Genomic DNA, 57,671 nt, shown 5'->3' on the forward strand with positions numbered 1-57,671 from the left:
GTTGGCCATGATGGCCTGAGGTCTACTTTTGAACCCCGTTAAAAATGGGGGGATTACCCGTTCACCTGTTGTTTTGTTCTGGCATCCGATACCGAATGCCGACTCCCTGATACTTTGCACCAACAGAACCCACGGCGCCACGAACCAGAACACTGAACGTGCGGATTTACCTGGGGGACTCGCCGGATGGCATGATGGAGTGCCTGACCATCAACCGCCCTCCCACTTCGCTTTCTACCGGCTCGCTTTCCGGCGGTCCATCGCCGCGGCAATGTCCTCTTCGTGCTCTTCGCCCCAGCCACAAAGCGGCTCCATGGCCCGTACCAGACTCGTCCCGAAAGGCGTCAGCGAGTATTCGACGCGCAGCGGGATCTCCCCATAGTCCGTTCGCTGGACGATGCCGTCTGACTCGAGCTCTTTTAGCTGCTGGATCAACATTTTGTCGCTCACGCCCCGGACGCTTCGCCTGAGCTCGCCGTAACGCGTCGGGCCCTTGTTTAAAAAGAACAGAATCAACGGCTTCCATTTCCCGGAGATCACTTGCAGCGTCGCATGCAGGCCGCAAATGAAACGTGGGATTTCTGAGTTTTCTTTCGCCATAACGGGTACTTACCAAAAGGTGCATACTTGAACATTTGTAAGCGGTTTATATATCGTGAAGGCGAATCAAGTCAACACACACGGAGACCCAACCATGAGTCGGCTAAACGGTAAAATCGCACTAATCACAGGCGGAGCCAGCGGCATCGGCCTGGCCTCGGCCCAACGCCTCATCGACGAAGGCGCCTTCGTCTTCATTACCGGGCGGCGCCAGGATGTCCTCGACAACGCGGCTGAGGCACTGGGATCCAACGCCCGGAGCATCCAGGCGGATGTGACGAAGTCGGAGGATCTCGACCGCGTCTTCGAAACAATCCAGAAAGAAAAAGGCCATCTGGACGTCCTGGTGGCCAACGCGGGCGTCGGCGAATTCGCCAGCCTGGGACAGATCACCGAGGCGCACTACCACTACATCTTCGACATCAACGTCAAAGGCACCCTCTTCACCGTCCAGAAGGCCCTGCCCCTGATGAAGCACGGCGGCTCCATCATCCTCACCGGGTCCACGGTTGGCAGCATGGGCACCCCCGCGATGAGTATCTACAGCGCCTCCAAGGCGGCCGTCCGAAACCTGGCGCGCAGCTGGGCCCATGATCTCAGGGGCACCGGCATTCGCGTGAACGTCATGTCTCCTGGCCCAACCCAAACAGACAAACTGATGGAACTGCTCCCATCCGAAGCTCTGAGCGAGATGAACCGGACCGTACCGCTTGAGCGTCTGGGCGACCCTAAAGAAACCGCGGGCGCAGTAGCATTCCTGGCATCCGACGACAGCAGCTTTATGACAGGGAGCGAGGTGTTCGTTGACGGGGGCTACGCGCAGGTTTAGATGGCTGTCCTACTATTCCCTCTATGGAAGGAAAGAATATGAAGGCTGCCTATTATGATGTTCCAGGCGGACCGGAGGTCCTGAGCTACACAGACGTCGAGGCTCCGGTTTGTCCCGAGGATGGCGTGCTCCTCCGGGTGGAGGCAATCTCGATCGAGGGGGGCGATCTCATCAATCGGGCGACGGCGACCCCTCAGGTGGCAGGCCACGTTCCTGGCTATGCGGCCTCGGGCGAGATCGTCGAGGTTGGCGTGAAGGTTCGCGGCCGCTTCATCGGGCAAAAGGTGACGTCATTCGACATGGGCGGGTCCCATGCCGAATTGCGCGCTGTGAAGGCCACGCGAACATGGATCGTACCGGAGGGGTTGAAGATGGCGGCTGCGGCCGCCTTGCCCATCTCGTTTGGAACCGCCCATCACAGCCTGTTCGCGCGCGGCAACCTGGTCGACGGCGAGACCCTGCTCGTGCAGGGCGGAGCGGGCAGCGTCGGGGTCGCGGCGATCCAACTGGCACATCGCGCCGGTTCGAGGGTATTGGCAACCGTCTCGGGCGCGGATCGCGCTGCGCGACTGCGGTCTTATGGGCTGGACGCCGCGATCGACCACCGCTCAGAGGATGTCACCGCGGCCGTCATGCGGCTGACCGATGACAACGGCGTGGATCTGGTCGTCGACCCCGTCGGGTCCACGCTCGCGGGATCGCTTGCCGCACTCCGGCCCGAGGGCCGTCTGGTCTTCGTCGGCAATGCAGGGCGCGCGTCGCTGGACCTGGACCTCTGGCCCGCCTTGCAGGCCAACCAGACGCTTCTGGGTGTGTTCATGGGCAGCCAGCTCGAAAAACCCGAAGTCCACAGGACGGTCGACGACATGTTGCGCCTGGCCGTCACCGGTGAGCTGGAGGTTCCCATCAATCGACGGTTTTCGCTTTGCGATGTCGCGGCGGCCCATGCCTATGCCGAGGAAAATTCCATTCTGGGCCGGGTCGTCCTTATCCCTTGACCTGCAAGACCTGGGGCCACTGAGAAGGCATGTGCCCGGGTCGCTGCATCGGGGACCGTTGCCGTAGATGGGAACTGCAACCTTGATCTTGCGCTGACCATGCCTGGCTGTTTGCTACCATCGATGACGATTCGGCAAGGGCGGCGGAAACTGCGTCATGGACAGGATCGCGCGTCGAGAAGACGGTATCTCCGCCCTTCAGCAACTTTCGCGGGACACCCATTCGCGGAAATTCATCCGGGTGTCCTGTAGACACTTTTTTCCGACTCAAGGGAGAAGCAAGACTCATCGGCCCCAACCGCCGGATGGAGTTGATTGACGAGAGTAAACACTGCCGCCTGATCGATTAGCGATGCAGACCATATATGGCGCTATCCATTTTGCCTCATCAGTAGCGCATAATGTCCGCATTTGTGGCTGGTTTCGTAGGAAAGCGGTTTGAAAATGATGTTGGCCTCGTAACACCATTACATCTCGCGGCTGGAGGTGATGCCTTTTGAGTAAGCAAACAGGATGATCTTGAGCAGGATGGCCGGATCATAGGCCAGTCGACCGGTCGCGTCGTTGCGATACTTGGGATGGAAAACGGATAAGTCGAGCTTGTGCTCAATCAGGTAGTGTACGGCGTGTTCAAAGGTGCCTGGCTGGAGTTGATCTTGGTAGTTGATCACCACCATGGCGTTATGATCGTAGTTATAAGGCTTGAAGCGCGGCATGCTGACCACTCCTCGTCTATTTTCCCGATCCTACCAAACCCAGCCATGAAAGGGGTTTTTCTACAGCCTCAACGCCCGCAATAAACGGCGCGAGGAAAGAGCACCACTCAGATAAAATGACACCGCCCATTAAAAGCTCTTGATCAAGCGGAACTATGTGGTTCCAGCGCTCTTTTTCATTCATATGGCTAACGCCCTCATTTGCGGCAGGTTTTGGAGCGCAGCGGGAGACCACTCAGGCAACATGTGCTTGTTATCTAATTTACTATTGACTAGCCAAACACTATTTGATATAAAAATCGCTAATCAATAGGCCGGATGCGGGTCAGCAGCTTACGAGCTGTGAGAAGGTTCGATTCCTTCATGGCCGGCCCTTAGCATTGCTTTGATATTTCATATCGGGGCGTAGCTTAAGTAAATCGTGCTTTATTGCTTCTGAGATTTTTACATAATCCAAATTTTTGGCTTTGGCCAGTATCTCTGCTGTTAGATAAGCAGAATCTTGGAAAACAGCATGCTTTAGATTTGCACCTTCAAATTTTACTTCGCGTACGTTACATTGATTAAAGATTGAACTTTGCAAATCTGCATTCGTAAAATCAGCCCTTTCCAAGCACGATCCCGTAAAATCAACTCCCCTGCATTTCGCATTTATATATTTACTTTTCAACAAATCACAATTTTTAAATTTTGTATTTTTTAGCGTACTCCCCTCAAAATTAGAAGATCGCATTTTCATTTTTTTAAAGCTAGACCCTACGAGGAAGCCATTCATAATTTTGAGACCAATAAGTCGCGCACCCTCAACCTCAACACCTTTAACATTCAAATTATTTAATACTAGATTTTGGATATCTATATCTATAACACCATAACCATTAAGCCTCTTAATATGGCCAAGCTTCTTAACGTTTATCTCAGGAAAATCTAGTGACGAATAATCGTCTAAATCCTCTTTAAGGCGTTCTATATCATTATTTTTATTCCTTTTAGCATCAAGCCAGATAACAAGAAGGGCTATTATTGACAACTCAAATATAATGCCATGCATCCCTACAAGAAAGCTTTCCCAGAACTCCCTACCATAAAGACCCAGCTTCGTATTCGGAAACACTAACCCGCTAACTTTTTCCCAAAATGCAGTAATAAAGAAAACGGATGTCGATAACACGGCCGAAATTATTGCCAGCGTCTTTACTGGACTTTTAATTACTCGTCTCACTTATTACCTCATAAGTAGTTAACGTTAAGCGCACCGGAAGATTTTTTAGAGCGAAGCGAAGAAAAGGCCATCCGCGTGCCGTATGCTGTTAGCCGCAATCAGACTGCCAGCGATTTCGATAGTTATAAATAACATTATCCAGCTTTCCGCCTCCAACCGCTTGGGCATATCTGTAGGCCGATTGCCAAAATCATCGTTCGCTGGCCAGTAAAGTCCGAAGCCGAGCTTCGAGCCGCAGGAAGCCTTTATTCGTCACCATTTTGGTACTTAAAGGAATAGTGATCACGGCTATGATCCTTATTTAGCCTTTTGATTTCAGTGCTAGCGAGAACCTCCAGATTGGCGCTTGCACGGTCTCCAAAAATGGTTGGCTCTAGTTTCGCTAATAAGAACATAACATCTTCGATGTAGAAATTTATATCGCTACCACGCAATCTATAAATAGCATCCACGAGGCCATCGCCCTATATCATCGCATCCCGCCACTCCTCATGAAACTCTTTTCCGTCACATTCAATACCAACTCGGAATCCCGTTTCATCTTGAACCAGAAAATCCAAAATGAATCGTCCATAGATAGGTGTCAACCTTCTTTTTAGGAAAAAGCTCAACCGAAGGCCTATCTTACCTATCATAATGACGCACGAAAAGGTCTTCGATAGGGCCTTCATAGGGAGGGTTATAAAATATGGACATAAAGTCTCATATAACGCCGCCAGCACGAGCGAACTTTTAGTGAAGGCAAAGTCGTAACGAAAAAGCCCTAGCTGTGACTGCGATTGTTAAAGCATTTAATCAGGAGTGTATTCACACAAACCTATCCTAGAATCAAGTTTTTTATTATTAAAGTCATAAAGATATCCAATGCTATCTTTATCCAATTCGACATGCCTAAATATTCGAGAACGCTTACCATTTACTTTTGAGATAATATCATTTGGAAGCGCTGAATCTACCAACTCATAGACACTAATATTTCCTTGGATGATAACTGGCTCCTTCTTTACTCGACAGAAAAAACTGTAAAATTGTACAGATTGAATACTTGCAAACATACATTCCACCCTTTAAATCAGCCACTTACGATAGACTTTCGTTAAATGCAGCCCTAAAGCTCCCAGTAACCAGCATCGCCCCGAACGTTCCACCAAACTCTCGAAGAATTCTTCTGGCGTCAGGTTTACCAGTTTGCATATATTCATAGAATCTCCCAAATCCGCGAAACAAATCGCATGTTATTAGCTGCCGATCGCGAATCGTCCACTAACTTGGTTTTAAAGTGCTCCGGAATGGATAACTCTGAATAAGCTTCCAGCCATATTTTCTTTTGCTTATCGATTAGGCGTTGATGGTCGCGATTATCCGAAAGGCTAAAGCTCTTTTTTCGCTGGCTACCGGCAATCAACGGAGACTGCGTACCCTGCCGGAACAGCTTTGCATTAAATGGCTTATCAATATCCTCACGCTTACCTGCAAGAAGAAAGTAGGTTCCACATTCGTGGTCGACTGAGTCCTTTAGTGCTTTCAGGCGAACGAGATCCCAGAGAATGTTTTCCGCAGTACAGTGAGAGCTACCCGCCCACTTCGCTTCCACTGCAAGCATAACCTGCTTGTTAGCTAGATACTCAACTACATAGTCAATCTCCGGTTTTCGACCCTTTTTCGTCGATGAAAGCACCGGATGAGCAAAATTGTTTCTGGCCCTGCAGGCAGTCTGATCGAAGAACGAGGCAAGAATCTCCGAAATGCTGTGCCCGAGATATGCTTCTCCCATTATTGATCCGCGAAAACACAGAAAATCATAATTCATTTTCGCGGACACAGCCTCGGCCATTCGCCTTTGTACAGAGATTTGGCTATTCGGGATCATTTTATTGCTGTCATTCATCTTGGGCTCATAGATAGCACCACATTTTTGAAAATCATAACACCTCCATCATTCGCGGCTAAGAAATGGAGGCTAAGCCACACTGCATTTGTCATGGATAGGATTTCAGTACTCGATATCGCTATCTAATTCCCGCATCGTCTTCCATATTGTATATTTATATGCAGTCGCAACAAGCATAAGTATTATTGCACCTACGCATGATGAAATAGTCAAAACATCCGTAATTGAAACCACTTTTGTTTTTATGACGATACTAGCTATGAGCAGTGCAAAAAATACAATAGCTAATAGGTAAAACCTCACCCATTTCAATAAAATTCGGTAGCCATAGCGGGTTGGACTGCTGTTTCTCTTTTCCGGCTTATCATTTGACGACTTTTCTTTTCCTTTCAACAAAGAGATAATCCCACAGATTATCCCAATCCATGAAGCCGCTATAACAGATATACTTTCGAGCGTCTCTAGAGTCATAATCTCTCGTTGAAGCCTAACTTTGATTATACTCCTCGATGTATAACCTCAAGGAATGTGAGAGTGCATTGAGGTTATACAGCAGCCATAATTAACTCTACCCTATCGACTCTTCTGGTGGCAAAGCCAATTTGGCAGCTTATGCGACTTTCCTCCTCTAATCATCGCCCCTTGCATCTCCCCCACCCGCCTCCTACACTCCACCAACGAACAGCTTGACGGGGTGCCGGTGATATCCGGCTGAGATGGCGCAGGGTCTGTCCTTTTAAGGATGCCAAGCGCTGGTCCCGCTGAACCTGATCCGGCTAATGCACTGCTCATATAACGAGCAGCACGGGTACCGGCGTAGGGATCAAGCGATGGCCATGGCTAGCTTTCTCCCACGATCGCACGCCACCTCTCCGAGCCATTTCCTCGATCTCTCGCCTGCCCTCCGGATCATTACCACCGGAGGCATTATGGGCTACTGCTTTACCGATCTCACCAACGCTTGTCACGATGAATGGCGCGCCTATATCGAGCACGATTTCGTGCGTCAGTTGGGCACGGCGACGCTGCCCGAGGCGTCGTTTCGCCATTATTTAAAGCAGGACTACCTGTTTCTGATCCACTTCGCTCGCGCCTATGCGCTGGCTGCCTACAAAAGCCCCACCCTTGCGGATCTTCGTCAGGCCCATGAAGGCATGAAAGCCATCGTGGATGTGGAGCTGGGTCTGCATGTGGGCTTTTGCCAGGAGTGGGGAATTTCCGAGCAGGAGCTGGCGGAGCTTCCCGAAGCCAGAGCCACGCTTGCCTACACCCGCTATGTGCTGGATACCGGCAGCCGGGGCGACCTGCTCGATTTGCACGTGGCGCTGGCCCCCTGCCTGGTCGGCTACGGGGAAATTGCCAACTGGCTTAACGACCAGCCCACCACGGTGCGCGGCGCGCAAAACCCCTTTGACGCCTGGATTGGCATGTACGAGAGCGAAGAGTTTCAGTCCGCCATGCGGGCGGAGCTCGAATGGCTCAATGCCCGCCTTGCCGACGTTACCCCCGCCCGTTTTGCCGAACTGAGCAAGATCTTCCGCGATGCCACCCGCTTGGAAATCGACTTCTGGCAGATGGGCCTCGACCTCACCAACTAATTCAGCAAAACAACATAAGGAAGCGACCGTTATGAGCAAGACTAGCCACTTTTTAGCCGAAACCGCCCAAGTAGATGCCGCCGCCATTGCCCCGCTGCCGGGCTCGCGCAAGGTGTACGTGGAAGGCTCGCGGCCGGATATTCGCGTGCCGTTTCGCGAGATCACACTCTCGCCCACCAAGACGTCTGCCGACGACGAGCAGAACCCGCCACTGCTGGTCTACGACACCTCCGGCCCCTACACCGACCCCGACGCCCAGATCGACTTGCGTCGCGGGCTCCCGGCACTGCGTCGTGCCTGGATTGAAGCGCGGGACGATACCGAGTTCTTGACCGGCCCCACCAGCGAGTACGGCCATCGCCGCGCCAACGACCCGACACTTGCCCAGCTGCGCTTTGATCTAACCCGTACACCACGCCGTGCAAAAGCGGGCAAGAACGTAACCCAGCTGTACTACGCCCGCCAGGGCATCATCACACCGGAAATGGAGTTTATCGCCCTGCGGGAAAACCAGCGCCGTCAGGCGTTGGGTAATGAGGAAGTGGAGCGCATTCTGGGCCATCAGCACAAAGGCCAGAGCTTTGGCGCCAGCCTGCCCGAAGAGATCACCCCGGAGTTTGTGCGCGATGAAGTCGCCCGTGGGCGGGCGATCATTCCCAACAACATCAACCACCCGGAAAGCGAGCCGATGATCATTGGCCGCAACTTCCTGGTAAAGATCAACGGCAACCTGGGCAACTCGGCGGTGACGTCTTCTATTGAAGAAGAGGTGGATAAGATGACCTGGGGGATCCGCTGGGGCGCGGACACCATCATGGACCTCTCCACGGGGCAGAACATCCACGAAACCCGCGAGTGGATCCTGCGCAACTCGCCGGTGCCCATTGGTACGGTGCCGATCTATCAGGCGCTGGAAAAGGTCAACGGCGTGGCGGAAGACCTCACCTGGGAAGTCTTCCGCGATACGCTGATCGAGCAGGCCGAACAGGGCGTGGACTACTTCACCATTCACGCGGGCGTACTGCTGCGCTATGTGCCGCTCACCGCCAAGCGCGTCACCGGCATTGTCAGCCGCGGCGGCTCGATCATGGCCAAGTGGTGCTTGTACCATCACCAGGAGAGCTTCCTGTACACCCACTTCGAAGACATCTGCGAGATCTGCAAGCAGTACGACGTGGCGTTCTCCCTCGGCGATGGCCTGCGCCCTGGCTCGGTGGCGGATGCCAACGACGAAGCACAAATGGCGGAACTCAAGACCCTGGGCGAGCTGACCCATATCGCCTGGAAGCACGATGTGCAGGTGATGATCGAAGGCCCCGGCCACGTGCCCATGCATCTGGTGAAAGAGAACATGGACAAGCAGCTGGAGTACTGCGACGAGGCACCCTTCTACACCCTCGGCCCGCTGGTGACCGATATCGCCCCCGGCTACGACCACATTACCTCGGGCATTGGGGCGGCGATGATCGGCTGGTTTGGCTGCGCCATGCTCTGCTACGTCACGCCCAAGGAGCATCTGGGCCTGCCCAATAAAGACGACGTCAAAACCGGCATCATCACCTACAAGATTGCCGCCCACGCGGCGGACTTGGCCAAGGGCCACCCGGCGGCACAGCGGCGCGACAATGCCCTTTCCAAGGCGCGCTTCGAGTTCCGTTGGGAAGACCAGTTCAACCTGGGGCTAGACCCGGATACCGCTCGCGAATACCACGACGAAACTCTGCCCAAGGACTCCGCCAAGGTGGCCCACTTCTGCTCCATGTGCGGGCCGAAGTTCTGCTCCATGAAGATCAGCCACGAAGTACGCGAGTACGCTGCCGAACACGGTTTAGAAGGCGATCAGGAGGCCATCATGAAAGGCATGGAGGAACAGGCGGAGAAGTTTCGCGATAAAGGCAGCGAGCTGTATCAAGAAGTGTGACATGCCGCTTTAACGATCAGTGCCCGCCAATAAGGCGGGCACTTAAGAAGCGTCATTTAAAGCAAGCTTTCACTCACATACGCCATACGTCCTGAGTGGGCAGTAGCAGTATGATCCCGAGACAGCATACGGCAGTCACCTGGAATACGCCTGTCATTTGCCAAAGCTCTGCACCTACACCAGCCAGGGTGGGCGATATCAGCTGACCAGCGGAAATCAGAAAGAACGTTAAACCAAACCCTGTAGAAGGTGCTTCAGGAAAACAACTGACACTCCAGATCCCATACAGGGCAGTTATCAATATAAAGGTAGCACCAAAAACTACTGCGGATAGGGTGATCATCAGCAGCCCGTCACTCGCAACGGTAAGAATAGCCATTGAGGCTGCAATGGCTAACGTTGCCCACTTCAATACCTTAACCAGCCCAAAGCGGGTTACCAGTTCTCCTGCCAGCCCACCTGCTACACCGGCAATACCCACTACCATCCAGAATATCACCCGATCTGTCGCAGAAAGCCGATTTTCTCCTGCAATCAATTCAACAGAAAAAGTCCAGTAAACAGACGTTACCAGCCCGAACAACAGTGCGCCCAACAGTAAACGGCGAACCGAAGCATTTTTCAACTTGCGCCTCAGAAGCGCCAATATCGGCTCCTGATAACCGCTCAATATAACTGAGTCTGCATCATCATTAGCCGTTTCACGCCTATAGCCCGGCATGATCAACACATTCCATAACGTGGCCATCAGTGCAATAAAGGCAAAACATAGCCAAGCCAGTTGCCAACGGGGGCCCGCGATGAGCGCCAAGGGGCCAGACACCATCACCCCAAAACTGGTACCCGAATTAATGATGGCATAGTAACGACTCTGCTTATTAGCGTGACACAACTGCTTAATGGCATCGGATAGCGGTGGATAAGCGAGGCCTGGACTACAGCCAGCAAGCGTCACACCAAGTGCTAGCCACAACGGGTTACCCGCCAGTCCGACCAACAACATCCCCAGTGTTGCTGTCATTCCGCCCACTATAATCGGCAGACGAGGACTGAAACGACGCACCAGTAGTGGGCTGGCAAGCGTTGCCACTAGATACCCCAGGTAGGACGCACTGCCAATGGCACCGACTGTTGCTTGATCCAAATTAAAATCGTGTCTAATAGCAGGCACAAACAGGCCATAGGTATAGCGCGACAGTCCGTAAGTAGACGCCACTATCAAAAGACCTGCGCCAACGACATTAAAGGCCGAGTTGCGTTTAAAAGCGACGGGGAAGTACATGGTTTCAGGCCTATCCATTTTGTCGCGCTAATTGCTTGAATTCAGGATTGAAAGTCAGCCACTTGCGCGCCGCTTAACAAGAGCATGATTAACCACATCATTAGATTGCCTCCCCGCGGGATTGGGGAAGCATTTTAAGCGAGGTATTCAACGCAGAATCGATGGGCCAAACGTGCATAACATTCTGCGTCTGAATGATAGCGCCATCGAAAAGTAGGTAGATGGCGTTAACCAACTCACCAAAGTCATCTGGTTTCATCACCGGTCGATAGTCACTCAGCACATCAGTGGCAACGATTTGCCTTACACGCTCCTTGTGGTCACGCACAAGCGCTCTAATCGGGCTTTCCTCATCACTGAACTCCCCTGCCATATTGATAAAACCACAGCCACGATAGCCCTCTTCGCGGATCTGGTCGTACCACATGGAATACATGCCGGTGATACGCTTATCAGCCGATTCATGCTGAGCAATGCGTTCCTTGAATTGCATTAACCATCGCTCTTCACGTTGTCCCAGCCAAGCAAGCGCAAGTAACTCCTTGCTAGGAAAATGGCTATAAAAGCTCGCCTTGGCGACGCCCGACTCGCTAATAATTTGGTTAATACCCGTCGAGCAATACCCCTGGCGAAAAAACAAACGGCTGGCCGTTTCAATAATTCGTTCGCGAGGCTTGGAGAGCGAAGATGGATCGAGCGTCATGATAGAGCACAACCATACAGACAAGTCTGTCTATAAATTTAGCAACGAACCTTTACCCCGTCAAGGTCTAAAAGGGATTAGGATTAGTGCTAATAACCATTTGCCGAATTGACTCTAAAAAAGCTCTCTTAAGCAGAGACTAATTATACATCGATAATGTATGATTCTCATTTGCATGACTTTCAATGCGCGACGCTCACTTTAAAACTAACATCCCACGAGGAACGGATACCCGATGAAAACCCAACTTTCCCTGGCGGTTACCCTGATCAGCGCTGGCCTGCTCAGCGGCTGCAGTGATGACAAGACCTCAACCGACGCAGCGACGATGCTGGATTATATTCCGGCTGATGCGCCCTACTTCATGGCCTCCAGTGAGGCAATGCCTGAGCAGGAGGCCTTCGACCTCTACCAGCGCATGCAGCCCATGGCGAGCCTTGAGTCTGATCTGGATGAACTGCGCGCTACGCTGCCCGATATTGACGATGAAGCGTCACGGTCAATGATGAAGCTGCTGATCGCCATGGGTGAAGAGCTCGATGGTGTTGAATCCCTGGATGATTTCCATGCGCTGGGCTTGAAGGTGAGCCCTCGCGCCGCCTTGTATGGACTGGGTGTTTTGCCTGTATTGCGCATGCAACTGCAGGATGAAGAGGCGTTTCGCGAGACGCTCAAGCGTCTCCTGACCAAGGCGGAGATTACCCCCAACACGGTCACCACCAACGGCACCGAGTACTGGGTCCTGACGCCCGAGGCGCCCGTCCAGGCGATCCTTGTCATTGAAGATCAGCAGTTGCTGATGTCGGTAGTGCCGCAGGATGCCAGTGACGAATTAATGGCGCAGGTATTGGGTAGCGATTTGCCTGACAGCAGCCTCGAAGATTCTGGCGCGCTGGCAGAACTTGAGCAGCGCCATGACTTTACCCCTTACGGCGCCGGGGAAATCGACTTTTCACGCCTGCTCAATGAACTGAGCTCCCCCACGCATGCGGGGACTCAAGCATTGATGGACGCCGTTGAGGCAGAGCAGTTGGATCTATCGGCCTGTCAGGCCGATATTGACCGCATCACCAGCCGCTTCCCCGGCCTTGTGATGGGCATGCGCGAGTACAACCAGGATCGCATGGAGATGAATGTCATCCTGGAAACCGATGAAGCGATTGTCAGTGACCTGCGCGCCCTGACCACTCAGGTGCCAGGTCTTGGCAGCACAGAGGGTATGGCCAGTTTCGGCATGGGCCTGAACTTACCCTTACTGCTTCAGACAGCCCAGAAATATGCCCAGGAAGTGCGTCAGAACCCCTTCAGCTGTGATGAATTGCAGGATTTGAATAGCGCCTGGAGCGAGATCAACGTGGCGATGAACAACCCGGCCACCATGATGATCGGGTCAGCGCTATCCGGCTTGAGAGCGCGCATCGACAGTCTGACAATGACCGATGGCGAACCCAGCGGCAGCGGTATCCTGACCCTTGCCTCCCCAAACCCGATGGGGCTGGTGACGACCGCAGCCACCTTCTTGCCTGAACTGGGCGCGCTTGGGCTTGAGCCAGGCGGAGACGCCAAGCAAATCGAAAGCATGATGCTGCCGCCCGAAACACCACCGCTGTATGCCGCCATGTCTGACACGGCCATTGCCCTGGGCGCAGACATCAGCGACCCAGCGTCACTACAGGAAGCCCTGCAAGCCCCTGCGTCAGAGCGTGACCTACTGCTTCATGGTCATCTGACCGGTGAGTTTTATCATTCCCTGGCCGATGTCATGGAGCAGGTGCCTTCCGCTGAGCTGGAAACGTCCGATATTGACATGTTCCGGCAGTATGGGGATATCTACAAGAACATGGCGTACGGGGTCAGAGTGGACGATGCAGGCGTTGAGATGAACTTCTCGCTGGAACTGGACTGATACCTGGCGGCTATTGCCGCCTGCAATAAAACCCGCTGACGGCTGTATAGCGACCGTTAGCGGGTTTTTCATTTTTGGCTCATTGTTGAACTTGGCGACTGAAAATCAGGAGACCTCGAGCGCCACTTTCAAGACGCCGTCGCGCTGGTGGGAGAAAAGATCGTAGGCATCGACGATGCTCTCCAGCGCGAAGCGGTGGGTGACCATAGGGCCAAGGTCCAACCGACCGGCGGCAATGATGCTCATCAGCCTGCGCATGCGCTCCTTGCCGCCGGGGCACAGCGAGGTAATGATCTTGTGGTCGCCCAGGCCCGCGCAGAACGCCCCCAGCGGAATCGTCAGGTCTTCGGAGTAGACGCCGAGACTGGAGAGTGTTCCGCCGGGTTTGAGGACGCGCAGGGCTGACTCGAAGGTCTGCTGCAAGCCGAGGGCTTCGATAGCCACGTCCACGCCGCGCCCGCCGGTGAGTTTGAGGATCTCATCCACCACGTCGACCTTGCGGAAATCCAGGGTGACGTCGGCGCCCATCTGCTTGGCCATGGTCAGGCGCTCGTCCACGCCGTCAACGGCAATGATCATGCCCGCCCCGCGCAGCCTTGCGCCCGCCGTGGCGCACAGGCCAATCGGCCCCTGGGCAAATACCACTACGCTGTCGCCGATCTTGATCCCGCCCGCTTCGGCACCGGCAAAGCCGGTGGACATGATGTCGGGGCACATCAGCACCTGTTCGTCGGTCAGGCCATCGGGCACCGGCGAGAGGTTGGCCTGGGCATCCGGCACCAACAGGTATTCCGCCTGGGCGCCGTCGATGGTATTACCGAAGCGCCAGCCGCCCATGGGTTTGTAGCCATGGCTGTGGTGGCCGCCATCCTGGGATGAACAGCCGTCCTGGCAGCCATAGGAGGTAAAGCTCGGACAGATCGCCCCGGCGATCACTCGCTGGCCCTCCTGGTAACCTTTAACGTTGGCGCCGAGTTTTTCGATAACACCCACGGGTTCGTGGCCAATGGTCAAGCCACGCTCCACCGGGTACTCGCCTTTCAGGATATGCACATCGGTGCCGCAGATGGTCGTGGTGGTCACGCGCATCAAGGCATCGTTGGGGCCAATCTCGGGGATCGGTTTGTCGTCAATTTCAATACGGCCAGGCTCAACAAAAATGGCCGCTTTCATCATGGTCGGCATGGGACGTCTCCTCAGTCGGAAAGTCGAATCACCTGACCATTACGGCACACAAGACGCCGCGCCATATTGCGCTGGATCAAACTTACCGCGCTTAAACGCCAACAGGGGGCCGAAGCCCCCTGTTGGTCGTCAGTATCATGTGGCTAGCGTTGTTTTTTCTGATTCTCCCTCAAATGACCTACGCCTTTCTGCATGCCGCCCTTTGCCTGTTGGGCTTTGCCTTTGGCTTCGGTTTTGCCGCTTCCGGTCACCTTGCCCGCCGCTTCTTTCAATTTACCGACGGTCTGACTGGCAGCCCCTTTCGCCTTGTCTTTTTTGCCACTTGCCATGATGAACACCTCTAGTCCGTTAGTGGAGAATAGTGCTGGAGACAGCGCTGGAGATAGATCTGGAGACAGCGCCTAAAAAGTAAATACTTACTTCGTGCAAGGCGCTGTCATCATCATAGTCGGTATCAGAAAAATCACCGCAATTTCTTTTAGTCCGCCGTATCGGGTAAGCGCGTGGGCGCCCAACAATTCAGTGCGACATGCAGGCAGGCCATCACCAGCAGCGTTGCCAGCAGCGCCACGCTCATCGACGAAAAACGGTATAGCGCGCTGTAAACGAGGTCCTGCTCAGGCCCCAACGACTGACCAAATAAAATGCCCAGCGTTGTCAGCCCACCAAAACCGATGCCCGAACCGCCGCCTTCCAGAATATGCTCCCTTGCGAACAGCATGAGACCCAGCCAGTAGAGCAGGATGACCAGCATAAAATGGTGGCTTTGGGTATACAGTACCAGTTGCATGGCAAGCGCGAGGTTGCAACCCAGAAGTGTCCCCACGGCCCGCTTACCCGCCGACACTTTGGCGCCGCCATAGCCCAGTGAGAACAGCACCAGAATGGTTGCCATCTGCGCCGAGAGCGACCCTTGCAGATCAAATACTTGAAACACAACAAACGATAGCGTTGCGGTGATGCCGCCCATCAGGGTTTCGTGGCGAATTTGTTCAGCGGGTTTTATGCCTTTGGGCGGCGGCTGACGTGGCTCAACATCGGGAAATAGCGTGTACATCAGCATGGCGATGAACACCGCAAGCCCGCTGGCCACCATGTTACTGGCCAGCAAGTCGCTCAAATCAACACTTGGGTAACTGGCAAAGTGCAGCAGAATGCTGAGCGTCAACACGCCGTTGGCCCCGAACAAGAACAGCGGGCCTTTGGCCATGAGATAAAAGCGAAAGGAGAACATCGCCAGCACTACCAGCGTCATCACTATGGGCATATGCTTGAGCAGGCCGACGACCAAGCTGACTTCGATTACATTGATCGAAACGTTGCCCAGAAACTGGCGCACGATATGGCCGTTCAGGATGGGCACCATCCCCAGCAAGAACATTGGAAAAACGGTGAAGAAGACGCCGTAGTTCCAATCCATCAGTTGGCTGACCACAAACCCCAGCAGGCCACCGCCGGCCACCCGCAAACATTGGCGCAGGCCGTTCTCCGTTAATCCGACAGGGTGCTTATCCGCTGGCGGGCGGCTGGGCTTCAATAGCCGTAGGATTGCCATGCTCAATACACCGCGTGAAGCCAACTGATTAAACGCGCCTGAAGCGCGGCGAATGGCTTGGCCAACAGGTGATCCCCCGGCACCAGTTGAACAGAGGCCCGAGCACCGCTGGCCGGTAACGAGGGGACCGGCTCATCGAGTGCCACGTGGATCCGAAGCCGCTGGGCATCGCGCACCCAGCGATCCGTCGTGGGAATATCGGCCAGTTGGCCATCGGCAGCCAGTTGGCCGTTACGCACGCCCGCATCAAAGGCACTGACCTGGCCTTCAAACACCTTCCCTGGCCAACTGTCGAAGACAACCTTTGCCTGATCGCCGAGGTGCACGTGACGCAGGCTCTTCTCGCGGAAATCGGCAATGATATCCATCTGATTGGCCACCAGCGCCAATGCAGGCTGCCCGGCCTGCACATAGTCACCCGCCTGCAGTTGAAGATTGGTGACGATCCCCGGCTGCGCAGCTCGAACTTGGGTATGCGCCATGTCCAGCTGCGCTTTTTCCAGGGCATTTTCCGCCTGGCGCAAACGCAAATTGGCTTCGCCTTCCTCACCCAGCTGTACTTCAAGGCTTTCAATTTCGGCCTGGGCAGAGGCGACGGCGGACGCCGCCGTTTGCTCGGCGGCAACCTGCTGGTCGTACTGCTGACGAGAAAGGCTGTGCTGTGCGAGCAACGCTTCCCCACGACGGCGCTCGCCACGACGTTCCTGGGCCGTGGCCTCCGCCGATGCCAGGGTGGCACGGGCGGCCGCAAGCTCTGCCCTCAAGCGGGCATTGTCTTGCAGGGCTTGTTCACGATTGAGCCGAGCTTCGGCGAGCGCTAGCTGAAACGGCGCTGGATCCAGGCGGAACAGCACATCACCTTTGGCCACCTGCTGATGGTCGTCTACCGTCACTTCTTTAACGGGCGCACTCAATTCAGGCGCAATGCGCGTCACCGGGCGCATCACCCGCGCTTCCGGGGTGATGGGCATGAAACTATCGGCGATAAGAAAATACACAAACAAAAGCATAAAGGCAGCAACCGCCACCTTTACCCAACGGGCAAAACGTTGTTCGGGGGACATGCAGGACTCATTAGCGTGTTAATGACAGCGTCAGCTTATCATTTAATTAGCGCGCTAACAATATTACCGCTGTCTAGAGAGACTCAGCACTATAATCCCCCCAACAACCACGGCCCCACCGACCAGTTGGCTGGGGCTGAGCATTTGGCCCAGGACGAAGTAACCAATCACTAACGAAGCGACGGGTTCGATATTCATTACCGGTGCGTTGCGCGCCATATTCAGTCGAGGCACAAAGATAAACAGGGTCGAAAATGCCGAGCCGTACAACAACCCCAAAAGCGCTAACCCAATCCAGCCCTGGTTGGTTTCCGGCAAGCTCATACCTCCGGGCACAATGCCGGTAAGGCCACCGATGATCATGGCGATAAACACCGTTTGCATGGTGAGCAGGCTGCGCAGGGTACTCCCCACCCTCGCGAGCCGGTGTTCAGTGGTCCAGAGAGCGCAGGCGAAGGCAAACGCCGCCGTCAAACCGAAGCCGATACCCGCCAGCCAACCGGGGCCCATATCGTCTATATTGGCGTACCAGGCGGGAATATCGAGCACCACCAGCAAGCCGATCAGAATCGTGCCCATGATCAGACAGCTGCGCAGCGTGGGTCGCGGCCCACCTAACGCCCAACTCAGCAATGCCAACTGGATCGGAAAGGTATTCACCAGTAACAGGGCAATGACCACGGGCAAGCGCGCCACGGCCGAGTACAAACAGAGGCTTTGCACCGTGATACAGAGCCCGACCGCAAGCTGCCACGGCCAGGTGCCCGGCGGCAGCCAGAGACGCTTTTTTTGCGCAACGACCAGGCAAACCAGAATCAAGCATGCCACACCTGAGCGGGTAAGCACCGCCAGCAAAAGCCCTGTGCCATTATCGAACGCCAGTCGCGCCGAGACGTGGTTGGCCGCGAACATCGTCGCCACCGTCATTAACAGCAGGATGGCCAAGTGACGGGGTAAAACAGACGGAAGCGAGGGGGATTGCATGTTGGAAGCGGGCTCTTTTTATGATGAAACGAAGTGGTGATAATACCCAGCATGCCGGGATTTTAGCTAGAAGGCTAACGACATAGATACACTGACCGTCAACCTCCCATAATGTTATACTAACGTCTAATCAACTCCGTTGTCTCTCTTTTGACAGAAGGCCCCTATGAACGCGTCGGTACTGGTCATTAATTGCGGTTCCTCTTCCATTAAATATGCATTGATTGAGACAGACCCCCAAGCACCACGTCTTGATGGCATTGCCGAACGCTTGGGCAGTGCTGAGGCACAGCTAAAGGGTAACGATAGCGCCGGTGAGCGTTTTATCAAATCACTGCCTGGCGCTGACCATGCCGAAGCAATCAGCGCTATTCTGGATAGCCTTGAGGGCCGACGCCCATCAGCCGTGGGCCACCGCATCGTCCATGGCGGGGAGCATTTCACAGAAGCGGCGCTGATTGATGAGCGTGTCATCGCCGCCATTGAAACCACCGCCGCCCTGGCGCCCCTGCATAATCCGGCTAACCTGATCGGTGTTGCCGCAACTCAAAAAGTCTTTCCATCGCTTCCCCAGGTCGCCGTGTTTGACACCGCCTTTCATCAGACCCTGCCGCCCCGCGCCTACCGCTATGCCCTGCCTGAAGCGCTGTACCGCGATCACGGCATTCGCCGCTACGGCTTTCACGGCACCAGCCATGCCTTCGTTAGCCAGCGCGCCGGAGAGTTGAGCGACCGGGGGGCTGGCGGCTGGCTGACAGCACACCTGGGCAACGGCTGCTCGACCAGCGCCGTGTGGCAACATCAAAGCCTGGACACCAGCATGGGGTTAACGCCACTGGAAGGCCTGGTAATGGGGACCCGCAGCGGCGACGTTGACCCTGGTCTTCACGCCCACCTGCACCGCCAGCTTGGCTGGTCGCTGGATGAGATTGACCAGGTATTGAATAAACAAAGCGGTCTACTGGGGCTCTCGGGCCTGACCAACGACATGCGCGAAATCGAACAGGCCGCCGAACAGGGCCACGCGGGGGCGTCGCTGGCGGTGGAGGTTTTCTGCTACCGTATCGCCAAATCACTGGCCGGCCTGTCCTGCGCGCTGCCCACCCTCGATGGCGTGATCTTCACCGGCGGCATCGGCGAAAACTCGCCCCAGGTGCGTCGCCGGGTGATTCAACTGATGCCCCACTTCGGCTTTGCGCTGGACGACGCGGCTAACGACGCCACGGTTCGCGGCCGGGAAGGCGCGCTGGATCGCGACGGTCATCGCGGCCCAGAAGTGTGGGTCATCCCCACCGATGAGGAAGCCCGTATCGCTCTGGAAACCCGCCACTGCCTGGAGACCCAAGCATGAATACGCCCGCCGATACTCCCCAGGCCATTTTGCTGGTACCCACCAGCGAAGGGGCCGGGTTAACCTCCGCCTGTCTCGGCCTGATTCAGGCGCTGGATACCATTGGCCTAAAGGCGGGCTTCCTAAAACCGTTCATGCAGAACGAGCTTAACGGCCCGGGCCTTGATCGTTCGACGGCACTGGTGTCACGGGCGCTGAACCAACGTCCGCCCTCGCCTATTTCCCAGGCCCGCCTGGAGCGTTTACTGCGCGACGATCAAACCGACGAGCTGATGGAAAACGTCATCGAGCTCTACGACCAGGTCACCCAGCAGGCGTATCGCGACGGCAGCGCACTGGACCTGGTGGTGGTCGAAGGCGTGGTGCCGACTCAGCACACCACCTACGCCACCCAAACCAATGCTCAGCTCGCTCACGCACTCAACGCACGGATCATTCTCGTCGGCACCGGCGACCTGGATGACCCGCAGCGGCTCGCCGAAGAGTTGGATATGCACGCCAGAAGCTTCGGCGGTGTCAGCTCAAGCCGTACCCTGGGCGGCATTTTGATGCGTATGAAAAACTTACCCTATGCCCAGGACGACGATCTTTCTGCAGCGCCCGGTACCTTTAAGCCTCAGTTGGAAGAATCGGTGCTTGCTGAACTCCGGCAGTATTCGCCTGCCCTGGCGACTGACAAGTTTCATCTGATCGGCGTTGTGCCTTTCAGCAACGCCCTCAGCGCACCGCGCACCCTGGATGTCGCAAGGGCATTGAATGCAACGCTGCTGAACGAAGGCGAGGCCCTCAGTCGCAGGGTGCTTTCCACCAGCCTTTGCGCCCGAAGTGCCGCCAATGCATTGCATATTTTCACGCCGGGCAGCCTGGTGGTGGCCTCTGGCGACCGCGACGATGTGATACTGGCCTCTGCGCTTGCCACCATGAACGGCACACGGCTGGCCGGCGTACTGCTCACCAATGGCTTTATGCCCAACGACAACATGATTGAAATGTGTCGGCCAGCGCTGAAAACTGGCCTGCCGGTGCTCGCCGTCGATACCGACAGCCTGACCACCGCCCAGAACTTGAGCCAGTTGAGCAGCGAAATCCCCATGGACGATTTCGAGCGCGCCGAGCAGGTGGCCCGTTATGTTGCAGCCCATATCGACCTGGAATGGCTAAAGACCCATCTCAGTCGCGGCTACACGCATCGTCTTTCGCCCTCCGCGTTTCGCCACCAGCTGGTCAAGCTCGCCCAGCACGCCAAGAAACGTATCGTGCTGCCGGAAGGCGACGAGCCACGCACCATCGAAGCGGCGATCATCTGTCAGCGCCGCGGCATCGCCAACTGTGTGCTGCTGGGCAAGCGCGATGACATTGACAACATCGCCCGCAACCGCGGCCTGACGCTGCCAGACGAGCTGACCATCATCGACCCGGAAAGCACCCGGGCGCATTATATCGCGCCCATGGTGGACCGCCGACGCGGCAAGCTCAACGAGTTAACCGCCGAGGCCCAGTTGCAGGACAATGTCGTGCTCGGCACCATGATGCTGCAACTGGGTGAAGTCGATGGATTGGTATCAGGGGCGGTACACACCACGGCCAACACCGTACGACCCGCGTTTCAACTGATTAAAACCGCGCCAGAATATCACCAGGTCTCATCGATCTTCTTCATGCTGCTGCCCGAGCAGGTCGTGGTCTATGGTGATTGTGCCGTGAACCCGGACCCCGACGCTGAAACCCTGGCCGAGATCGCCCTGCAAAGCGCCCGATCTGCCGAGGCCTTCGGCATCGAACCACGCGTCGCGATGATCAGCTACTCAACCGGCGACTCTGGTACCGGCGCCGATGTCGACAAGGTACGCGAAGCGACGCGCATTGCCCGACAGCGCGCACCGCACTTACTCATTGATGGCCCGCTACAATACGATGCGGCCGCGATCGAAAGCGTTGGCAAACAGAAAGCGCCCGACTCGCCGGTAGCAGGCAAGGCCACGGTATTCGTATTCCCGGATCTCAATACCGGCAACACGACTTACAAAGCCGTTCAACGTAGCGCACGGGTGGTCAGCGTTGGCCCCATGCTGCAAGGCCTGAACAAACCGGTGAACGACCTGTCACGCGGCGCGCTGGTCGATGACATCGTTTACACCATTGCCCTCACCGCCATTCAGGCCAGTCAGCAACTTACCTGACTCAAAAAGGCAACCTGCCCCCTTATCATTGACGATGAGGGGGCAGGCATTTGATGGCTAAAGACATAAAGAAGACAAGCCAGCACTGGCTATTGCAGGAGGCTCAGGATTATCCGCTCACCGTAGCCCCACAGCAGTACCGTCGCGGCCAGCAGCATCTCCAGTACCAGCACCCCAATGGCCAGCGTCGCACTGGAGACGATAAACCCCTGCTCATCAGAGATATCCAGGAAGTTGGGGATCCCCACGTAGAGCAGATAACCCGACCAGCAAAGTCCTATCACACCAGCCAGCAGACAGAGCCATACGATGGGATAAAGCGCCACGACACCGCTGAGCAGCATGGGGGTCGCGACATAACCCGCAAACTTTACGCAGCGGCGACGATTCGGGGGGTCAACAAAGCGTTGGGCCATCCAGTGGATGACGTTGCCCATGAATAGCACGGCCGCCAGAATGACCAGGTAGAAAACGATGCCCGCATAAAAGGCGTCCAGCAACCCCAACTGAATGGTACGCTCAGCGCCGAGCCCCCAGCCAAACTGCGTGGTGCCAATGAAGGAACAAACAACCGGTACGGCGCTTAGAATCAACACATGGTGAGCATAAAGGTGAAACACCGTTTCATGCTCGTCGTGCATCTGTTTCCATTCGCGCTGAGGATGGGCCATTAAGCCCCAGACGTGTGTCAACATGGTACGTCTCCTACTGTCCTTTTTATTCTAACCGACGAAATAGCCGGTCAAACCCGAATCGGGCTTACAGACAGTATAGACAGGAGCATTGCACTCCTGCCTAATTTCTGACGTACTTCATAGCCAACGGTCTAACAACGGAGGTAATGAAAGCAGGCTGGCATCCAGCGACATGGCGACACTAAGTGCCGTAATGGCCAGAATCGATACGCCAAACACGCGCCTGGCCCAGCGGATGTCATCGCTTCCGTTATAGCCCTGCACGGCTTGGTAAAGCCAATAGCTTCCCATCACCAATGCCACGATCAGGTAGCCAACGCCCGCATAGCCAGCCAGGGCTAGTGCCAATGACGCGGCAATGAACGCCACAATGTAGCCAAGGATATAGCGACGAGCCGAGGCAATACCGCGTACGACCGGCAGGACAGGAATTGAGGCGGCGCGATAATCATCCATCCGGAAAATAGCGATCGCATAGGAATGCGGCATTTGCCAAAGACAGAAAATCAACAGCAGCGTCAGCGCGCCTGCGTCCAGTTGGTTCGTCACGGCGCAGTAACCCACCACCGGCGGTATTGCGCCCGAAAGACTGCCAACCAGAGTTCCAAACTCTGAGTGACGCTTCATGTAAAGGCTGTAGGCCCCTACATAAATGGCATAGCCAAAGCCTGCCAGGGCAACCGTCAAACCATTGGTGCCCAGTGCCAACACAGTAAAACCGGCAATACCCAGCAACGTCGCAAAGCAAAGTGCCGCAAACGGCGTGATACGGCCCTGAACCAGAGCCCGTGTACGTGTGCGGCTCATCACCGCATCAATATCGCGATCGATCACGTTATTGAAGGCACAGCCCGACGCAATCACCAGCGCCAGGCCCACCACCGCGCTCATGAATAGCAGCAGGTCAAAATCGCCGCGGGCGGCTAAAAAATAGCCGCCCATCACCGAAATGGTATTGCCACCAATGATACCCGGTTTGGTGAGGGCGAAATAATCGCCCATCTTTGCCATAAACGTTACCCGATGTGCAGATTGAGGTGCAGGTGATGCATGATCCACAACGAACCTCCAACAACCAGGCCGAGAATAATCAAGGTAAAGACGAAAGACATGAAATTCCAGCCTTCCTCCTGCTTGGTGTCCATGTGCATGAACATCACAAGCTGCACCAATATCTGGGCGACGGCGGTGATCACGATCGTCCAGACGGTGGCATTCATGCTCAGCGCGCCGCTCATTACCGCCGCGAACGGGATAATGGTCAGCACGATGGAGAGAATCAGCCCCGTCACATAAGACTTAACGCTGCCGTGTGCAGTGGGTGAGTCCTTCATATTACAGAGCCCCCATCAGGTAGACGAACGAAAATACGCAAATCCACACGATATCCAGGAAGTGCCAGAACAAGCTTAGGCACAAAATACGCGGACGTGTCATATCATTCAGACCCTTGGTACGCAGCTGATAGAGTACCACCAGGATCCAGACCAGCCCGAAGGTTACGTGCAGACCGTGTGTGCCAACCAGTGTAAAGAAGGCAGATAAAAAGGCGCTGCGATCAGGGCCGTAGCCGAGATGAATGAGATGCTGGAACTCATAAATCTCCATGGCAATAAAGGCTGCCCCCAGCACGAAGGTGATCCAAAGCCATTTCTTGACCTTGTCGACCTTCTCGGCGGTCATTGCCAGCACCGCCATCCCATAGGTAAAACTACTGATCAACAGAGCAAATGTACCGGCCAGAATCAGCGGTAGATCAAAGATCTCGGAGCCGTCGGGTCCACCGGCCGTGCCCCGAAGGAGCACGGCAAAGGTAGCGAATAGTGTTCCAAAGATCACTAAGTCGCTCATCAGGTAAACCCAGAAACCGAACACCTTGATGCTGCCGGTATCGTGGTGATCGTGCGCCTCTGGATGCGCGTGATCGTCGTGGTTAGTTACTGCTTCGCTCGCCATGGTTACCCCTGCATCCGAACCTGTAGATGAGACGCTTCTTCGGGATGCTGCTTCAACCACTCCCGATACTCTTCGAGGCGCTGCTTGTGCTCATTCTCAATACGTTCGACTTCAGCCGCCGGCACGTAGTAATCAATGTCGTCATTGGCTACGCGGGCGATAAAGGCAACAAACATACCGATACCACCGACAATCGCCAGCCACCAGATATGCCATACCAGGGCAAAACCAAAGATCATCGAGAACAGGCTGATCACCGGTCCCGCAATGGTGTTGCGCGGCATATGGATATCTTGGTAAGGCCCAGTGCCAATTGCTTCACGGCCTTCCTGCTTCTGGCGCCAGAAATCATCGATACCGCTGATTTTTGGCAGATGCGCGAAATTATAGAACGGTGCAGGTGAGGACGTTGCCCACTCGAGGGTACGGCCATCCCAGGGGTCACCGCTCATGTCGGCATACTTCATGCTATGACGATTCTTGATGCTGACCGCCACCATGATCAGTGTCGATAAGATACCCATCAGGATAATACATGCACCGATAAAGGCGACGATCATCATTGGCTGCCACTCGGTGGCCTCGTAGGAGGACATGCGACGCACGGCCCCATCGAAGCTGAGCACATAGAGCGGCATAAAGGCCATGAGAAAGCCGATCAACCAGCACCAGAAGCTGCGCTTGCCCCACTTTTCGTCGAGCTTGAAGCCAAACGCCTTCGGGAACCAGTAGTACATGCCCGCCATCATGCCGAAGACCACACCGCCGATAATCACGTTATGGAAGTGGGCGATAACGAACAGGCTGTTATGCAGCACGAAGTTGGCCGCCGGTACCGACAGCATGACACCGGTCATACCACCGATGGTAAAGACGATGATGAAGCCGATGAGCCACAGCATGGGCACAGACAGCTCGATGCTGCCGCGGTACATGGTGAACAGCCAGTTGAAGACCTTCACACCGGTGGGGATGGCGATGATCATCGTCATGATGCCGAAGAAGGCATTGACGTTGGCCCCCGCCCCCATGGTGAAGAAGTGGTGCAGCCATACGACAAACGACAGAATCGTAATCGCGACGGTGGCCCATACCATGGTGTGGTAGCCGAACAGCCGTTTGCGGGCGTACGTCGCCACGACTTCAGAGAACACCCCGAAGGCCGGCAGAATCAGGATGTACACCTCAGGATGGCCCCAGGCCCAGATGAGGTTGACGTACATCATCACGTTACCGCCAAGATCGTTGGTGAAGAAGTTCATCCCCAGGTAACGATCAAGAGTCAGCAGCGCAATCGTCGCGGTCAGGATCGGGAAGGACGCAATGATCAGCACGTTGGCGCATAGCGAGGTCCAGGTGAAGATCGGCATGCGGAACATCTTCATGCCCGGCGCACGCATCTTCAGGATCGTCACGAAGAAGTTGATCCCCGTCAAGGTGGTACCCACCCCGGATATCTGCAACGCCCATATCCAGTAATCGACCCCGACCCCGGGACTGTACTCAATCCCCGAAAGAGGTGCATAGGCCAGCCAGCCGGTCGTACCAAACTCGCCGATGAACAGAGATAGATTGACAATCATCGCACCGGATACAAACAACCAGAAGCTCAGGTTGTTCAGGAACGGGTAGGCGACGTCGCGTGCACCGATCTGTAGCGGCACGACCAGGTTCATCAAACCGATGACCATGGGCATGGCCACGAAGAAGATCATGATGACGCCGTGGGTCGTGAACAGCTGGTCGTAGTGCTCAGGCGGCAGGAAGCCTTCTGCCCCGCCAGAGGCAATCGCCAGCTGGGCACGCATCATCAGCGCTTCACCAATACCGCGGATCAGCATCACCAGTGCCACGATGAAATACATGATCCCAATCTTTTTATGATCGACCGAGGTTACCCACTCACTCCACAGATAGCCCCACTTGCGGAAGTAGGTAACACCCCCTAACACTACCGCTCCGCCCAAGGCGGTCATGATCATGAGCGATACGATGATGGGATCGTAAAAGGGGATCGAGTCTAAACCGAGTTTTCCAAACATAGTTTACTCCGCTGCCTCCGCGTTCATCGCCATATCGCCGTCCTGCTCTTGATGATCGCTATTGGCATGTTTGTATCCGGTCTCATCAGGCAACACTTCAACAGGCTCACCGCTGTGGTAAACGTTGAGGATGTCGTCATAGAGGGTTGGCGATACTTCAGAGAAGTACTCGACCGGATGATTACGGCTTGGCTTCAACAGCTCGTTATAGCCATCGTCGAAGCTTATCGATTTGGAGGACTCTTTGACTTCTGCCACCCACTCATCGAAGCCTTCTTCCGATGTCGCATGCGCGTCAAAGGTCATGCCCGAGAAGCCCGAACCACTGTAGTTGGTAGAGCGACCTGGGTAGGTACCTTCCTCGTCAGCAATCAGATGGACGTCGTTATCCATACCCGCCATGGCATAAATCTGGCTGCCAAGATCAGGGATGAAGAACGAATTCATCACTGACGCGGAGCTGACCCGGAAACGTACTGGTGTGTCCGCAGGAAACGCCACCTCGTTGACCGTGGCAATGCCTTGCTCGGGATAGATGAACAGCCACTTCCAGTCCATGGACACGGCCTGGATTTCAAGCGTCTCTTCACCTTCTTCAGCAATGGACTTGTGCGGGTCCAGGCTGTTCGAGGTGTACCACGTCAACCCCGCGAGGAAGAGAACAATGACGCAAGGAATCAGCCACACCACCACTTCAACCCAGGTGTTGTGCGCCCAGTCAGGCGTGTAGGCGGCCTTGTGGTTACCACGACGGTAACGCCATGCAAAGAACAGCGTCATCCCGATAACGGGAAGCACGACAATCTGCATGATGCCGAAGGCTGTCAGAATCAGGGTGCGTTGCTCGGCGCCAATTTGACCCTTCGGGTCCATCAACGCCGAGCTACAACCACCCAGCAGTAAAAATAAAGAAAGCAACAGTAGAAGACCTGCCGCTTTGGCGTAGAGGTTTTTTCTCATGTTACGACCTCGTCAGGGCTGGGAGGCAAACATTGCAAACAAGCCGCTAAGTAGCAAGCTAACAAAGTCTCTTGAAAAAACGCAGCCGATAAGCAACCGCTTAACGTCGACGTCTGATCGCGAGAGAGGACCGTTTGGCAAGCTAGCGCCAAACACGGTTACTGCAGACGATGGCTATTCTCGCATCAATGACGCAGAAGAGAAGAGACGATTTGCCGCAGGTAAACGCCGCGGATTCTGCCACGATTGGCCTAAGGCTTAAAGGTAACTTGGCTAATTTAATCAAAAAAACCATGCAACGAACTATGGCGCGGTGATCGTCGGTGAAGCGCTGTTTGCGTCGCGCAGCAAGGTCGGGGCGCCCTCCTCGTCGGTGACGATCACGTCAAACTCGTTCACCGACGCAAAGTACGCCGGGCGCACCACACCGAACTTGCTGGCATCTACGACCAATAGACGCTGCATGGCCGCCGCCATTGCCGCCTGCTTGGGCAGCACCTCATGAAAATGGAAGCAGCTTACCCCACGCTGCACATCAACGCCCGCCGCCGAAATAAACGCCTTGTTAATCCCCAGCCGCTCAATGGACTCCGCCATGGTGTCACTGGCGAACGACTGCGACGCCGGATAAAACAAGCCACCCAGCAACACCAGTCGCACGTTCGGCAAGGGTGCCACAGCATTCGCGATGTTGAGGGCATAGGTAATCACCGTCAGATCCTGATAACCACTCAGCTGGTTCATTAGCGGCATCAATGTCGAGCCACAGTCGACAAACAGCGTATCGCCGTCCTCTATGAACCCCTGGGCACGCTGGCAGAGGCGATTTTTCGCCTGGTAGTGGCTGGCCTGCTGCTCGGTCAGGTCGTATACCGGGGTGACACCTGGCGTATGCGCCATGACCAATCGGCCACCGAGCAGGCTAATCACCTGCGGATAGGCGTTAACATCCCGCCGGATGGTCATTTCGGACACACCACACAGTTCGGCCGCATCGCGTAAATGCAGCGTCCCACCGCTGGCGAGTGCCTCCTGCAACGTTGCCAAGCGCAACGCGCTTCGGTCTTTCATTGACAGCTTCTCCTGGTAACGGCCTGTTGTCGTTGAATGGGCCTGGGTTATCGCGGAGGTTACCTCTTGTGAGGGCTTGAGAGCGCTTGCGGGATAGCTTTCTCCACTTGCTGATGGCCTTTCCCATTGACGGGTGGCTCTCCCCCTTTAGTTGAGGTTTCTCCTCCCCATGCTGAGCGAGCGGCCAGAGAATTACCATTAAATCAACGGCCGTTGAAACTTTATGTCAGCCGTTTTTCATTTAACAGCGGATCACGTGATAAAAATTGCAAATCGGCGTTAGAAAAATAACACTAAATGTTATAATTTTAACATTACAACTCAAGAAACCCGCTGATTCGGGTCAACGCCAGCCCTCACGTCCGTCGTCGAGGCGGATCAAAACTGCAACTAACAAACCGGTTGAGGCTACCATGACTGCTCGTACTCGTTTTACCACTGCTATTCCATCACGCGCATCGCTAACAGCGCTTGGCGCTGGCCTACTAATCGCTGGTACCGCCAGCACCGCTAACGCGGACGCCTTTGATCCCATCTGGTCGTTCGCCAATGTGTCGGTCAATTATCTTGACTGGTCTGACGGCACCGAAGACCGCACCGCGAGCAATGCCGCCAAGAGCGATTTCATGTTCCTGGAGATCGAGGGCGGGCTGGGTTACGAATGGGGTGAGTTTTACGGCTTTTTTGATTTTGAAAACCCTACCAACGACCAGTTCGACGAAGCCAGCGGCGGCACCGATAACTTCCGCACGGCGGGCAAGCTGACCTCGCACATTTACCTGGGCGACAGCCCGATGTCGATTTATGCCCACCTCTACGACTTCCGTGATTACGGTTTCAACAGCCGCGAGCAAGACCAGATCCTGGGCCTGGGCTATCTCGCCAACTTTGATAACGGCGTCTGGTTCAAGCCGTTTCTGGGTGCCGCCCGGGTACAAAGTAATAACTATACCGGCTCGAACGGCTTCATGGCTGGCTGGGTCGCGGGCTACGACTTCAATGCCTTCGGCCAGAAGTTTGGTGTTACCAACTGGCATGAGCAGACCTTTGGTCGCGACGACGAGTATCTGGAACAGAACTATGTGGGCGATAAGGCCGACAGCGTGGGCACCAATGGCGCAGTCAGTCTCTGGTGGCATCCTTCCGAGTTGATCACGACCGGCATCCAGTACCGCTATTCCGATGAAAAACTAGGCACGCCTAGAAATTATCAGAACGCGATGATTTACACTGTGAAGCTCAACCTGCTGTAACACGCACCTGGCCCACGCGAAGGATCTTTTTTATGACACTCCTGATGAGCTTGGTCGGCATGGTCACCCTGGTGGCCATCGCCCTGATCTTTTCTTACGATCGCAAGTCGATCCGCTTACGAACTGTGTTGGGTGCCTTCGGCATTCAAGCGGGCATTGGCGCTTTTGTCCTTTATGTGCCCTTTGGCCAGAGCGTCTTGCAGACGATCTCGGCCGGCGTCAGCCAGATTCTGGTGTATGCCGATGACGGCATCAGCTTCCTGTTTGGCGGCCTGGCAGATACTGACGAGGTCGGCTTCGTATTCGCCATTAAAGTGCTGCCGGTGATTATCTTTTTCTCATCGCTGATCGCGGTGCTCTACTATATCGGGATCATGCAGTGGGTCATCCGCCTTCTGGGGGGCGCCCTCCAGAAAGCACTGGGCACCTCGCGTACCGAGTCGCTTTCCGCTACGGCCAACATCTTCGTCGGCCAGACCGAAGCGCCGCTCGTGGTACGTCCGTTTATTGCCCGCATGACACCTTCCCAGCTGTTCGCCGTCATGTGCGGTGGCCTGGCGTCCGTCGCCGGTTCGGTGCTTGCGGGGTACGCCGCCCTGGGGATCCCCATGGAGTACCTGGTCGCGGCCTCTTTCATGGCAGCCCCGGGTGGTTTGCTGTTTGCCAAGCTGATCATGCCCGAGACCCAGGATCCCAAGGATGCCGACAGCGTTTCCAAGGTCGAGGAAGAGCTTGAAGAGCAGCCGGACAAGCCCAGCAACGTGCTGGACGCGGCCGCTTCTGGCGCGACGTCCGGCTTGATGCTGGCGGCCAATGTGGGCGCCATGCTGCTGGCCTTCATCGCGCTGATCGCCTTGATCAACGGTATTCTCGGTGGCGTGGGCGGCTGGGTCGGCTTTGAATCGTTGAGCCTTGAGTGGATTCTGGGCTGGCTGTTTGCCCCGCTGGCGTTCTTGCTGGGTGTGCCCTGGGAAGAGGCCACCCTTGCCGGTTCGTTCATCGGCCAGAAACTGGTGGTCAATGAGTTTGTCGCCTATATCAACCTCGCGCCCTATATTGAAGGTGAGCAGATGGTCGCGGCCACTGGCCAGGCGATGACGGCACACACCATGGCAATTCTTTCCTTTGCCCTGTGTGGCTTTGCCAATTTATCCTCCATTGCGATTTTGCTCGGTGGCCTGGGTAGCATTGCCCCCTCGCGTCGCCATGAAATCGCCCGCTTTGGCGTCAAGGCGGTATTGGCAGGCACCTTGTCCAACCTGATGTCGGCCTCTATTGCAGGCTTCTTTATCGCCTTGGGCAGCGTTGCTTCTTAACGTAACCTTCAACGATTACGCGGGCGCTGCTGTCGTATACAGTAGTGCCCGTTTTTTTCAGTCGTTCTTAAACCCTAATACTGTGCGAGATGTCCATGACCGCTTCGATTAACATCACCCTTGCTGCGCGCCAGGCGCTTTCACTGATGGACTTGACCAGTCTCAACGATACCGATACCGATGCGTCCATCGAGTCGCTGTGCAAAAAGGCAAAAACGCCCTTCGGCTACCCGGCAGCGGTATGCGTCTATCCCCAGTTCGTCGTGACCGCGCGTCGCGCCCTCACCGCCCATGAGCTCAACGGTGACGTCAAGATTGCCACGGTCACCAACTTTCCCCACGGCGGTGACGACATCATGGGCGCCGCCCGCGAGACCCGTGAAGCCGTCGCTTCCGGGGCAGACGAAGTCGATGTCGTCTTTCCCTATCGCGCCCTCATGGCGGGCGACGAAGAGACCGGCCGTGAGCTGGTGGAAATGTGCCATGCGGCCTGCGGCGGCCAGGCGCTGTTGAAAGTCATCATCGAGTCCGGCGAGCTTAAAGAGCCTGCGCTTATCAAGCGGGCAAGCGAGCTGGCCATTGAAGGGGGCGCCGACTTCATCAAGACCTCAACCGGCAAGGTGGCAGTCAACGCAACGCTGGAAGCCGCCGAGATCATGCTCCAGGCCATCAAGGAAAGCGGCAAGGATGTCGGATTCAAGGCGGCAGGTGGGGTCAAGACAGCCGAAGAGGCCGCCGAATACCTGGCGCTCGCCGCCAAGATCATGGGTGACCAGTGGGTCTCGCCGCGCCACTTCCGGTTTGGCGCGTCCAGCCTGCTGGGGGACTTGCTCAACACCCTGAGCGGCAACCCCCAGACCGCGTCGCTCTCGCGTAATGACGGAGGCTATTAAGATGCTCCCGCAAGAACTGATCCGCCTCAAGCGCGATCACCAGCCGCTACCAGCAGAAGAAATCAAGGCGTTTGTACAGAGCATTGCCGACGACCGTATCAGCGATGCACAAATTGGCGCCTTTACCATGGCGGTGTATCTGAACGGCATGAGCCGTGAGGAAGTCGTCGCGCTGACCACCGCCACCCGTGACTCCGGCCACGTCATGCAGTGGGATTCACTCAACCTGCCCGGCCCGATCGTCGACAAACACTCCACCGGCGGCGTGGGTGATCTGGTCTCGCTGGTACTGGGCCCCTGGGTCGCCGCCTGCGGCGCCTTCGTGCCGATGATTTCCGGCCGCGGCCTGGGCCACACCGGCGGCACGCTGGATAAGCTGGAGTCCATTCCCGGCTACAACCCCTACCCCGCCCCGGAGCGCTTCGGCGACGTGGTGAAATCCACCGGCGTGGCGATTATCGGCCAGACCGGCAACCTTGCCCCGGCAGACAAGCGCATCTACGGCGTGCGCGACGTGACCGCCACGGTGGAGTCCATCCCGCTGATCACCGCCTCGATTCTGGGCAAAAAGCTGGCCTCCGGCCTGGATGCCCTGGTCATGGATGTCAAAGTCGGCAGCGGCGCCTTCATGCCTACGCCGGAAAAATCCCGCGAACTGGCCAAGAGCATTGCCAATGTCGCGACCCAGGCGGGCACACCTACCACCGCGCTGCTCACCGACATGAGCCAGCCACTGGCCCCCTGCGCCGGTAACGCGGTCGAGATTGTCGAAACCCTGGCACTGCTGCGCGGTGAACGCGCCAACAGCCGAGTCATGCAGGTGACCCGCGAACTGGCGGTGGAAATGCTGATGGCGGGCAAGCTGGTCGACAGCCGCGAGGCCGCGCTGACCAAGCTTGAAAAAGCCCTGACATCGGGTGCGGCCGCCGAGGTTTTTGCCCGCATGGTGAGCGAGCTGGGCGGTCCTGCCGACTTCATGGAGCGTTCGGATCACTACCTGGCCAACGCCGACGTCATTAAACCCGTGTATGCCGAACGGTCGGGCATCATCCAGCGCATTGACACCCGGGCCGTGGGCATGAGCGTGGTGGAACTCGGCGGGGGCCGCCTGCGCAATGATGCCAGCGTCGACCACAGCGTCGGCTTCAGCGACATTGCCGAAATCGGCGAGCGTGTCGATGGTCAGCGTCCTATCGCCATGGTTCACGCCAAAAGCGAAGATGCCGCCGCCCTTGCCGCCGCCCAGCTTCGCGCCGCGGTCACCTTGGGTGACGCCCCCGCGACCGCGGACACGCTACTTCAAGACACCTTCAGAGGAGAAGCCTGATGCGCCGCGCGATTGTTGTTGTCCTCGATTCATTTGGCATCGGCAGCGCGCCGGATGCCGACACCTTCGGCGACCAGGGATCTGACACCCTGGGCCATATTGCCGCCGCCTGCGCCCGTGGCGACGCCGATACGGCCGAGCGCTCAGGCCCTTTGAAACTACCCAACATGGCAAAACTCGGTTTGTTTCACGCCCACCGCGATGCCACCGGCACTGTAGCGGAAGGCGTTAACCTGCCGGACACGCTGACAGGCGCTTACGCCCACGCCAAGGAAATTTCCAGCGGCAAGGACACCCCCTCGGGCCACTGGGAAATTGCCGGTGTCCCCGTGCGCTTCGACTGGGGCTACTTTCTCGACAAGACCGATAGCTTCCCGGCGGAGCTGCTCGACAAAATTGTCGATGCCGCCAACCTGCCCGGCGTGATTGGCAACTGCCACGCCTCGGGCACCGAGATCATCGCCCGCCTGGGCGAAGAGCACGTCGCCACGGGCAAGCCGATCGTCTACACCTCTGCGGATTCCGTCTTCCAGATTGCCGCCCACGAAGAGCACTTCGGCCTCGAACGGCTCTATGAACTGTGCGAAACCGTGCGCGGCCTGCTCGAGCCTTACAATATTGGCCGCGTGATTGCGCGCCCCTTTGTTGGCAATAACCGCGACGACTTTGCCCGCACCGGCAACCGCCGCGACTACAGTGTCGAACCGCCGACCCCCACGGTGCTGCAAAAGCTCGCCGAAGCCGGTGGCGAGGTGGTATCGATCGGCAAAATTGCCGATATCTACGCCCACTGTGGGATTACCCACAAGGTCAAGGCCAGCGGCCACGATGCGCTGATGGAGGCCACGCTTGCCGAGGTTGAGCGCACCGCCCGGGAAACCAGAGACCGCCCGACCATGATCATGACCAACTTTGTCGATTTTGACTCGGTCTATGGCCACCGTCGGGACGTGCCGGGCTATGCCGCAGCGCTCGAGCACTTCGATGCCCGCCTGCCCGAGCTGTTCGCCGCCCTAAACGATGATGACCTGCTGCTGCTCACCGCCGACCACGGCTGCGACCCCAGCTGGGAGGGCACCGAGCATACCCGCGAATACGTCCCGGTGATGGTGCGTGGCGCAGGCTTTACCCCCGGCCCCATGGGCGAACGCGGCACCTTCGCCGATATCGGCCAGACACTGGCCGACTACTTCGCGCTCGAGGCCATGGCCGACGGCGAAAGCTTTTTATCCAGCGCCGCTTAAAGGAGAAACCTACAATGGCGACACCACATATTAATGCTGAGAAAGGCGATTTCGCCGATACCGTGCTGATGCCCGGCGACCCGCTACGTGCCAAGTTCATCGCCGAGACCTACCTGGACGATGTCCGCCTGGTCAACGACGTGCGCAGCATGCTGGGCTACACCGGCACCTACAAAGGCCGCGAGATTTCGGTCATGGGCCATGGCATGGGCATCCCCTCGGTCTCGATCTACGCCAAGGAACTGATCACCGACTACGGCGTTAAATCCGTGATACGCGTGGGCTCCTGCGGCGCGGTTCGCGACGACGTCAACGTCCGCGACGTGGTTATCGGCATGGGTGCGTGCACCGATTCCAAGGTCAACCGCATGCGCTTCAACGACCACGACTTCGCCGCGATTGCCGACTTTGACCTGACCCAGCACGCCGTGGCCGCCGCCAACGCGCAAAACGTGCCGGTGAAAGTCGGCAACATCTTCTCGGCGGATCTGTTCTACAACCCGCAAACCGAGATGGCCGAGCTGCTCAAGCGCTACGGTATTGTCGGCGTCGAGATGGAAGCCGCGGGTCTCTACGGCGTGGCAGCGGAATTTGGCGCCCGGGCGCTGACCATCTGCACGGTATCCGACCATATTCTGAAAGGCGACTCGCTCTCAAGCAAAGACCGTCAAACCACCTTCAACGACATGATGACGATTGCGCTCGATACGGTATTACGCGACGACGCAGCGCGCACCTGAAGGCCAACACCAAGGAAATCGCCATGAGCCAAGTCGATTCGGCACTGGTTGAGACACTACTGACAACGCTCGACAATGCCTATGCGCCCTACTCCAACCATCCGGTGGCCGCCGTGATGGAGTGTCCGGATGGCCAGCAGTTCGCCGGCTGCAACGTCGAAGTGGCCCACTACAAGGGGCTGTGTGCCGAAGCCTCGGCCATTTCAGCCATGGCCACGGCCGGGCAGCGTGCGCTTGCCAGGGTCTATGTGATGGGGCCCGGCGAGCACCTGTGTACGCCCTGCGGCGACTGTCGCCAGCGTATCCGCGAGTTTGCCACGCCCGACACGCAGATCATGGTGCTCTCTCGCCAGGGCGAAGTACTGAAAACCTACACCATGGAAACGCTGCTGCCCGACGCCTTCGGCCCCGAGCAACTGCCGCCGCGTTGACCCCACCTGCTTCGCACTGACAACCAGCCCCTCGCGGGCTGGTTTTGTGCGTTTTTTGCTCGTACTCTTAAGACCCCCCCTTGTTCAAGACTAAATGTGTCGATTGAGAGCACATCATACGATTGGAGAACGCCATGGCTGGCCTATTGCCCAACGTCGACCCCGACGGCTTGCTGGAATATTCGGTGGTCTACACCGACCGCTCGCTGAACCATATGTCGCAACAGTTTCAGGGCGTGATGCGGGATATTTCCGCCACGTTGAAAGAGGTCTACAACGCCCATGCAGCGGTGATCGTACCGGGTAGCGGCACCTTCGGTATGGAAGCGGTTGCACGCCAGTTTGCCGCCGACCAGCCGACGCTGGTGATTCGTAACGGCTGGTTCAGCTACCGCTGGACGCAGATTATCGAGATGGGCCGACTGACCGACCAGCACACCGTGCTGAAAGCGCGGCGCGAAGACCCCAGCGACCCGCAGTCGCCCTTTGCGCCGGTCTCCGCCGACGAGGTTGCCGAGCGCATTCGCGCTGAAAAGCCTGCGGTCGTTTTTGCCCCTCAGGTGGAAACATCCGCCGGGATGCTCTTGCCGGACGACTACATCCGCACCGTTGCCCAGGCGACCCGTGATGTGGGCGGCCTGTTCGTGCTCGACGCCATTGCCGCGGGTACACTGTGGGTGGACATGCAGGCGCTGGGGGTAGACGTCGTGGTCAGCGCGCCGCAGAAAGGCTGGAGCGGCTCGCCCTGCTGCGCCATGGTGATGCTCTCAGAGCGTGCCACCCAGCGTTTGAGCGAGACCCAGAGCAACAGCTTTGCCTGCGATTTAGGCAAGTGGCACAGCATCATGCAGGCCTACGAGAACGGCGGGCACGCCTATCACGCGACCATGCCCACCGATGCCCTGCGCCAGCTGCGCGACATCATGCAGGAAACGCGTGACTACGGCTTTGGCAAGGTCAAAGAGGAGCAGCAGGCGATCGGCCGAGAAGTTCGCGCCATGCTCAAGCGCCACGGCTTTGCAAGCGTCGCGGCGGCGGGGTTTGACGCTCCGGGTGTGGTGGTGTGCTACACTGATGACAGCGGCCTGGTCGGCAAGCTTGCCCAGGCAGGCGTACAAGTGGCGGGCGGGGTGCCACTGATGTGCGATGAGGGCGACCACTTCCAGACCTTCCGCATTGGCCTGTTTGGTCTCGATAAGCTGCACCATACCCAGCGCAGCGTGGAAAACCTTGAGCAAGCCATCAAGTCAGTGAGTTAACGCCCTGGGCTAAATCAGGTAATCAACGCCAGAAGCCCGCTACTCAATAGCGGGCATCTTACGCCATCTGCCACTGGTTGCTTACATATAGCCTACGCCGCGGGGCATCATGCCAAGGTTATTTTCAACCTGCGTCACCCCTGGAACGTTCTCTGCCACCACCGTCACGGCCTTTTTCTGTTCAAGGGATTCAACCAGCCCCCAGACTTCCACAACGCCGCCATCGACGATCAGACTGATATTTTCGACGCGCACGTCGGTATGGCGCTCAACGTCGTTGAGGATGGCGTCGCGAATTTGGCGATCATCGGCAGGCGATTGCGTCGGCCCCACGACAGCATTCGCAATGCCTTGCAGTAAATTGGCGCGACTGACAATGCCCACCAATTTGCCATCACGCAGAACAGGCACACGTTTGATGTGGTGCTTTTCCAGCAGGCGAGCAATACTGTGTATTGGCGTGTTTTCCTCGACACTCAGCGGGTCAGGGGTCATGACATCCTGAGCTTTACGGCCATGGGATTTCACATAGTCGCGCGAACTTTTTCCGCCACTCAAAAGCGACAACCACCCTGACTGGGGCTGGCCGTCGTCGTCTTTTAGACGACGCATCAAATCGCCTTCGCTGACGATCCCGACCACCCGATGCTCGTCATCCACCACCGGGACGGCACTAATACGGTGGCTCAGCAGCAATTGTGCTATATCGCGCACATCGGTGTCGGGCGCCACACTCACCACTTTGGGCGTCATGATATCGATAGCTTGCATGGTGCTCCTCCTGGCAACGGGCCCTTTCGACGTTATCGTCGTAGTTTGCAAAGCCCTCTACTTCAGACTAGTTCGCTGCTCTTCAGTTGCCCATGCTGACACCCTTTAGTTGGCGTCTTTTTGATCTAGCGCAGCTTATTCACTGGTCTTTTTCACTGACCTTTGCTGTGCCGCTCTCCCCGACTTTTTCTACATCGACAATCCCAGACCGGCTGACCACGACCTTCCAGCGAGCCAGGTAAGGCTGGTCTTCGCTGCCGGTTTCGCGAATGACCAGATTGAACAGGTGACGACGCTCGACACTTTCGCGCACGGCCTGGCCTTCTTTAAGCCGGTAGATGTCATACTTGCCCTTGCTCATCAGCCGGGTCAGCATGGAGATATCCAGCGTTAAACTTTCCTGGGTATGTTCGTAACCACTCAGGAAGCGGGTCGGTGACATCCTGGAGCGCGAACGGTAATGCAGCACCACCTCCTCACGCTGGGCCACGGTCCGGCGACGCAACCGCTGAATTTCAGGGTCCAGAGACGAATAGCGCTTATAGTCGAACCATTCGAGTTGATGCCCCACCGATACATTGCGGTTGGGGTCGACGTACTGCCGCCGCCACTTAGGCCGCCCACGGCGCAACCAGCGCCATAAGGTGTTACGTAAATCGTCTTTGAACACTTCGCGCATGGCATAAAGTACGGCCATGGCAATCACGAACAACGAAGTGATATCACCGAGGGTATCGCGCAGGCGAAGTACGCCAAACGAAACAAAGGCCATGACCACGGCCGTCGCCAAGGCTTTGACGGCTTTTTGCTCACCGCCACCCAACTCCTGGGGCCGCTGCTTAAGGGTAATGGGATACTCGATCAAGCGACGCAGCAACCGCATTTTATTCGACATCCGGGTAGGGTCAGCCATCACCCGTTCGGCGTTGTATTCCTGCTCGCGCCGGTACGCTTCTTCACGCTGGCAAATCGCCACGAACCGGTGACGGATGGGGGTAAACTCACCGCCCCTGGGCATGTGAGCCACCAGCGCCAATAGCTGCTGTTCGGTAAACCACGACAGGTAATTATCGATATTGGTGAAATACTTGGTCAGTCGTTCATCCCGGGGCGGATGGCGGCGCAGGCGCCTCAGAATACTTTCACTCAAGTCACTGGTTTGCTGCAGCTGGTCACGCAGCCAATGAACACTTTCCTGGTCGACCTGATGCTTATCTTCGCTTCGGCGTATCTCCCGCGCACTTTTCAGCATGGCTTGGGTATTGCGCTCCATCGCGCCCACGTATTGATAAGCATAAAGGCTGAGGCTCAGGCGATAGGAGTCACTGCTCAGCTGATTGCGGCTCGCCAGGCGGCTATGCACCAGGGGCAGATGATATTCGTCGCTGTAGTAGGTACGCGACACTTGAATCGCCGCGTGGTAAAACGCTTCCTCCGAAATCAACTGGGTCGAAAGGCCAAGATCCCCCGGTACAAACAGATAAATATCCAGATTGTGAGAGGTTTCCTCCTTCAAGCGCCGTGAAATACGCAGTTGAAAGCTGTTTTTGCGCTCTACATTAATCAACTCACCAATCTCCTGCTTCCCTGGATACGTCAATGCGATAACATGGCATTATCGCTAACCGGTGAAGGCCTTGCCTTAAGGCACGCCTGACGCCACTATTGCCCGCTGTTCTTTTCACTTTGGGAGCCTTTGGATGTCCATGGCCCGTTTTTCACCCTTTGAGCTGGTGCTGTTAAATAGCCGCAGCCAAGTGGATACGGCAACGCTACTATTGCTGGCTTGGGTACTTGTTAACCGCCAGCACGTGTCGGAAGGCCAGCGACGCCGTCGCCTGGCCCAGGTCACGGCGCAGTTTCGTCATGGGCATGAATTGGGGCCGGTCATGAGCATTGCCCATAATCAGGATCTGCAAGCCATTCAGCTGGCCGCCGAGATTCTACGTAAAGAGTGCTCGCAAGAACGCAGCCTGAGTGTCCTGCATCAGTCGATCACGGTGGCAACCGATGACGGCGACCTGTCGCTGGCCAACCATTATATCCTGCGCTTTCTGGCGGACTTGCTCAATGTGACACCCACAACGCTGAGCACCCTGTTTTATGAGTTAACCGGCAGGCCATTAACGTCCCCCGAGGACCCCAGCCGTCATGCCTATTGGCAACGTCACAATCCGGACTACTTTAACCAAAAGGCACGCGAGGCCGCCGCTGAACAGCAGGCGCGGGATGAAGCCGCACAGCAGGCTGACGAGAAACACCAGCAACGCAAACAGAAAAAACAGCGTAAACAGCAGGAAAAGCAGCGCCAACAGGAAGAGGCCCAGGCGCGTCAGGCGCATGCCCGACAGGAGCGTGAACGCCAACGGCAACGCGATGACCAGAGCCGCCGCGAACAGGCTCAACGGGAGCAGGCGCGGCAAGACCGGTCCCGTTACGAACGCGCCCAGGGAGAACGCCGCCAGTGGCAACGCACCGCGCCTCCTCCGGACCGCACCACGCGTGCCCTGGCGGTACTCGGACTGCCGCCGGGAGCCAGTCGTAGCGACGTGCGCCTCGCCTATCGGCGCATGGCACAGCTTCATCACCCGGACCGCTTTTTCACCGAAAGCGAACACCAGGTGGCCCTGGCATCCGCACGTTTTCAGCGCATCAAAAACGCGTATGATTACCTGATGCAAACCTACTAAAAAGACGCAGCAGCGACCGACGGAACAAGACCATCCTTATGCGCGATTTGTATCAACGCCTATCGCTTTCACCAGAGGCCAGTGAGCACGACATCCAGGATGCCGTGATGCGCTGCCCCAACAGTGCCCTACGCCAGGACGCTGAGAGTGTTCTCGCGGTCAACGAGCACCGTGAGGCCTACGATACGCTGCACCACACGCTCAACGATATTGGCTGCCTGCGTGCGCGGCTCGGCTTGACCCACGGGGCCCACTGGCAAGGTGATGTGGCCAACGATTTTTCACTGCCCCCAGATCATGCCATTTCGCGCCACGATGAACTGGTCGACCGCGTCAGCAACGCGGTCTCACTGTACAACCGCTGGCGTCGCTGGCGAGGCCCCTGGCTACTCGTCGCCGTGTTCGCCACCGGGGCCGGTATCGGCGTCGTAATGGGATTTGCCCTCTGCCTGGGGCTTGCCGCGGGATAGACGACGGTCTTCTTCACTTCCCTTACGCTGCCGCTCATCTTTCCTGATTTCGGCTTTGGTCGGCATGGGGGCAGGTTTGGGGGGCGTTGGTCTTTCCCTCCCTTCTGCTGCCTCTTCAGAATCGCTGGCATTCTGGCTGGACTGGCCGTGGTCAGCCTCACTGCCACCCTCCAGGTTCATCTCCACGCTGCTGTCAGGCGCCATCAGGCCGCCTGCCTGACCTTCCATGCTGACACTCAAACGTGGCACGCCCAGGTCGACACCGTCGGCTTCCATGCGTTGTTTCAGCATCAGGTTAAAGGCGCGGGCCACGTCCCATTGCATTTCGGGTGCGGTACGGAACCGCATGCGCAAAATCGCCCCACCATCGTCGAAACTGTCGATTCCCTGCATCTCCAGCGGCGACCAGATATGGTGGCGCATCATCGGATCCTTGCGCAGTTCCTGGGCGGTTTCCTGCATCAAATGGATGGCATCGTCTATTTTCATGTCGTGGGGAATCCGGATACGCATCAGCGCAATACCGAACTGCCGGGACATATTGTGGATCGATTCGATGCGGCTGAACGTGATGATATGCACGATGCCGTCGAGGTCGCGCAGCCTGACCGTGCGCAGGGTCAGGCCTTCTACCGTGCCCATGTGGCCGTTGATTTCGACGAAATCGTCCACGGCCAGGGAGTCTTCGATGAGGATAAAAATACCCGTGATCAGATCCTGTACCAGCGTTTGCGCCCCGAAGCCGATCGCCAGACCGATGACACCGGCACCCGCCAGCAGCGGGGTCACGTTAACGCCCAGATTGGCAAGTCCGGCAATAATGGCAATAATCAGAATCGTGATAAAAATGACGTTGCGGATCATCGGCGTGATGGTTTGCGCGCGGGCCTGATTGACCCGCTTGCCACGGGAGCGCGTCGATGAGATCAACGCCCGCTGAATGGCCGTATCGGCAAATATCCATACCAGCCACGCCAGCAGCACGGTTCCCCCCAGGCTTACCAGGGCGGGACCAAGCTGTGCACCGGCCAGGCCGCGCTGGCCCAGGCCAAACATCGAGCTACCCCACACCTGCATCGACAGTTCGGCAAAAACCACCCAGGCACAAATATGTGCCAGCACGAACCCAAAACGCTCCAGGCGCTTGCGATACTGACTCTGCCGACGGCGGCGGTGGCGGCGCTTACCCAAGCGTTCGGCTTGACGACGCAGCAGGCCCGTCACGACCAACGTCAGCACCAGCAGGCTCGCCGAAATGATCGATCGGGCAAGTGCCGTACCCACATCGCCAACGGTAATAAAGATCGCCAGCAGCGAGCCACCTACCAACAAAAGTGCCGGGATATGCCACAGCCCACCGAGCGCACGAATCATCTCCACAGCAGTGTTGGCATCCCGCCGTTGCCGGTAGGGGCGATTACAGATCAGGTGGCGCACTGGACGCTTGAATTTGATCACGAAACGCGCCGAGATCAACGCTGCCAGCATATTGGCCAGCACGGACACCAGGCTGGAAAGCTCGGTGCCCAGCATTTCGACAATGCGGCTCGAATTCACCGCGTCGCCCAGTGCAATCAGCGCACCAATGACAAACAGGCTGCGCAGAGCACGCTGATGCAGCAATTGCACGGCCGTAAACCGATGCCCACGGCTGAAGAAAGCCACAACGGTTTCAAACACCACCGATAGCAGTCGACCACAAACGCAAATATAGGCCACAACCAGCACCATGGTCCGGCCCGGGCTGTAAGCCATCAACTGGCCGATCCCCAGCGTGATCGCAAACGCCAGTGTCCAGGGCAGGATACGCCGAAAGAAGTGCACGACCATCAGCCAGCCTTTAGGGTCGCGGGGCAAATCCAGCGGCCACTTGCGACGCTTGGCGATCACCCTTCCCGCACCGATCATGGACACCAGCAGCACAATCCAGACCACTGCAAGCACAGCGCCTTCGGCCACCGCACGAATCATCTCGCCTCGACTGGCGCTACTGGCCACAGCTCGCAATCCCTCACCGCCGTTGACCAGTTGACGCTGCCATTCCTCTACTGGCGAACCACCCGCCTGAGCCTGCTCGCCGATGTCGGTGAGCGTATCTGCAAGCGCCCCCAGCACCCCCTGGCGAACGACCCCTTCATCTTCACTGGCTTCTTGCGTGGTCGTTTGCAGTTCACGCAACGAGTTGATCAACTCACTGCGCCGCTCTTCGTCTTCGAGCACTGAAATCACGTCATTCAGCGAGCCCTGAAAGTCCTCACTGCTGACGTCGTTCTGCTCTTCCGATTCACCACCGCCGAGGCTTGGCAACGAGATCGCCTGTGCATGAGCGTGGGACGCCATGACGCCCATCAGCATGATGAAAATAAAACGAACAACGGTATTGATTAGCCAGTGCGGTCGCACATATTACTCCTGAACCAAGGCATCAAAAGGCAATGCCGCATGATTATCCCCGTAAAGGGCTCGCTGAGCGAATATTCTCAGCCCAAGTGCGTGACTATGATAGGCTGAGCCCACAAATCGTTCACCTCACAGGATGCCGAGATGACGTTAGAAGCGCCACCTAATGGGTGGAACTCAAAGGGCGAAACCCGCAAGGTCGGTGTCGAAATCGAGTTCGCCGGCTTGCCCCCACGTGACACAGCTCTGATTGTGTGCGAACTGTTTGGTGGTGAGCTTAACGTGGTCAGCCCCCACCGGCTACTGGTCGAAGGCACCCGCTGGGGCGAGTTTGGTATTGAACTGGATACCCAATATGCGCATCCTGACCGGGCGTTATTGGAGGAACACCACGAGCTGGACAGCGAGTGGTCGCGCCAGCAGCACCAGCACCGCCTGGAGTTCCACCGCAAGACCCGCGAGCTGATTGGCGATATGGTAACGGGTCTGGTGCCCACAGAGATCGTGTGCCCGCCGGTGCCCTGGAACGAACTCGACGAGCTCGATACGCTGTTCGAAGCGTTGCGGACCCATGGGGCAAAAGGCACGGATGCCAGCTTACTTTACGGTTTCGGGTTACACCTCAACCCTGAAGTGGAGCGCGAAGATGTGGATTACCTGCTGTCGATGCTGCGCGCCTACCTGCTCCTGGCAAGCTGGTTGCGCAGCGAGATCAAGGTGGACATCACCCGCGAAGTGCTGCCCCACGCCAACCCCTTCCCCAAAGAGTATGCGCTCAAGGTATTAAACCGTCAGTACACGCCGGATATCGACACCCTGATTGATGACTACCTGTACTACAACCCCACCCGCAACCGGGAACTGGATTTACTGCCCCTGTTTGCTTACCTTCGCCCTGACCACCCGCACAAGCTATTGCATGGTGAGTTGACCCAACCACGGCCAACGTTTCATTACCGCCTACCTAATGCGCAGCTTTCGGAGTCCCATTGGGGAGGCGTCACCGAATGGAACCGCTGGGTCGCCGTAGAACGCTTGGCAGCCTCCAAGGAGACCCTTGCCGCACGCTGTGATCACTATATCGCCCAGCATAACCGGCCATTGATCACTCGCCTGGCAAGCCGCGCCAAGCGCTGGTGGGATGAGCGCTTCTGACGAGGCGTTGATCGCATCATCTTTGCGATATGCCTGTTACCGTCTATTCATTCACATTGACCAAGAGTGCCCTTGCATGGCCCGCCCGTTAATTGGCATTACCACTTCCGATGCAAAAAGCCAGCTTGCCTGGTGTTTCGACTGGTTTGCGGTCTGGCGCCACGGCGGCCGACCGCTGCGTTTATCACCGGCAAGACCCATGCCCGACGACCTGGATGGACTCATCATCGGCGGTGGTGATGATATTCAGACGTCCCTGTATGGCGGGGAGGTGCAGTTAGGCGTGCGCCTTGACCCAGCCCGGGATGAGCTGGAGCTCAAACTGCTGGAACATTTTATCCCGCGGCACACCCCCGTACTGGGCATCTGCCGGGGTGCCCAACTGATCAACGTCCACCTGGGCGGCACCCTGGACCCGGATATTTATACCACCCATGAGGGCATCAAGCGGCGCCGCACGGTGCTCCCACGCAAGACCGTCGATATCGTCGGGGCCAGTAAGCTGCACCGCCTGCTCGGCGTGTCCTGGTGCCGCGTTAATAGCCTGCACCATCAAGCCGTCAACCGGGCTGGCAAGGGAATCGACATTGTCGCCCGCGACCGCGACGGCCTGGTTCAGGGTATTGAGTCCCGTGACCACGATTTTCTGCTGGGCGTGCAATGGCACCCCGAATGGCTGGTGTTCAACCGCCCCCAGCAGCGCTTGATTCGCGCGCTGGTGGCGGCGGCAGAGCGCCGTCAGGCCACTATCAAGCGTTAAGCGCGGCGAGTGCCGCGTCGTAGTCCGGCTGGTTTTTCAACTCACTGACCAGCTCGCTGTGCAGCACCCGGTTATCGGCGTCCAGCACCACGACGGCGCGGGCGCATAGCCCTTCCATGGCACTGTTGCACAACGCTACGCCCCAGGCTTCCTGAAATTCGCGATGGCGGAAGGTGGACAGTGTTTCCACATCGTCCAGCCCCTCCGCGCCACAAAACCGCTTGGCCGCGAAGGGTAAATCGGCCGACACCACCAACACCACGGTGTTGTCCAGTTGTGACGCCAGCTCGTTAAACTGCCGGGTCGACATCGCGCAAGTCGGCGTATCGACGCTGGGAATAATATTGAGCACTTTGCGTTTGCCTTGATACGTATCAAGGGTGACATCCTGAAGCTCACTGTTGGTGAGCGTCATGGCAGGCGCCACTTCTCCTGGGGCTGGCAAACGGCCGGCGACATCCATCGGTTCACCGGCACGGGTAATCTGTTGCATATCAGGCTCCTGAACATAGTATGGGATGCCTATACTGCATCCTAAAAGGGAATTATCCTAGCTGGGTTTGTCATACACCGCGTCAAGACGAGAGCCATCATGCCTTCTTTAGTGATTATTAAAACCGGTGATGCCTTCCCGGAAGTGGTCGAACAGCACGGTGATTTCGAGCAGCTTTTTATCCAGCAGCTGCGCGAGGCGCTACCTGATGGCATGACGTTAAACGTATGGGATGCGCGGGAGAACACACCAACGGCCTCGCCCGCCTCATTGGCTGGCGTGGTTATCACCGGTTCGCACAGCATGGTGAGTGAAGCGCCGCCATGGAGTGAAGCGCTAAAGCCCTGGCTCAAGCAGGCCCTGGCCGACGACGTGCCAATGCTCGGCGTATGTTACGGGCACCAGCTCATGGCCGCGGCCTTTGACGGCGTCAGCGATTACCACCCCGCCGGTCGGGAATCGGGCACGCATCGGGTACGGCTTACCCAGGCCGGCCAGCAGGACCCCCTCTTCAGCCAGTTGCCCGTGTCCTTCCCGGCGCATCTCACCCATGCGCAATCGGTCATGCAACTACCCCACAATGCCACGGTGCTTGCGCATAACAGCCACGATGCCCATCAGGCACTGCGCTATGGACCACGCCAATGGAGCGTGCAGTTTCACCCCGAATTCACTGCACCGGTGATGCGGGCGTATCTTGAGCGTCAGCGGGCAGCGCTGCGCGATCAGGGTGAAGACCCCGACGCCCTGATCAGTGGGGTTCACGACACGCCAGAGGCATCCGGTCTGCTGCGCCGCTTCCTGGCGTTTGTGTAATCAACCGCGTCTTTGATCCCGCCGCGAGGCGAGACGGTCTGCCAGACGGGTGGGCTCTGGCAGTTTGGTCGCCCCCAGGCAGCGCAGCACCCATTGCAACGACGTATCCAGTGACAGGCGGTGGCCAGGCGATACAAACACCGGTTTCACCCTGGTTCTGGAGCGCAATACGGCGCCAATCACCTCGCCGCCGCGGGCAGTGAGCGGCACCCAATCGCCACGCTGCTCGCCTACCTCGGCATGGCGGCCCGTCAGCCGGGATTTGGCAATGCCAATGGTGGGGGTGTCCAGCCACAACCCCAGGTGAGCAGCCACCCCCAGTCTCCGTGGATGGGCGATGCCCTGTCCGTCCACCATCACCAGTTCGGGTTGAACGGTCAGCTTTGCGAAGGCGCCAAGCGCAGCGGGGATTTCTCGAAACGACAGCAGCCCGGGGATATAGGGCATGCGCGTGGGCTCGCGGTGAACCACTTGCTCTATCACGCTTAAGTCAGGCGCCGTATCAGGGTCCCATTTGACCACCACCACCGCTGCCCGGGTTGTTTCGCCGCCATCCTCAAAGCCGATATCCACCCCGGCAATGTGGCGCACCGGGTCGAGTCGGTCACTCAGCTCGAGCCGCTTTGCCAACTCAGTCTGCAGCGCCATCGCGTCCCGGGGCGCAAGGTTCCATTCGTGTAGCGGTGCCGACATGGCTTCATCCTTGAGCGGTTAAATGATGAACACGGTAGCAAAAAAAACGCCCCCGCACCTGGGAAGGCACGGGGGCGTCGGGATATCACCAGTGACCGCTAAGCGGCAACTGATGGCACCTTAGGCGCGTTCGCGGCGACGGACCGGCGCATCGCCTTCATCACGGCGGCGGCGCGGGGCACGCTCAGGGGCGCTGTCTTCGCTGATTTCCAGCGGACGGCCGGAGACACGGGCACGGGCCATTTTCGTCAGAATGGTGGACGGCAGACCGCTGGGCAGTTCAACCACCGAGAAGGCGTTGCGGATATCGATACGCCCGATGCGAGCGCCTTCGATACCGCCTTCGTTCGCCAGCGCACCGACCAGTTGACCGGGCTTGACGCCGTCTTTATGGCCGACAGAAACGCGGTAGCGGGTCATGCCTTCGCTGGGCGTGCTTGAACGCTCACGGCGAGCACCCGGTTTGCCGCCAGACGTGCCATCACGCGAGGGCTTCTCTTTGCGCGGTGCCTGCAAACGACCAATCGGTGCTTCATCAGCGCGGGCCATGGCAGAGAATGCACAGGCCAGCTCGATCGGGTCATGGCCTTCTTCGACCAGACGCTCGATCAGCGCACGCTGTTCTTCTGCCCCTTTGGTCAACGAGGCAATGACGCGCTGGTGGAACACTTCATCCCGGTGCGCACGAATAGCAGATTCGTCAGGTAGCGGCATTTCGGTCATTTTCTGACCGGTTGCCTGCTCCATCCAGCCCACTTTGCGACCTTCACGGAAACCGGCAAAGGTAATCGCGATACCGCTACGCCCGGCACGGCCAGTACGACCGATACGGTGCGTATAAGCCTCTGCATCCTGGGGCAGATCGTAGTTGATGACGTGGGTGATCCGCGACACGTCAAGACCACGGGCAGCCACATCGGTGGCGATCAATACGTCGACCTTGCCACGCTTCAAACGGGTGATGGTGCGCTCACGCAGGCTCTGGTCAAGGTCACCCGACAGGCCAGCGGCGTTAACGCCACGCGCCGTCAACTGCTCAACCAGCGTGGTACAGGCGGCACGGGTACGGACGAAGACGATGGCGCCATCGACCGGTTCGACTTCAAGAATGCGCGACAGCGCTTCAAGCTTGGCGCCGCCGTCAACACGTACGATGCGCTGTTCGATGTTTTCGCCGGTCGTGGTGCCCGACTCGATCGCGACTTTAACCGGGTTAACCAGGTAACGGTTAACGATGCGCTCGATTTCAGTGGGCAGTGTCGCTGAGAAGAACACACGCTGCGCATCTTTCGGGGTATCGGCAACCACGCGTTTTACGTCGTCGATAAAGCCCATACGCAGCATTTCGTCCGCCTCGTCCAGCACAAGCGCCGTCAGGCCGTCGAGTTTCAGGCTGCCGCGGTCGAGATGGTCGATAATCCGGCCAGGGGTGCCGACAATGACCTGGGCACCGCGCTTCAGCGCGCCGAGTTGTTCACGGTACTCTTGACCACCACACAGGGTAGCCACTTCAAGACCTTTAAGGTTTTGACCGTATTTACTGAACGAGACAGCCACCTGCTGAGCAAGCTCGCGAGTTGGTGCCATGACCAGCACCTGAGGCTCACGGCGCGTCAGTTCCAGACGCGATAACAATGGCAATGCGAACGCCGCGGTTTTACCGGTACCGGTTTGCGCCTGGCCCAGCATATCCCGGCCTTCGAGCAACGCAGGAATGGTCTGCGCCTGAATGGGAGAGGGAGTTTCATAGCCCTGAGATTCAACAGCAGTCAGAACGGCAGGCAATAAAGCAAGATCGCCGAAGCTCGGCGAAGCGACAGAAGTCGAGGTCATTAATCACACCTTGGTAGGCCGGTTGTTCCGGCAAAAAACATCGTAAGCGTCTCTGACTCGTTTAATGATGCGCACGTCAAGGCAGCATCAAAGAACATGGCTCCGCGTAGCGGATATCGTCATCGGTGGAGTCGGAGACGCCGGTCGCACCCAGCATCCGGATTGACAGCTTGATAGCGGCTCAATCCGCCGTGGCGACCTTGTTGCGCCGATTTCACCCGTTTGGTGAAATACTGGAGGCGCGCCATCTTCACAGCAGTCAACATCTGGCCTGAGCAAGATGTTCCAGCAAACGTTGCTTTGTAGGGAGCGTATCGAAAACGGCTCATGACTACACAGGCAAACGCTTATCGTCTTGATGGTGGGGTCAGCACATGCGAGGAGTGCGCATCCTAACACCGCCGCGAGTACCTGACCAGCCATTTCAGTGTTTTTTTCGAGCGCCTCCTACTTTGCACGCTATCGTATTTGGTCTAGCCTGATGGGTGCATTAATTGGATATCAATATTTTAGCCACAGGGAAAGATGCTATGCGTAAATCAATGATTACCACTGCCGTAAGTGCAGCCCTGCTAAGCGGAGTCGCTTTCAATGCCAACGCTGCGACTGACGAGCCACAAGGCATGTATTCCGCCGCCGAGATCATGGGGGCCGATGTCTATCTCGAGGGCGACATCAACGAAGAAATTGGCAATGTGGACGACATTCTGCTGAACGAAGAGATGCAGGTCAGCGCCCTGGTCGTCGAAAGTGGCTCTGTCCTTGGTCTGGGCGGTCGAGAAATCGTGGTCGACACCGACTACTTCAGCCTGGAAACCGATACTGACGGTGAAGATACCGAGCATCGTGTTCTCATCAGCGCCTCGGAAGAGGAAGTGACCTCTTTCCCCACTTATGACCGCGACTGGTGGGAGCAGACCAAGGCAAATGCCCGCGATGCTTGGCAAAGCACCGAAGAGGGTGTCCAAAGCGCCTGGCAAACAACCCGCGAGGCCATTGATCCTGACGAAGAAATCAACGAAGAATAAATGTCAGACTGATCGCGCAGGCTCCTTTCGCGGAGCGGATTCCCTTTGCGGAACAGTCCAGAAAGCCACCGCCAGGTGGCTTTCTGGTTTCCGGGCGCCTGATCAGGCCTTGCGGCGTATTCCCTTCCCGGACAACCGTTCGCGATCATGAAGACGATCAAAGTCCAGCGCCGGCCCCACCGGAACGATGCGTGTGGGATTGATGATGTCGTGACTGTAATAATAGTGGCGTTTGATGTGGTCCATGTTGACCGTCTCCGCCACCCCCGGCCACTGATAAATCTCGCGCACGTAGTTGGAGAGATTGGGGAAGTCCTCAATACGCTTCACGTTGCACTTGAAATGGCCGTAATACACCGCGTCGAAGCGAATCAAGGTGGTAAACAGGCGAATATCCGCCTCGGTCAACCACTCACCTGCCAGGTAACGATGTTGCGCCAAGCGCTTTTCCATCCGTTCCAGGGCATCAAACAGCGCCTTGACGTGTTTTTCGTAAACGTGCTGCTCGGTGGCAAAACCTGACTTGTAAACACCGTTATTGATGTGGTCATAAACGTCGGCATTGACCTCGTCAATCACGTCGCGCAAGTCATCGGGGTAGAAATCCAGGTCATTGCCGGTCAGCTCATCAAAGGCTTCATTGAGTATCCGCACCAGATCAGCCGATTCATTATTGACGATCGCGTTACGCTGCTTGTCCCACAGCACGGGAACGGTGACACGCCCCGTATAGTGGGGATCAGTCATTGTATAAAGCTGGCGATGAAACTCGACCCCATTGACAGGATCGCCGCTGGCACCTTCGTCCTGATGGTACGTCCATCCCTGGTCAAGCATTAACGGGCTGACGTGGGACGTCCCGATAACCGACTCGAGCCCCTTGAGGGCTCGCATGATCAGCGTGCGGTGCGCCCAGGGGCAGGCCAGCGATACATATAGATGATAACGGTTGGTTTCAGCCGGGTAGCAGCTACCTTCGACTCCGGGATAATCCCCTACCCAGTCGCGTAGCTGGGCCGATTCTCGGACGAACTCGCCCCCGTGTTTCTTGGTGTCGTACCACTGGTCGTGCCATTTGCCGTCAATCAGCAGCCCCATGGTGTATCTCCTCAAAGCGATTAGCGTTGATTCAGCATACGCCTGGGAACACGCGACTCAAGCGGATGTTTTAGCGCTATTCATTCGATGCAATCGAATCCTCGGGAGCACACTCACTCACCGCCTGGCGCAGCGCTGCGGCCATGGCATGAGCCGCCGGCCCAGCCCTGTCCTGATCGCGAAAAATCAATTGGATAGGAACCTCTCGAATACTGCCCGCTGCCAGTGGCAATGGCTTGAGCTGTCCATCACGGAGCTCTTGTTCAATGCGCGTTTCCGGCATCCAGGCAAAGCCGAGACCACGCTTGAGCATATCCAGCGAGGTATTCAGATGGCTAACCGTCCAGCGCTGTTCGGCTTTTAACCAGCCCGCGTTAGTCGATTGGCGAAGTGCAGAATCCCGCACTACCAGCTGACGGTGCTGGGCAAGGTCACGCAGATCCAGCGACCTACCCAACCGGTGCAGCGCATGGGTGGGGTGGGCAACGGCGACAAACTTCACCATGACCAACGGCTCCCCTAGAAACCCTTGCGCCTCGATGCCCGATATCACCAGGTCCGCGCGGCCATCGTATAGCATTTCAATGCCGCCATTTAAGACGCTTTCAAACAGCTGTACCCGCACCTGGGGATAGGCTTCAGAAAAACGCTCCAGCGCTTTCGCCTGGGCCGCCGCAGGAAACACCTGATCGATGGCGAGCACGACCTCTGCCTCCAGTCCGGCGGCCAACCGGGAGGCCACGTCTTCCAGCGACTCGGAGCTCTCAATCAGCTGACGCGCCCGCCTCAGGAGTAACTCACCAGCCTCCGTCAGGCGAACCTGGCGCCCTATCGGCTCAAGCACCTGAACCCCTAGCTGTTCTTCCAGTTTGTGTACCGCGTGGTTTAGCGTTGAGGGACTTTTATGCACGGCCTCGGCGGCCCGAGCAAACCCCCCATGGTCAACCACGGCGGCTAACATCTGCCACTGTGCAAGTGTTACCCGAGACATTTCGATTTCCCCGACGCAAAACAGCGAAACAATCGCCAAACTTTCGATAAAACCCCAACTTTCGATAAAACCATAGTGCCAGCTTATGGCCCGGATTACCGTAACCTGAACTAACTATTCTGCAAGACGTTTATCTGCAGGACGTGCCCTGATGACGAACCCTTGTCGCCATGCAGGGCCACTTTTGGGGAGGTTTTAGCACCAAATTATTAGACACCACTTACATAAATACTTTACGTAGCCATAAATACGCCCATGCTTATTTAGCTAAGCACATGGAAGTTCTAAAAATTATCAACTTATACAGCCTATGACACGGATGTTTATCGACGACCATTACATTTTTTAGCAAACGGCGTTCGAAAATAGCAGGTTATGCGATATTCTTGCGCATTTAAGCGTAAGTCCATTTTATGGATGTATATACAGTCTAGGAACCCTTGCTATCATGGGTTATGGTTCGTGGGTTTATTCACTTTTGTTACTTTAAAATCACGAACTCGGCGGTCCATTTACCCATGTTGCGAATCCTTCATTCGCTGCCCCGCACGCATAAATTGTTATTGTTACCGGTAGCCACCATGGTTACGGTGCTGGGCACACAAAAACTGTTAACGACATACAACGAACTGAATCAACCCGACGCTTCAATGGAGAGCGTCCTGGTCCCTCTTCCAAGCGACACCACCCCGGGTGTTCCCACCTTACATAACGAACGCACCCCCGTGGCCGATGCTATTGACCGCGCCTCCCGTGCGCTCGATGCGACTCGCGAGAACATCCCGCTGAGCGACTTGAAAGCAACCGAAATTGTCGACCTGGGCGTTATCGAAGACGCAGAAGCCGATGTCAATCTTCAGACTGCAAACGAACTAACGCCTACATCCACCGTGCTCAGTGACACGAGCCCGGCAAATGCACCCGCTCTCAACGATGGCGCATTGCACATGGCCATTGTGGTCGGCACATTGACCAGCGGCATGCTGGATGTCGACGACATGCCATCCACCCAGGTTGCCGACGCCACCTCCTACGAAGACGATGCCACCTCTTATGAAGATTACGGCGCAGAGTTGTTCGGGGATGTGTCCTTCCTTGATTTGGAACTTGCTGCAGAAGAGCCGTTTGTCCCCCAGTGGGAAACCCATATCGTTGAGTCGGGCGAAACCTTTGCCGTTCTGGCCCAAAACCAGTTAGGCCTGGGTTACAGCGAAGTCCTGGAGCTACTTGACGACGTGCCCGACCCCAAAATGCTGACCCACTGGCGTGCAGGTCACAGCTTCGATTACCAGCTTGACGAAGAAGGTCGCCTGCTATCGCTGCGCATGATGAAAAATACCCGCGAAGGGGTCTTGGTTGAACGTCAGGACGATCAGTACGACATCACCGCCATCGAGCGTAAAGGCGAGCCGGTTCAACGCCTTTATGCCGGTACCGTCAGCGGCAGCTTTGCCCGCTCCGCCCAGTCGACGGGCCTTAGCAGTGGCGCCGTTACGGCATTGACCCTACTGCTCCAGAAAAAACTCGATTTTCGCCGCGACAGCCGTCGCGGCGATCATTTTCAGGTGCTCGTCGAGTCTGACATGATTGATGGCGAAACGCTTGACTCACGTGTGCTGGCGGTTAAATACCAGGGCGAGCGCATGAACTTGACCGTCGTGCGCAATGCGACCGACAACAAATTCTATACACCGGAAGGTGCGAGTCTGGACCCGGCCTTTGCACGCCGCCCCTTTGAAGGCAACTACCGCCTGAGTTCCGGCTTCAACCCGCAGCGCAAGCACCCGGTAACCGGGCGCATCAGTCCGCATAACGGTACCGATTTTGCCATGCCGATCGGCACCCCCATTACGGCTCCCGCCTCCGGTCGTGTCGAGAAGGTCGCCAACCATTACGCCGCCGGACGCTACATCGTCGTTCGTCACGACAACGGCTACCGCACCCGTTATTTACACCTTTCAAAACCTCTGGTCAGCCAGGGTGAGCGGATCGAAATGGGCGAGCGCATTGCGCTGTCGGGCAACTCCGGCCGCAGCACTGGCCCGCATCTGCACTACGAGGTCATCGTCAACAATTCACCGGTCAACGCGATGACCGTTGAGTTGCCCGAGAACACCAGCCTGGACGGCGATACCCTTATCGCGTTCCAGCGCCAGGCCGAGCCTATACTGGCGGCGCTTGATAGCGGTGAAACCGGCACGATCAGCCTGGTCGGCAACACATCGGACGACGACAGCGAATAACCCTCTCGTTCCTGCCAAAAAGCGCCACTTGTGGCGCTTTTTTTGTGTGACCCAACGAGGCTGCTTACGCAGCCATTAGCCTGAAAGTCGTACGGGTTGGCTGAGTGCCGACTCCACGGCTGCATCGTGGCCGTATATGTCCGGTCGAAATTCGACCTCGCCCTCAGCATTCGGCCAGGCCGTCAAATAATGCAGCGCGATGGGCACGCGACGCGGCAAGCTGAGCTGCCGATCGCTTTGACTACTGGCCACCAAGCTCGCCACCTGCGCCGTACTGCCGGTATCCTCTAACAGCAACTGGGCAAACTGGGTGACACCTTCCACCCTGACGCAGCCTGAACTCAGTGCGCGCTGGTGCCGCTGAAAAAGTCCCTGAGCCGGCGTGTCGTGCAGATAGATCATATGGTCATTGGGAAAACGCACGACGACGCTGCCTAATGGATTCGCGCTACCCGCCACCTGACGCAGCATGACACTGCCCGGTCGTTGCCAGTCGACTTCAGCAGCATCCACCGGGTTACCGTCAAAATCAACTACCTGAATATTCTCCTCGGCCAGGTAGTCAATATCTTCCCGCACCCGGGGTAATATGTCCTCGCGTAGGATAGTGGGGGGAATGGTCCAGCTCGGGTTTAACGTTAAGTGGGTGATCGCCGACTGTATCACCGGCGTTGCCCGCTGAGGCGAACCTACCACGACACGGGTTTGCCAGTGCTCACCACCTGGCCGCGTGTAATGCAACCGGTAACCGGCCAGGTCAACCCACACCCTCGGCCCATCGTCCGGTTGAGCCCCCATCCACCGCGCGCGCTCAAGATTCACCCTGAGCTGTTCGACCCGCGATGACAGGGGGACGTTAAGCGCTCGGCGGGTTTGCTCGCCGACCACCCCATCTTCCTGAAGCAGGTGGCGCCGTTGAAAACGTTTGACGGCCGCCGCAAGCTGAGCATCAAACTGACGTTGATCAGGAACATCGACGTCTATCTGGGGATAAGCCTGAGGATTCGCCGCGAGCAGGTGCGGCTCACCCCAGCGGGTCAATCGATGCCGCAGGGTCAGCACATCATCATGTTGGTCGCCAGGTCGCAACGATTCTTCACGATGGTCGAGGTAAGGCGCATTCGCCTGCAATGACCGCGTTTGGAAATCAATAAACGCCGCCCTTAATCGACGGTACGCCGAGGAGTCTGGACGCGCCTGGTCAAGCGCCGCCGCAATATCCAACTGATTCACGGCCTCGGCCACCGCCCTCATCGAGTAACCCCGCGACGGCCGCTCGGCATCCCATTGAGCGCTCAGCCGACGGGGGTTGACCTGGCCACGATTCAAATGATCAAGGGCTTGCAACAGCGCCTGGCTCGCCTGCAACTCAAACGCCACCTGGGCGGACTCCCCGCCTGCCTGGCTGCGTTCAAACGCCGCCATGAGCGACGCTGCTGCATAGTGCTCGGGGTTTATGCCGTCCTGCTCAAGCTCATTGAGCCCTGCCACAAGTGCCTCCACACTGTCGGCCGTCGTCCATACTGGCTGATAATTGCGGTATTGATAGAAGCTATCGATAGGCAAACGCTGCTCGCTCGCCGCCAAACGCACTTCCAGCGCCTCGCTTATTGGTGTCGCGGTGTCTGCACCCGCGCTACCCGCCACACCCACGCTCAGGCAAAGCGCCATGCCTACTGCCCATCGTCTTAATGGCTGCCGCTCGTTCATTGCCCTCTCCTTGCGTTACTATGACGTTCCCAATAGTGTGTCGTACTTAATTGTTATAATAGCGTGTTAATGACCGACTAACCGCGCTCCACTTCCAGGATGGACTTATATGGTGCCATGTTTTTCGCTTCGTACCTGGCTTATTTGGCTTCCCGCCACGTTATTGTCACTTCCCGTCCATGCTTCCAGTTTTTTTAGTCAACTCGATAGTGAACCACCGGATGGCGTTCTGCCGTTAAACCACCAACTGCTTCAGCTCGCGCCAGGCGCCAGCCCGGATGCGCTTCGCCTCGCCGCTCAGGCGCTCAGCTGCCGCGACCCTCACGCCGAGCGCTTGGCGGTGATCGATTACTCACTGCCGTCAACCGAACCACGGCTCTGGGTGTTCGATCTGGCCCGGCATGAATTGATGTTCCAGGAACTGGTCTCCCACGGTCAAGGGTCGGGGGATGCCCAGGCGGAGACGTTTTCCAACATCCCCGACAGCCACCAATCCAGCATCGGGCTGTTTAAGACGATGAACAGTTACTACGGCCGCAATGGCTATTCACTGCGCCTCGAGGGCCTGGAGGCGAACGTTAACGACAACGCCTATGAGCGCGCCATCGTGATCCATGGTGCCGACTACGTCAGCGAAGCCTTTATTGACCAGACGGGGCGGCTGGGACGCAGCCACGGCTGCCCGGCGGTTCGCGAAGAAATCACCTATCCCTTGATTGATAGCTTAAAGGGCGACCACTATGTGTTTGCCTATTACCCTGACCAGGAATGGGTCGCGACCTCACAGGTGATAAACTGCCCCAACGCGCCGTCACTTGCCAACCGCTTTTAACGCCCTATATCCAGGAGGCAAGCCCATGACTCACCCCAAATCCTTAGACCTGGCATTACAGGGCGGCGGCTCTCACGGGGCCTACACCTGGGGCGTCATTGACCGCTTGCTGGCGGACTCCCGGGTCGAGATCGAGGGCATCAGCGGCACCAGCGCGGGAGCAATGAACGGCGTGGTCATGGCCGACGCGCTCACCCGCGGCGATAAAGAAACCGCCCGCAAGGCACTGCGCGACTTCTGGCAGGCCGTTAGCCGAGCGGGCATGGCAAGCCCTATCCGTCGCTCACCGCTGGACAAGCTGACCGGCAACTGGAGTCTCGAACACTCGCCCGGCTATATCGCCATGGACCTGATGAGCCGACTGGTCTCGCCCTATCAGTTCAATCCCCTCAACGTGAATCCTCTGCGTGAAATTGTGGCCGAACGGATCGACTTTGATCGGGTCCGCCGCTGTGAACAGCTCAAGCTGTTCGTGACTGCCACAAACGTCCGTACTGGCAAGCAGCGGGTCTTTCG

At 57.0% G+C, this 57,671-nt stretch carries 53 protein-coding genes, 1 pseudogene and 1 riboswitch (1 of these 55 running past the window's edge); of the genes and pseudogenes, 24 read left to right on the forward strand and 30 right to left on the reverse strand.

From position 1 onward, the window contains the following. Positions 1-234: 234 nt before the first annotated feature. Positions 235-600, reverse strand: a complete 366-nt coding sequence (locus ADS46_RS04375; RefSeq protein WP_066316786.1) for a winged helix-turn-helix transcriptional regulator — start codon at positions 598-600, stop codon at positions 235-237. A 94-nt stretch (positions 601-694) separates the two neighbouring features. Between ADS46_RS04375 and ADS46_RS04380 the strand changes: the two genes are divergently transcribed. Together ADS46_RS04380 and ADS46_RS04385 are read left to right on the forward strand one after the other, a co-directional pair. After that, entirely contained in the window at positions 695-1,429 is a 735-nt protein-coding gene (locus ADS46_RS04380; protein WP_066316789.1) for an SDR family NAD(P)-dependent oxidoreductase, read from the forward strand. A 38-nt stretch (positions 1,430-1,467) separates the two neighbouring features. Beyond that, positions 1,468-2,427, forward strand: a complete 960-nt coding sequence (locus ADS46_RS04385; protein ID WP_066316792.1) for a quinone oxidoreductase family protein — start codon at positions 1,468-1,470, stop codon at positions 2,425-2,427. A 470-nt stretch (positions 2,428-2,897) separates the two neighbouring features. Here ADS46_RS04385 and ADS46_RS04390 read toward each other — a convergent pair. The 6 genes and pseudogenes from ADS46_RS04390 to ADS46_RS04415 all read right to left on the reverse strand — a co-directional run. Next, positions 2,898-3,143 (reverse strand): annotated as a pseudogene (locus ADS46_RS04390) (transposase); the annotation flags it as partial. Positions 3,144-3,159: 16 nt separating this feature from the next. Further along, positions 3,160-3,327, reverse strand: coding sequence for a hypothetical protein (locus ADS46_RS18700; protein WP_156524471.1), 168 nt, complete (start codon positions 3,325-3,327; stop codon positions 3,160-3,162). Between the two features lie 177 nt (positions 3,328-3,504). Next, a complete protein-coding gene (locus ADS46_RS04395) occupies positions 3,505-4,365 on the reverse strand; it encodes a pentapeptide repeat-containing protein (RefSeq protein ID WP_066316794.1) in 861 nt (286 codons plus the stop codon). A 791-nt stretch (positions 4,366-5,156) separates the two neighbouring features. After that, positions 5,157-5,420, reverse strand: a complete 264-nt coding sequence (locus ADS46_RS18705; protein ID WP_156524472.1) for a hypothetical protein — start codon at positions 5,418-5,420, stop codon at positions 5,157-5,159. Between the two features lie 143 nt (positions 5,421-5,563). Next, positions 5,564-6,253, reverse strand: a complete 690-nt coding sequence (locus tag ADS46_RS04410) for a hypothetical protein (protein WP_066316800.1) — start codon at positions 6,251-6,253, stop codon at positions 5,564-5,566. Between the two features lie 105 nt (positions 6,254-6,358). Beyond that, positions 6,359-6,727 (reverse strand): hypothetical protein, encoded by a 369-nt coding sequence (locus ADS46_RS04415; RefSeq protein ID WP_066316802.1) that lies wholly within the window; start codon positions 6,725-6,727, stop codon positions 6,359-6,361. A gap of 209 nt (positions 6,728-6,936) precedes the next feature. Continuing rightward, a riboswitch (TPP riboswitch) is annotated at positions 6,937-7,096 on the forward strand. Between the two features lie 89 nt (positions 7,097-7,185). On the opposite strand from ADS46_RS04415, the gene tenA reads away from it, so the two are divergent. Together tenA and thiC are read left to right on the forward strand one after the other, a co-directional pair. Further along, entirely contained in the window at positions 7,186-7,854 is a 669-nt protein-coding gene (tenA, locus tag ADS46_RS04420) for a thiaminase II (RefSeq protein ID WP_066316805.1), read from the forward strand. Between the two features lie 31 nt (positions 7,855-7,885). Then, positions 7,886-9,775, forward strand: coding sequence for a phosphomethylpyrimidine synthase ThiC (gene thiC, locus ADS46_RS04425; RefSeq protein ID WP_066316808.1), 1,890 nt, complete (start codon positions 7,886-7,888; stop codon positions 9,773-9,775). Between the two features lie 73 nt (positions 9,776-9,848). Here the strand turns inward: thiC and ADS46_RS04430 are convergent, their stop codons facing one another. Both ADS46_RS04430 and ADS46_RS04435 read right to left on the reverse strand, forming a co-directional pair. Then, positions 9,849-11,057 carry an MFS transporter gene (locus tag ADS46_RS04430; RefSeq protein ID WP_066316810.1) on the reverse strand — a complete coding sequence of 403 codons (1,209 nt, stop codon included), beginning with the start codon at positions 11,055-11,057 and terminating at the stop codon, positions 9,849-9,851. A gap of 100 nt (positions 11,058-11,157) precedes the next feature. Continuing rightward, a complete protein-coding gene (locus ADS46_RS04435; RefSeq protein WP_066316812.1) occupies positions 11,158-11,760 on the reverse strand; it encodes a TetR/AcrR family transcriptional regulator in 603 nt (200 codons plus the stop codon). 235 nt (positions 11,761-11,995) lie between these two features. On the opposite strand from ADS46_RS04435, the gene ADS46_RS04440 reads away from it, so the two are divergent. Further along, positions 11,996-13,666, forward strand: a complete 1,671-nt coding sequence (locus ADS46_RS04440) for a hypothetical protein (RefSeq protein WP_066316814.1) — start codon at positions 11,996-11,998, stop codon at positions 13,664-13,666. Between the two features lie 105 nt (positions 13,667-13,771). Here ADS46_RS04440 and ADS46_RS04445 read toward each other — a convergent pair whose 3' ends face one another. The 5 genes from ADS46_RS04445 to ADS46_RS04465 form a co-directional block, all read right to left on the reverse strand. Continuing rightward, positions 13,772-14,851, reverse strand: a complete 1,080-nt coding sequence (locus ADS46_RS04445; protein ID WP_066316815.1) for an NAD(P)-dependent alcohol dehydrogenase — start codon at positions 14,849-14,851, stop codon at positions 13,772-13,774. Positions 14,852-14,994: 143 nt separating this feature from the next. Beyond that, positions 14,995-15,180 carry a CsbD family protein gene (locus ADS46_RS18445; RefSeq protein ID WP_082925981.1) on the reverse strand — a complete coding sequence of 62 codons (186 nt, stop codon included), beginning with the start codon at positions 15,178-15,180 and terminating at the stop codon, positions 14,995-14,997. Between the two features lie 149 nt (positions 15,181-15,329). Next, positions 15,330-16,406, reverse strand: a complete 1,077-nt coding sequence (locus tag ADS46_RS04455; protein ID WP_066316819.1) for a DUF2955 domain-containing protein — start codon at positions 16,404-16,406, stop codon at positions 15,330-15,332. 2 nt (positions 16,407-16,408) lie between these two features. Then, positions 16,409-17,470 carry an HlyD family secretion protein gene (locus tag ADS46_RS04460; protein ID WP_066316821.1) on the reverse strand — a complete coding sequence of 354 codons (1,062 nt, stop codon included), beginning with the start codon at positions 17,468-17,470 and terminating at the stop codon, positions 16,409-16,411. Positions 17,471-17,533: 63 nt separating this feature from the next. Beyond that, positions 17,534-18,454 (reverse strand): EamA family transporter, encoded by a 921-nt coding sequence (locus tag ADS46_RS04465; RefSeq protein ID WP_066316823.1) that lies wholly within the window; start codon positions 18,452-18,454, stop codon positions 17,534-17,536. Between the two features lie 166 nt (positions 18,455-18,620). Here ADS46_RS04465 and ADS46_RS04470 point away from each other — a divergent pair, with 166 nt between their 5' ends. Together ADS46_RS04470 and pta are read left to right on the forward strand one after the other, a co-directional pair. After that, positions 18,621-19,805, forward strand: a complete 1,185-nt coding sequence (locus ADS46_RS04470; RefSeq protein WP_066316825.1) for an acetate/propionate family kinase — start codon at positions 18,621-18,623, stop codon at positions 19,803-19,805. Next, on the forward strand, positions 19,802-21,985 hold the full coding sequence (gene pta, locus ADS46_RS04475) for a phosphate acetyltransferase (RefSeq protein ID WP_066316827.1): 2,184 nt from the start codon (positions 19,802-19,804) through the stop codon (positions 21,983-21,985). The genes ADS46_RS04470 and pta overlap by 4 nt, the downstream gene beginning before the upstream one ends. Before the next feature lie 89 nt (positions 21,986-22,074). Here the strand turns inward: pta and ADS46_RS04480 are convergent, their stop codons facing one another. From ADS46_RS04480 to ADS46_RS04510, 7 genes are all read right to left on the reverse strand, one after another. Continuing rightward, complete coding sequence (locus ADS46_RS04480; RefSeq protein ID WP_082925982.1) at positions 22,075-22,680, reverse strand: Yip1 family protein; 606 nt, start codon at positions 22,678-22,680, stop codon at positions 22,075-22,077. 117 nt (positions 22,681-22,797) lie between these two features. Next, entirely contained in the window at positions 22,798-23,691 is an 894-nt protein-coding gene (gene cyoE, locus ADS46_RS04485; protein ID WP_082925983.1) for a heme o synthase, read from the reverse strand. Positions 23,692-23,696: 5 nt separating this feature from the next. Then, on the reverse strand, positions 23,697-24,014 hold the full coding sequence (cyoD, locus tag ADS46_RS04490) for a cytochrome o ubiquinol oxidase subunit IV (RefSeq protein ID WP_066316837.1): 318 nt from the start codon (positions 24,012-24,014) through the stop codon (positions 23,697-23,699). Position 24,015: 1 nt separating this feature from the next. Next, positions 24,016-24,636 (reverse strand): cytochrome o ubiquinol oxidase subunit III, encoded by a 621-nt coding sequence (cyoC, locus tag ADS46_RS04495; RefSeq protein WP_066316839.1) that lies wholly within the window; start codon positions 24,634-24,636, stop codon positions 24,016-24,018. 2 nt (positions 24,637-24,638) lie between these two features. Then, positions 24,639-26,678 (reverse strand): cytochrome o ubiquinol oxidase subunit I, encoded by a 2,040-nt coding sequence (cyoB, locus tag ADS46_RS04500; RefSeq protein WP_066316841.1) that lies wholly within the window; start codon positions 26,676-26,678, stop codon positions 24,639-24,641. 3 nt (positions 26,679-26,681) lie between these two features. Further along, positions 26,682-27,638 carry a ubiquinol oxidase subunit II gene (cyoA, locus tag ADS46_RS04505; protein ID WP_066316843.1) on the reverse strand — a complete coding sequence of 319 codons (957 nt, stop codon included), beginning with the start codon at positions 27,636-27,638 and terminating at the stop codon, positions 26,682-26,684. A 303-nt stretch (positions 27,639-27,941) separates the two neighbouring features. Next, positions 27,942-28,709: a DeoR/GlpR family DNA-binding transcription regulator gene (locus ADS46_RS04510; RefSeq protein ID WP_066316845.1), complete on the reverse strand. Its 768-nt coding sequence runs from the start codon at positions 28,707-28,709 to the stop codon at positions 27,942-27,944. A gap of 413 nt (positions 28,710-29,122) precedes the next feature. Here ADS46_RS04510 and ADS46_RS04515 point away from each other — a divergent pair, with 413 nt between their 5' ends. The 8 genes from ADS46_RS04515 to ADS46_RS04550 all read left to right on the forward strand — a co-directional run bounded on the left by ADS46_RS04515 (position 29,123) and on the right by ADS46_RS04550 (position 37,172). After that, positions 29,123-29,962 carry an outer membrane protein OmpK gene (locus tag ADS46_RS04515; RefSeq protein ID WP_082925984.1) on the forward strand — a complete coding sequence of 280 codons (840 nt, stop codon included), beginning with the start codon at positions 29,123-29,125 and terminating at the stop codon, positions 29,960-29,962. Positions 29,963-29,994: 32 nt separating this feature from the next. Further along, the gene (locus tag ADS46_RS04520) at positions 29,995-31,278 is read left to right on the forward strand and encodes a NupC/NupG family nucleoside CNT transporter (RefSeq protein ID WP_066316850.1); all 1,284 of its coding nucleotides are present in this window, start codon (positions 29,995-29,997) and stop codon (positions 31,276-31,278) included. A gap of 89 nt (positions 31,279-31,367) precedes the next feature. Beyond that, positions 31,368-32,171: a deoxyribose-phosphate aldolase gene (gene deoC, locus ADS46_RS04525; protein ID WP_066316854.1), complete on the forward strand. Its 804-nt coding sequence runs from the start codon at positions 31,368-31,370 to the stop codon at positions 32,169-32,171. A 1-nt stretch (position 32,172) separates the two neighbouring features. After that, positions 32,173-33,498 carry a thymidine phosphorylase gene (deoA, locus tag ADS46_RS04530; protein WP_199825192.1) on the forward strand — a complete coding sequence of 442 codons (1,326 nt, stop codon included), beginning with the start codon at positions 32,173-32,175 and terminating at the stop codon, positions 33,496-33,498. Continuing rightward, positions 33,498-34,742 carry a phosphopentomutase gene (locus ADS46_RS04535; RefSeq protein WP_066316858.1) on the forward strand — a complete coding sequence of 415 codons (1,245 nt, stop codon included), beginning with the start codon at positions 33,498-33,500 and terminating at the stop codon, positions 34,740-34,742. The genes deoA and ADS46_RS04535 overlap by 1 nt, the downstream gene beginning before the upstream one ends. Before the next feature lie 14 nt (positions 34,743-34,756). Then, positions 34,757-35,482, forward strand: a complete 726-nt coding sequence (gene deoD, locus ADS46_RS04540; protein ID WP_066316860.1) for a purine-nucleoside phosphorylase — start codon at positions 34,757-34,759, stop codon at positions 35,480-35,482. 23 nt (positions 35,483-35,505) lie between these two features. After that, a complete protein-coding gene (gene cdd, locus ADS46_RS04545; protein ID WP_066316861.1) occupies positions 35,506-35,913 on the forward strand; it encodes a cytidine deaminase in 408 nt (135 codons plus the stop codon). Positions 35,914-36,047: 134 nt separating this feature from the next. Further along, entirely contained in the window at positions 36,048-37,172 is a 1,125-nt protein-coding gene (locus tag ADS46_RS04550; protein ID WP_066316862.1) for an aminotransferase class V-fold PLP-dependent enzyme, read from the forward strand. A gap of 81 nt (positions 37,173-37,253) precedes the next feature. Here the strand turns inward: ADS46_RS04550 and ADS46_RS04555 are convergent, their stop codons facing one another. Both ADS46_RS04555 and ADS46_RS04560 read right to left on the reverse strand, forming a co-directional pair. Further along, positions 37,254-37,943: a CBS domain-containing protein gene (locus ADS46_RS04555; RefSeq protein ID WP_066316865.1), complete on the reverse strand. Its 690-nt coding sequence runs from the start codon at positions 37,941-37,943 to the stop codon at positions 37,254-37,256. A gap of 139 nt (positions 37,944-38,082) precedes the next feature. Continuing rightward, positions 38,083-39,510 (reverse strand): hypothetical protein, encoded by a 1,428-nt coding sequence (locus ADS46_RS04560; protein ID WP_066316866.1) that lies wholly within the window; start codon positions 39,508-39,510, stop codon positions 38,083-38,085. A gap of 133 nt (positions 39,511-39,643) precedes the next feature. Here ADS46_RS04560 and ADS46_RS04565 point away from each other — a divergent pair, with 133 nt between their 5' ends. Beyond that, a complete protein-coding gene (locus ADS46_RS04565; RefSeq protein WP_066316868.1) occupies positions 39,644-40,633 on the forward strand; it encodes a J domain-containing protein in 990 nt (329 codons plus the stop codon). 38 nt (positions 40,634-40,671) lie between these two features. Next, on the forward strand, positions 40,672-41,103 hold the full coding sequence (locus ADS46_RS04570) for a hypothetical protein (RefSeq protein ID WP_066316878.1): 432 nt from the start codon (positions 40,672-40,674) through the stop codon (positions 41,101-41,103). On the opposite strand, the gene ADS46_RS04575 is transcribed toward ADS46_RS04570, so the two are convergent. Beyond that, positions 41,020-43,506, reverse strand: a complete 2,487-nt coding sequence (locus ADS46_RS04575; RefSeq protein WP_066316884.1) for a mechanosensitive ion channel family protein — start codon at positions 43,504-43,506, stop codon at positions 41,020-41,022. The two genes, ADS46_RS04570 and ADS46_RS04575, sit on opposite strands and share 84 nt — an antisense overlap. Positions 43,507-43,647: 141 nt before the next feature. Here ADS46_RS04575 and ADS46_RS04580 point away from each other — a divergent pair, with 141 nt between their 5' ends. Together ADS46_RS04580 and ADS46_RS04585 are read left to right on the forward strand one after the other, a co-directional pair. Further along, positions 43,648-44,658 carry an amidoligase family protein gene (locus ADS46_RS04580; RefSeq protein ID WP_066316886.1) on the forward strand — a complete coding sequence of 337 codons (1,011 nt, stop codon included), beginning with the start codon at positions 43,648-43,650 and terminating at the stop codon, positions 44,656-44,658. Between the two features lie 76 nt (positions 44,659-44,734). Further along, positions 44,735-45,418: a gamma-glutamyl-gamma-aminobutyrate hydrolase family protein gene (locus ADS46_RS04585; RefSeq protein ID WP_066316889.1), complete on the forward strand. Its 684-nt coding sequence runs from the start codon at positions 44,735-44,737 to the stop codon at positions 45,416-45,418. Here the strand turns inward: ADS46_RS04585 and tpx are convergent. After that, entirely contained in the window at positions 45,408-45,911 is a 504-nt protein-coding gene (gene tpx / locus ADS46_RS04590) for a thiol peroxidase (protein ID WP_066316891.1), read from the reverse strand. The two genes, ADS46_RS04585 and tpx, sit on opposite strands and share 11 nt — an antisense overlap. 99 nt (positions 45,912-46,010) lie before the next feature. Here tpx and ADS46_RS04595 point away from each other — a divergent pair, with 99 nt between their 5' ends. Next, positions 46,011-46,727, forward strand: a complete 717-nt coding sequence (locus tag ADS46_RS04595; protein ID WP_066316893.1) for a glutamine amidotransferase — start codon at positions 46,011-46,013, stop codon at positions 46,725-46,727. Here the strand turns inward: ADS46_RS04595 and nfi are convergent, their stop codons facing one another. Further along, positions 46,728-47,420 (reverse strand): deoxyribonuclease V, encoded by a 693-nt coding sequence (nfi, locus tag ADS46_RS04600; RefSeq protein WP_066316895.1) that lies wholly within the window; start codon positions 47,418-47,420, stop codon positions 46,728-46,730. A gap of 120 nt (positions 47,421-47,540) precedes the next feature. Further along, positions 47,541-49,253 carry a DEAD/DEAH box helicase gene (locus tag ADS46_RS04605; protein WP_066316898.1) on the reverse strand — a complete coding sequence of 571 codons (1,713 nt, stop codon included), beginning with the start codon at positions 49,251-49,253 and terminating at the stop codon, positions 47,541-47,543. Positions 49,254-49,783: 530 nt separating this feature from the next. On the opposite strand from ADS46_RS04605, the gene ADS46_RS04610 reads away from it, so the two are divergent. Continuing rightward, the gene (locus ADS46_RS04610) at positions 49,784-50,281 is read left to right on the forward strand and encodes a PRC-barrel domain-containing protein (RefSeq protein ID WP_066316901.1); all 498 of its coding nucleotides are present in this window, start codon (positions 49,784-49,786) and stop codon (positions 50,279-50,281) included. Positions 50,282-50,383: 102 nt separating this feature from the next. Here ADS46_RS04610 and ADS46_RS04615 read toward each other — a convergent pair whose 3' ends face one another. Together ADS46_RS04615 and ADS46_RS04620 are read right to left on the reverse strand one after the other, a co-directional pair. Beyond that, entirely contained in the window at positions 50,384-51,379 is a 996-nt protein-coding gene (locus tag ADS46_RS04615) for a glutathione S-transferase family protein (protein ID WP_066316903.1), read from the reverse strand. A gap of 76 nt (positions 51,380-51,455) precedes the next feature. Next, positions 51,456-52,370, reverse strand: coding sequence for a LysR family transcriptional regulator (locus ADS46_RS04620; protein ID WP_066316904.1), 915 nt, complete (start codon positions 52,368-52,370; stop codon positions 51,456-51,458). 518 nt (positions 52,371-52,888) lie between these two features. On the opposite strand from ADS46_RS04620, the gene ADS46_RS04625 reads away from it, so the two are divergent. Further along, complete coding sequence (locus ADS46_RS04625; RefSeq protein WP_066317019.1) at positions 52,889-54,613, forward strand: peptidoglycan DD-metalloendopeptidase family protein; 1,725 nt, start codon at positions 52,889-52,891, stop codon at positions 54,611-54,613. Positions 54,614-54,688: 75 nt separating this feature from the next. Here the strand turns inward: ADS46_RS04625 and ADS46_RS04630 are convergent, their stop codons facing one another. Continuing rightward, positions 54,689-56,323 carry a L,D-transpeptidase family protein gene (locus ADS46_RS04630; protein WP_066316906.1) on the reverse strand — a complete coding sequence of 545 codons (1,635 nt, stop codon included), beginning with the start codon at positions 56,321-56,323 and terminating at the stop codon, positions 54,689-54,691. Positions 56,324-56,432: 109 nt separating this feature from the next. Between ADS46_RS04630 and ADS46_RS04635 the strand changes: the two genes are divergently transcribed. Together ADS46_RS04635 and ADS46_RS04640 are read left to right on the forward strand one after the other, a co-directional pair. Next, positions 56,433-57,155: a murein L,D-transpeptidase catalytic domain family protein gene (locus tag ADS46_RS04635; protein WP_066316908.1), complete on the forward strand. Its 723-nt coding sequence runs from the start codon at positions 56,433-56,435 to the stop codon at positions 57,153-57,155. Between the two features lie 25 nt (positions 57,156-57,180). Continuing rightward, a protein-coding gene (locus ADS46_RS04640) for a patatin-like phospholipase family protein (protein WP_066316911.1) crosses the window boundary here: on the forward strand, positions 57,181-57,671 show its 5' end (the start). The gene runs 556 nt beyond the window's last position; 491 of the gene's 1,047 nt are visible here — the first part of the coding sequence; the start codon lies at positions 57,181-57,183; its stop codon lies off the right edge, out of view.

The sequence above is a fragment of the Halomonas sp. G11 genome (genome assembly GCF_001663515.1).
GTDB lineage: Bacteria > Pseudomonadota > Gammaproteobacteria > Pseudomonadales > Halomonadaceae > Vreelandella.

Coding starts and splice junctions, on each gene's coding strand:
- ADS46_RS04375 (WP_066316786.1), bottom strand. CDS start 600: ATGGCGAAAGAAAACTCAGAAATCCCACGTTTCATTTGCGGCCTGCAT.
- ADS46_RS04380 (WP_066316789.1), top strand. CDS start 695: ATGAGTCGGCTAAACGGTAAAATCGCACTAATCACAGGCGGAGCCAGC.
- ADS46_RS04385 (WP_066316792.1), top strand. CDS start 1,468: ATGAAGGCTGCCTATTATGATGTTCCAGGCGGACCGGAGGTCCTGAGC.
- ADS46_RS18700 (WP_156524471.1), bottom strand. CDS start 3,327: ATGAATGAAAAAGAGCGCTGGAACCACATAGTTCCGCTTGATCAAGAG.
- ADS46_RS18705 (WP_156524472.1), bottom strand. CDS start 5,420: ATGTTTGCAAGTATTCAATCTGTACAATTTTACAGTTTTTTCTGTCGA.
- ADS46_RS04410 (WP_066316800.1), bottom strand. CDS start 6,253: ATGAATGACAGCAATAAAATGATCCCGAATAGCCAAATCTCTGTACAA.
- ADS46_RS04415 (WP_066316802.1), bottom strand. CDS start 6,727: ATGACTCTAGAGACGCTCGAAAGTATATCTGTTATAGCGGCTTCATGG.
- tenA (WP_066316805.1), top strand. CDS start 7,186: ATGGGCTACTGCTTTACCGATCTCACCAACGCTTGTCACGATGAATGG.
- thiC (WP_066316808.1), top strand. CDS start 7,886: ATGAGCAAGACTAGCCACTTTTTAGCCGAAACCGCCCAAGTAGATGCC.
- ADS46_RS04430 (WP_066316810.1), bottom strand. CDS start 11,057: ATGTACTTCCCCGTCGCTTTTAAACGCAACTCGGCCTTTAATGTCGTT.
- ADS46_RS04435 (WP_066316812.1), bottom strand. CDS start 11,760: ATGACGCTCGATCCATCTTCGCTCTCCAAGCCTCGCGAACGAATTATT.
- ADS46_RS04440 (WP_066316814.1), top strand. CDS start 11,996: ATGAAAACCCAACTTTCCCTGGCGGTTACCCTGATCAGCGCTGGCCTG.
- ADS46_RS04445 (WP_066316815.1), bottom strand. CDS start 14,851: ATGCCGACCATGATGAAAGCGGCCATTTTTGTTGAGCCTGGCCGTATT.
- ADS46_RS18445 (WP_082925981.1), bottom strand. CDS start 15,180: ATGGCAAGTGGCAAAAAAGACAAGGCGAAAGGGGCTGCCAGTCAGACC.
- ADS46_RS04455 (WP_066316819.1), bottom strand. CDS start 16,406: ATGGCAATCCTACGGCTATTGAAGCCCAGCCGCCCGCCAGCGGATAAG.
- ADS46_RS04460 (WP_066316821.1), bottom strand. CDS start 17,470: ATGTCCCCCGAACAACGTTTTGCCCGTTGGGTAAAGGTGGCGGTTGCT.
- ADS46_RS04465 (WP_066316823.1), bottom strand. CDS start 18,454: ATGCAATCCCCCTCGCTTCCGTCTGTTTTACCCCGTCACTTGGCCATC.
- ADS46_RS04470 (WP_066316825.1), top strand. CDS start 18,621: ATGAACGCGTCGGTACTGGTCATTAATTGCGGTTCCTCTTCCATTAAA.
- pta (WP_066316827.1), top strand. CDS start 19,802: ATGAATACGCCCGCCGATACTCCCCAGGCCATTTTGCTGGTACCCACC.
- ADS46_RS04480 (WP_082925982.1), bottom strand. CDS start 22,680: ATGTTGACACACGTCTGGGGCTTAATGGCCCATCCTCAGCGCGAATGG.
- cyoE (WP_082925983.1), bottom strand. CDS start 23,691: ATGGCAAAGATGGGCGATTATTTCGCCCTCACCAAACCGGGTATCATT.
- cyoD (WP_066316837.1), bottom strand. CDS start 24,014: ATGAAGGACTCACCCACTGCACACGGCAGCGTTAAGTCTTATGTGACG.
- cyoC (WP_066316839.1), bottom strand. CDS start 24,636: ATGGCGAGCGAAGCAGTAACTAACCACGACGATCACGCGCATCCAGAG.
- cyoB (WP_066316841.1), bottom strand. CDS start 26,678: ATGTTTGGAAAACTCGGTTTAGACTCGATCCCCTTTTACGATCCCATC.
- cyoA (WP_066316843.1), bottom strand. CDS start 27,638: ATGAGAAAAAACCTCTACGCCAAAGCGGCAGGTCTTCTACTGTTGCTT.
- ADS46_RS04510 (WP_066316845.1), bottom strand. CDS start 28,709: ATGAAAGACCGAAGCGCGTTGCGCTTGGCAACGTTGCAGGAGGCACTC.
- ADS46_RS04515 (WP_082925984.1), top strand. CDS start 29,123: ATGACTGCTCGTACTCGTTTTACCACTGCTATTCCATCACGCGCATCG.
- ADS46_RS04520 (WP_066316850.1), top strand. CDS start 29,995: ATGACACTCCTGATGAGCTTGGTCGGCATGGTCACCCTGGTGGCCATC.
- deoC (WP_066316854.1), top strand. CDS start 31,368: ATGTCCATGACCGCTTCGATTAACATCACCCTTGCTGCGCGCCAGGCG.
- deoA (WP_199825192.1), top strand. CDS start 32,173: ATGCTCCCGCAAGAACTGATCCGCCTCAAGCGCGATCACCAGCCGCTA.
- ADS46_RS04535 (WP_066316858.1), top strand. CDS start 33,498: ATGCGCCGCGCGATTGTTGTTGTCCTCGATTCATTTGGCATCGGCAGC.
- deoD (WP_066316860.1), top strand. CDS start 34,757: ATGGCGACACCACATATTAATGCTGAGAAAGGCGATTTCGCCGATACC.
- cdd (WP_066316861.1), top strand. CDS start 35,506: ATGAGCCAAGTCGATTCGGCACTGGTTGAGACACTACTGACAACGCTC.
- ADS46_RS04550 (WP_066316862.1), top strand. CDS start 36,048: ATGGCTGGCCTATTGCCCAACGTCGACCCCGACGGCTTGCTGGAATAT.
- ADS46_RS04555 (WP_066316865.1), bottom strand. CDS start 37,943: ATGCAAGCTATCGATATCATGACGCCCAAAGTGGTGAGTGTGGCGCCC.
- ADS46_RS04565 (WP_066316868.1), top strand. CDS start 39,644: ATGTCCATGGCCCGTTTTTCACCCTTTGAGCTGGTGCTGTTAAATAGC.
- ADS46_RS04570 (WP_066316878.1), top strand. CDS start 40,672: ATGCGCGATTTGTATCAACGCCTATCGCTTTCACCAGAGGCCAGTGAG.
- ADS46_RS04580 (WP_066316886.1), top strand. CDS start 43,648: ATGACGTTAGAAGCGCCACCTAATGGGTGGAACTCAAAGGGCGAAACC.
- ADS46_RS04585 (WP_066316889.1), top strand. CDS start 44,735: ATGGCCCGCCCGTTAATTGGCATTACCACTTCCGATGCAAAAAGCCAG.
- tpx (WP_066316891.1), bottom strand. CDS start 45,911: ATGCAACAGATTACCCGTGCCGGTGAACCGATGGATGTCGCCGGCCGT.
- ADS46_RS04595 (WP_066316893.1), top strand. CDS start 46,011: ATGCCTTCTTTAGTGATTATTAAAACCGGTGATGCCTTCCCGGAAGTG.
- nfi (WP_066316895.1), bottom strand. CDS start 47,420: ATGTCGGCACCGCTACACGAATGGAACCTTGCGCCCCGGGACGCGATG.
- ADS46_RS04605 (WP_066316898.1), bottom strand. CDS start 49,253: ATGACCTCGACTTCTGTCGCTTCGCCGAGCTTCGGCGATCTTGCTTTA.
- ADS46_RS04610 (WP_066316901.1), top strand. CDS start 49,784: ATGCGTAAATCAATGATTACCACTGCCGTAAGTGCAGCCCTGCTAAGC.
- ADS46_RS04615 (WP_066316903.1), bottom strand. CDS start 51,379: ATGGGGCTGCTGATTGACGGCAAATGGCACGACCAGTGGTACGACACC.
- ADS46_RS04620 (WP_066316904.1), bottom strand. CDS start 52,370: ATGTCTCGGGTAACACTTGCACAGTGGCAGATGTTAGCCGCCGTGGTT.
- ADS46_RS04625 (WP_066317019.1), top strand. CDS start 52,889: ATGTTGCGAATCCTTCATTCGCTGCCCCGCACGCATAAATTGTTATTG.
- ADS46_RS04630 (WP_066316906.1), bottom strand. CDS start 56,323: ATGAACGAGCGGCAGCCATTAAGACGATGGGCAGTAGGCATGGCGCTT.
- ADS46_RS04635 (WP_066316908.1), top strand. CDS start 56,433: ATGGTGCCATGTTTTTCGCTTCGTACCTGGCTTATTTGGCTTCCCGCC.